This is a genomic window from Actinacidiphila paucisporea, from assembly GCF_900142575.1.
Classification (GTDB): domain Bacteria; phylum Actinomycetota; class Actinomycetes; order Streptomycetales; family Streptomycetaceae; genus Actinacidiphila; species Actinacidiphila paucisporea.
In genome coordinates this window covers 329,729-385,136 of record NZ_FRBI01000003.1, presented here as the reverse complement: position 1 = coordinate 385,136, position 55,408 = coordinate 329,729, and the positions used below count along the sequence as shown (strand labels likewise).

Sequence of the window (55,408 nt, the reverse complement as noted above, 5' to 3'; positions counted from 1 at the left end):
CCTGCCGGACGCCGCCGCCGCGCTGGAACCGGCGGGCAGTTGGGAGTACGGACGTATCGCCCTGGTGCTGGGCGCCTGGTGCGTCGGAGGATTGGTGCTGTGCCTGCTGACCTTCCGCTGGAAGAGCCGGAGCGACGGCTGACCGCGCCACTGCCCGCCGCGGGCGGCCCCCGCGGCGGGCACGTATGGGAGCGCACCTTCCTGCCCTGGGACATCTACTTCGCTGTGGTGTGGATCGGCACGGTGCTCTTCGCGCTCGCCGCGGAGAGCCCGGGCACCGGAGTACGCGTCGTCGCCGCCTGCCTGTTCTGCCTGCCGGTGCCCTGGTACGCGTGGGTCGGCCGCCCGCTGCTGGTCGCGCAGTCACGGACCACCGGCACCCCGCCGGCCGTGCGCTACCTCGTCGGCCTGGTGCTGCTGTTCCTGCCGCCCGCCGCCCTCGTCGGCGAGACCAGGCTCGCCACCTTCGCCCTCGTCCCGCAGTGCTTCATGCTGCTGCGGGTGCGCGGCGCGCTGACCGCCGTCGCGGTCGTCAACATCACCCCGGTCGCCGCGTGGGCGCTGGTCTGGCGCCCCGACACCCACGACCTCTACTACAACTCCGTCTTCGCCGTCGTCACCCTGGCTTTCTCCGCGGTGTTCGGCAGCTGGATCATCCGCGTGCTGGAGCAGAGCATCGAACGGGCCGACCTGGTCGCCGAGTTGGACGCCAGCCGCGGCCAGATCGCCCGGCTGTCCGCGGAACGCGGCGCGCTGGCCGAACGCGAGCGGTTCTCCCGGGAGATCCACGACACCCTCGCGCAGGGTTTCACCAGCATCCTGATGCTGGTCCAGGCCGTCGAGACCGAACTGGGCCACGACCCGGCGCTGGCCCGCCGCCACCTCGCCCTGATGGCCGGCACCGCCCGGGAGAACCTGGCCGAGGCCCGCTCCCTCGTCGCCGGCAACGCCCCCGCGGGCCTGGACGGCGGCTCCCTGCCCGACGCCCTGCGCCGCCTGGCCGCCCGCCACACCGAGCAGACCGGCGCACCCGCCACCGTCGACATCGCCGGACCCGTACGCGCCCTGCCCGCGGCCGTCGAGGTCGTCGCCCTGCGCAGCTGCCAGGAAGCCCTGGCCAACGCCCGCCGCCACGCGGGCCCCGCCGTCCCCGTCGCCCTCGACCTGCGGTACTCCGCGGACACCCTGCGGATCGCCGTACGCGACACCGGCCGCGGCTTCGACACGGCGGGGCCGCCGGGAACCGGCTACGGACTGCCGGGGCTGCGCGCCAGGGCCGCCGAGATGGGCGGCACCGCCACCGTCGACAGCGCGCCCGGCCGCGGCACCGCGATCACCGTCACGCTGCCGCTCGCGGCCGCCGTAAGGAGAACCCCGTGATCCGCATCCTGCTCGCCGACGACCACCCCGTCGTCCGCGAGGGCCTGCGCGCGATGCTCGACACGGAGGCCGACCTCGACGTCGTCGGCGAGGCCTCCAGCGGCCCGCGGGCCGAGACGCTGGCCGCCGAGCTGCGGCCCGACATCGTGCTGATGGACCTGCGCATGCCTGACGGCGGCGGCGTCGAGTCCATCGGCCGCATGACCGCGGCCGGGCTGCCCTGCCGGGTCATCGTGCTCACCACCTACGAGACGGACGGCGACATCCTGCGCGCCGTGGAGGCGGGCGCCGCCGGCTACCTGCTCAAGGACCTCGCCCGCGGCGAACTCGCCGACGCGGTGCGGGCCGCCGCCCGCGGCGAGACGGTCCTGGCCCCCTCGGTCGCCGCCCGCCTCGTCGACCGCCTCCGCGTCCGCCCCGAACGCCCCCACCTGTCCGAGCGCGAGACCGCCGTCCTGCGCCTGGTCGCCGACGGCTGCACCAACGCGGAGATCGGCCGCCGCCTCTTCATCGGCGAGTCCACCGTCAAGACCCACCTCCTGCGGACCTTCACCAAGCTGGGCGTCACCGACCGCACCGCCGCGGTCACCTCCGCCATGCGCCACGGCTTGCTCTGACCCCTCCGCCGGGCCGGGCGGGCGCCCCGCGGGCAGCGAGCGCGAACGACCGCGAGCCGCCCCGTCGGGACGAGGCGGCTCGCTGGAGTCGCGGGGAATGTACCGGCGGTCACAGACCGCCGGTGTAGAGCAGGCGGTTCGGGGAGCTGGAGCTGACGCTCAGCACGTTGGCCGTGGCCTGGCTCGTGACCCAGTTGTCCACGTCCTGCGCGCTGGCCGACGGGTTCTTCGCCTTGTAGAGCAGCGCGACCCCGGCCGCGTGCGGGCTGGCCATCGAGGTGCCGTCCAGCGCGATGCTGCCGCCGCCGAGCTTGGCTGAGACGACGTCCTGGCCGGGCGCGTAGAGGGTCAGGCACTTGCCGAAGTTGCTGAAACTCGTCTGCCGGTCGGCGGAGTCGCTCGCGCCGACGGTCAAGGCGCCCGTGGCGCTCGCGGGCGAGAAGTCGCACGCGTCCGCGGAGCTGTTCCCCGCCGCCACCACCGGCAGCACGCCCGCGTCGGCCAGCGCGGTGGCGGCGTCGTTGACCGAGGGGGAGAAGGAGCCGCCGAGCGAGGCGTTCAGCACGGCGGGCTGCTTGGCGTTCTGCGCCACCCAGTCGAAGCCCGCGATGACCCCGGCCCAGCTGCCGCTGCCGCTGCAGTCGAGCACCCGGACGCTGACCAGGTTCGCCTGCGGGGCGACACCGTAGGTCGCGCCGCCGACCGTACCGGCGACATGGGTGCCGTGGCCCTCGCAGTCCTGCCCGTTGCGCCCGTCGCCGATCGCGTCGAAGCCGGGCACGGCCCGCCCGCCGAATTCGCTGTGGCCGAAGTCGATGCCGGTGTCCATGATGTACGCGGTCGCGCCCGCGCCCTTGCCCACCGTGGTGAACTGCTGGTCGAGCGGCAGGTTGCGCTGGTCGATCCGGTCCAGGCCCCAGGTGGCGGCCGCGGCCCTGACGCCGCGGTGGTCGACCGCGGGCACGGTGGTGCCGGTGGTGCCCGCCAGGTCGTAGGCGGTCACCGTGGCGTTCTCCTCGACGCTTTCGACGCCGGGCATCCTGCGGACCGAGTCGAGCTGCGCGGAATTGAGCGTGATGGCGAAGCCGCGCAGTGCGCTGCTGTAGGTGAAGAAGGGCTTCACGCCGGTCTTCTGCGCCATCGCCGACGGGTCGAGTGCCCTCTGCACGGTGACGATGTACTGCCCGGCGATGGCGTTGTCGTGCACACGCAGCGGGGCCAGTGTGGCGGCGGGCGTGGGAACGGGGATGGCGGCCACGGCGGTGGTGCCGGCGACGGTCAGCGGTGCGAGGACCAGTGCCGCGGCGGATAGGCCGCGCGCGAGGAAGCGCATGTGGGCTCCGGTGGGGACGGTGGTGATCGGTGGCGTCCACGCGAGCACGTGGGGGAACCTACGATCTGACGATCACTCACCGTGCGGGACCCGACACACGTACCGGGCGGACCACGTCAGCCGGATGGGCGCGGCATCCGGCGTACCGGGTTGGGCCTCCGGGGTACGGCTCGCGGCGCGGCAATATGCGGCGGGTCCCGGCGTCGGGGCGCCTGCGCGGTTCGGCGCGGCAATGTGCCGCGCCGCCCGTTTGCGCTGCCCCCTGTGCCGCGCCGTCAGGCCTCCTGCACGGTCAGGCCTCCTGCACGGTCAGGCCTCCTGTGCCGTCAGGCCTCCTGCGACGGCATCGGGTCGCGCCACATCGGCCACATCTGCGGGCCGTCGGGGAGGTCGATGGTGCTGCCTGACCAGACGAAGCCCAGACGGGCGTAGAGCGCGCGGCTGCGCAGGGAACTGGCCTCCAGGTAGGCGGCGCGGCCCTCGCGGTCGCAGCGGGCCAGCACCGAGGTGATCAGCTCGGTGCCGCGCCCCTGGCTGCGTGCGGTGGCGTCCACCGCGATCAGCATCAGGTGCTCGTGCGCCCGGTCCTTGGGATGTGCCGCGTCGAGAATCCGGCCGATGGCCTCGACACGGTCATTGGCCGGGTCGACGGTACGGCGCAGTTCCGCGGGACCGTCCTCGTCGGGGTGGCCGCCGGCCGGCACCGAGAACCACAGCGCCGCGGCGGAGCCGTCCACTGCCACGTCGACGTAGCCCTCGGCCAGGGCGGCGTCCAGGAACGCGCCCATCATCAGTCCGTGCTTGTCACGCCGGTCGGCGGGGTCGGGGAAGACCCAGCCGCTGACCGCGTCGTCCTGGAAGACCCGGTCCAGCAGGCCGGTCACGGCCGCCCTGTCGTCCTGTCCGGCCCGTCGGATCGCCACACCCATCGCTCGTCCTCCGCCTGTCCGTTGCTCGTATCAACTGATCATGCCCGTAGGGCGGTTGCAGCCTAAGCCCTGCCGGAAGGCCCTGCCCCGGCGGTACGGGCCTCGATGGCGTGCAGCACCGCGACCATGTCGCCGCCACCGTGGCCGAGCCCCACCGTCTCGTCGAAGAGCGCGTGGCAGACGTCGAGCAGCGGGGACGCGAGGCCGGCCTCGCGGGCCGCCTCGGCGATGAGCCGGTTGTTCTTGAGCACGTCCAGGGCGGCCGCCTGGACCGCGAAGTCGCGGTCCTTCAGCTTGGGCGCCTTCGCCCGGGACACCGTGCTGGCCATAGGACCGGCGTCCAGCACGGCCAGGAAGCGGTCGCGGTCGAGCCCGTACCGGTCGGCGAAATGGAAGGCCTCGGTGAGCCCGGTGACCATGGTGATCAGGAAGAGGTTCACCGCCAGCTTCGTCAGCAGCGCGTTCGGCACCGGGCCGCAGTCGAAGGCCTCCTGGCACATGGGCGCCAGCAGCGGCCGTACGGCCTCCACCGCCGGCCGCTCCCCGGCCAGCATCGCCACCAGCTGCCCGGCCTCCGCCGGCCCGCGCGACCCCGACACCGGCGCCTCCGCGTAACACCCGCCCGCCGCGCGGACGTCGGCCTCCAGCGCGCGCGAGTACCCGGGCGAGGTCGTGCCCATGTGCACGAGCGTCCGGCCGGCGACCTGCCCGGCGAAGGCCTCCGTGCCGCGGGCCAGGACGGCGTCGGTCGCGGGGCCGTCGGCCAGCATCAGGAAGACGACGTCGCTCGCCCGCAGCACTTCGCCGGGCGTTTCCGCGACCCGGGCACCCGCGTCCCGCAGCGGCGCGCTCCTGGCGGGTGTCCTGTTCCACACGGTCAGCGGCGTCCGCCCCGCCATGTGCCGTGCCAGATGGAGGGCCATGGGCTGTCCCATGACGCCGAGGCCGAGGAAGCCGGCTCTGAGCATGGTCGTCGGGTCCTTTCCGCAGGGCTGTGCGCACGGCTTGCAATCTATGACAGCCGTCATAATACTGACCGTTATGACCAGCGTCATAGAGCCCGCCGCACGCTCCCTCCTCCCGGCTGCCGACCCGCGCTGGCAGACCGCGGTCGCCACACCCGCCGACGCCGACGCCTTGCACGACCTGTTCGCCGCCTGCTCGCAGGACACCGTCCGGCTGCGCTTCTTCGGCCACCTCCGGGCCTTCCCCGCCGACTACCTGGACCCCGCCCTGTCCGGCCGCGCCGACGTCCACGACGCGGTGGTGGCCTACGCGTACGGCGCGAGCAGGGCACGGCTGGTCGGCCTGGCCAGCCTCGCCCTGACCCCGGGTGCGCCCGCCGCGGAACTCGGCGTGCTGGTCGGCGACGCCTGGCAGCGGCAGGGCGCGGGCCGCGCCATGGTCGAGCTGCTGCTGGCCCGTGCCCGCATTCGCGGCGTCCGGCGCGTCAGGGCCGCCGTCCTGCCCGGCCGCTCCGCCCTGCTCGCCGCCCTCGGCCGCCGACTGCCTGCCGAGCGCCTGGCGCATTCCGCGGACGGCCCCAGCGGCGTCTATAAGCTGGACTGACCACGAGGAGGCCGGCGATGACTGCACCCCGCACACACGGCCCGCGGGAACGGATGGTCTTCGCCGCGGCCCAGCTCATCCGGCGCGACGGCGTCGGCGCGACCGGCATGCGCGAGGTCGCCGCCCGTGCCGAGGCGCCCCGCGGCTCGCTCCAGCACTACTTCCCCGGCGGCAAGGAACAACTGGTCAACGAGGCCGTCACCTGGGCCGGCCACTACGCGGGCAAGCGCATCGCCCGCTACCTCGCCACCCTCCCCGAACCCACCCCCGGCGCCCTCTTCGCCGCGATGACCCGCCAGTGGATCGACGAGTTCGAGGCCACCGGCTTCGGCACCGGCTGCCCGGTCGCGGCCGCCACCGTCGACTCGACCGCCTCCACCCCCTCGGCCCGCGAGGCCACGTCCACCGCCTTCGCCGCCTGGACCACTCCCCTGACCGCCGCGCTGACCACCCTCAAGGTCCCCGCCGCCCGCGCCCCCGCCCTGGCCACCCTGATGATCTCCACGGTGGAGGGCGCCATCCTCATGGCCCGCGCCCACCAGTCCACCGCCCCCCTCGCCACGGTCACCGCCGAGCTGGCCCCACTCCTCGACGCGGCCGCCACCGGCTGACGGCGAGCACTCCGCGCCCTGCGAAGAAACCCCGGTGTGCTTAGTGTCGAAAGGACGGGCGGCCGCGGTGGCCAGTGAGGAGCGCAGCCCCATGACAAACGGCGGCACGATCATCGTCGGCGTCGACGGCTCGACACCCGCGCAGCAGGCCTTGCGCTGGGCCGGCCGCCAGTCCGCCCTGACCGGCTCCGCACTCGTCGCGGTGATGGCCTGGGAGCTGCCGGGAGCCTTCGGGTGGGCGGGCCTGCCGGGCCTCCCCGAGGACCTGGACCTCCAAGGGCCCGCCGCCCACGCGCTGGCGGAGGCGGTCGAGGACGCCCTGCCGCCGGAGCAGGCGGCGGCCGTCGAGCAGGTGGTCGTCCTCGGCAACCCGGCCCAGGCCATCCTCGACCGCGCCGAGGACGACCACGCCGACCTGGTCGTGGTCGGCGTCCGCGGCCACGGGACCTTCCGCGCGACGCTCCTCGGCTCGGTGAGCCATACCGTCGCGCTGCACGCGACCTGCCCGGTCGTGGTGGTACGGGGGACTACGGAAGTGACGGGATAGCCGCAGCTCATCGCGCATTGCCCAGAGTTATCCACAGGCTGTGACGACAGTCTCTCCTGAGGCGTGCTCGGCGGAGCATCATGGTGGCATGAACGAAACGACCGGATCCGCCAGCGGGTCCACGCCCGAATCCGCCGCCGTGCCCGCCGTGCCCGCACCTTCCTCCGCCCCGTCGGGGGGCCTGCCCGGCGCCATCCCGGGCTCCCTCCCCGACTGGGAGAAGAGGTATCGCGCACCCCGGGTCGGACTGCCGGAGTGGGCGGAGGACGCCCCCGACCACAGCCTGTACGTCTCGGACGTCACCGGTACGTACGAGCTGTACGCGTGGAATCGGACGACGGGCGAGCGCCGCCAGGTCACCGACCGGCCGAACGGCACGACGGACGGCACGCTCAGCCGCGACGGCGCCTGGGTGTGGTGGTTCTCCGACACCAACGGCGACGAGTTCGGCGTGTGGATGCGCCAGCCGTTCGGCGGCGGCGAGGACATACCGGCCGCTCCCGCACTCGCCCCCTCCTATCCCGCGGGCATCGCGCTCGGCGTCGGCGGCCTCGCCGTCGTCGGCCGCTCGACCGACGACGAGGGCACCACCGTGCACGTCGTGCCGCCGGACGGCGCGGAGCCGTACGAGATCTACCGGCACGAGGAGTCCGCGGGCGTCGGCGACCTCTCGGAGGACGGCACGCTGGTCGTGATCGAGCACACCGAGCACGGCGACGCGATGCACAGCGCGCTGCGGGTGCTGCGGGTCGCGGACGGCTCCGTGGTCGCGGAGCTGGACGACACCGAGGGCGGCACCCGGGAGCTCGGCCTCGACAGCCTCGGCTTCGCGCCCGTGCCCGGTGACACCCGGCTGCTGGTCGGCCATCAGCGGGCGGACCGCTGGCTGCCGATGATCTGGGACGTCGCGACCGGCGAGCAGACCGCGCCCGCGATAGACCTGCCGGGCGACGTCCAGGCCGAGTGGTATCCGGACGGCAGCGCACTGCTGGTGGTGCACGACTTCCGGGCCCGCAGCGAGATGTTCCGGTACGACCTGGCGACGGGCACGCTGACCGCGCTCGACACCCCGCGCGGTTCGGTGGGCGGCGCCACCGCCAGGCCGGACGGCACGGTGGAGTATCTGTGGTCCTCGGCGGCGCGTCCCCCGGTGGTGCGCTCCACCACCGGCGCGGTCGTGCTGGAGGCCCCAGGCCTGCGGGCGCCCGACTCGGTCCCGGTGGAGGACGTGTGGGTGGACGGCCCCGGCGGCCGGATCCACGCCCTGGTGCAGCGGCCCCCGGCCGCCGCCCGGGGCAAGGGCCCGCTGCCGACGGTCTTCGAGATCCACGGCGGCCCGACCTGGCACGAGTCGGACTCCTTCGCGGCCGGCCCCGCGGCCTGGCTGGACCACGGCTTCGCGGTGGTGCGGGTCAACTACCGGGGTTCGACGGGCTACGGCCGCGAGTGGACCGACGCGCTCAAGCACCGGGTGGGCCTGATCGAGCTGGAGGACATAGCGGCGGTCCGCGAGTGGGCGGTGTCCTCAGGCCTGGCCGACCCGGCGCGGCTGGTGCTCACCGGCGGCTCCTGGGGCGGCTATCTGACCCTGCTCGGCCTCGGCACCCAGCCCGGGGCGTGGGCGGTGGGCGTCGCGGCGGTCCCGGTCGCCGACTACCCGACCGCGTATGCCGACGAGATGGAGGCGCTCAAGTCGCTCGACCGCACCCTCTTCGGCGGCTCGCCCGACGAGGTGCCCGAGCGCTACGCGGCCTCGTCCCCGCTGACGTATGTGGATCAGGTCACCGCCCCGGTCTACATCAGCGCGGGCATGAACGACCCGCGCTGTCCGATACGCCAGATCGACAACTACGTGGAGCGGCTGCGGGCCCTCGACAAGCCGCACGAGGTGTATCGGTACGACGCCGGCCACGGCTCCCTGGTGGTGGAGGAGCGCATCAAGCAGGTCCGGCTCGAACTGGCCTTCGCCCTACGCCACGTGGGCGGCTGATTCGGCCGACTTGTCAGCGGCGGCCGCGGAGTCGGGGACGGATTCCGGGTCCGGGTCGTTGCCGGGCTCCGGGTCGCGGCCCGGGTCCGGGGCGTTGCTCGGGTCCGGGTCACGGCCCGGGTCCTGGTCAGGCAGGGAGAGGAGGCCGAGCGCGGCGTCGGTCCGTGCCTCGGCCTCCCGGCGGGCCAGCCGGAAGTACATGAAGACGACGAAGCCGGCGAAGACGAACCACTCACCGGTGTAGCCGAGGTTCTGGAAGGCCTTGAGGTCCAGGCCGCTGCCTGGGGGCGCCACCGGGGGCACCGGCTTCAGGGGCGCGGTGGCGTGGGTGGCGGTGATCCAGCTGCTGTAGACGGGATAGGGGAGGACGTTGACCAGAGTCGCGGCACTGATGATGCCGAGCTGCCCGGTCGGCAGCGCACCGGGGGCGGCCGGCACCCCGTTGCTGCCCACGGTCTCGGCGTATTGCAGCGCGCCGGTCACGGTGACCTCGCCCGCCGGGGCGGCCGGCACCGCGGCCCGCGCGGCGGCGGGCGGGACGTCGCCGGGCAGCCAGCCGCGCACCACGGGCAGCGCGGCACCACTGTCGAGGCGGAGAGGGGTGAGCACGTAGTAGCCGTTGCGCCCGTCGAGCACGCGGTCGGGCACGAGCAGCTGGCGCGAGCTGTCGAAGCGGCCGGTCGCGGTGACCGGCCGGCCCGAGGCGTCCGAGGGCAGCTGGGCTCTGGTGTCGGGCAGCAGGGAGGCCAGCGGCACCGGTGCCTCACCCGCGGTGCGCACCTCGGTGTGCTTGGCGTCCTTGTGCGCGTCCACTCGGCTCTGGAAGCGGCTCAGCTGCCAACTGCCCATGAAGACGCAGAAGGGCACCGCGAGCAGGACGAGCACGCCGACCACCAGCCAGCGCGGGGTGAGCAGGAACCGGTACACACCTCCACGGTACGGGGGCGCCGCCGCCCGCCCGCCACCGGGACCCGCCGCACCGGGCGGGACCTCGCCCCGCCTGCTACGACGGCGGCGCGTCCGACACGGCGGCGGCCACGGGCGCGGTCGTGTAGATGGTGCCGGCGCAGGCGCCCTGCAAGGTCGGGCCGAAGACGACGGGCGCGCCGGCGGCCGGGGTGTGGCGGAGCGAGACGTCGGCGGCCTGCCCGGTGGGGGCGCCGTTGGGCATCTCCATCGGGTTCTCGGCGGCGCCCGCGCCGTCCGGGTCCGGCGGCGCGGTGTTCGTCGGGGTCTCGGTCGGGGTCGGCGTGGCCGGCGGCGAGGTGGGCTGCGAGCAGCCGCCCGGTCCCGCGTCGGCGGGCACCCAGGCGAAGGCGACCTCGTAGTCCGCGCCGGGCGCGAGCACCAGGGGAGTGGCGTCCGAGGTGGCGGGCAGCTCGGTGGCCGGGTCGCCCGGGGTGTGGCTGACCACGCTGATCTGCGACAGGTCGGCGGTGCCCAGCGCGAAGAGCTGCACCTTGGCGGGTCCCGGCGGCACGAGGCAGGCGGTGGAGGAGACGTTGGCGACGCGGAACCAGCCGTCGGCCCGGCCGGTGGCGTCGAGTGAGGCGGCGCTGCTGGCGCCCTGGCCGAGCTGGTCGGCGGAGCACTCGGGGGTGCTGACGGGCGGCGGTCCGCCCGGGCTGGTGGCCACGCTCGACGGGCCGTCGGTGCCGCCCCGGGAGGGGGCCTTGCTGCCCTGGCCGCCGCTGTCCTTCTGGTGGTCGGACTGCCCGGAGTCGCCGGTGGTGCCCCAGCCGTCGACGTGGCCGTCCTCGCCCGTCCGGGCGGCGTGCGTGCTGGCCGCGTTGGCGGGGGCGGCGGTGGTGCTGCCGCCGGTCGCGGCGGCGCGGATCAGCGCGGGCACCGCGGCGCCGACGAGCAGCACGGCGGCGGCGGTGCCGGCCAGCGCCTGCCGGCGGTGCTGTCGGCGGGCGGGTACGGCCCGCCGCAGGTGCTCCAGCGCGTCGGACGCGGGCCTGAGGTCGCGGACGGCCCCGTGCAGGAGGTCGCGCAGCGCCGCTTCCTCGGCACTCTCGTCGGCCGGGCCGTCCGCGTCGGTGGCGCCGCCAGGTTCGGGCGAGGCGGACGGGACAGCCGAGGCGGCAGGCTCGGACGCGGAGTCGTGTGCGGGGGAGTCGTGCGGGTCCATGCCGTGTGCGTCGTCCCGGGAGTCGGGGGTGGTCATGCCGTTGCCTCCATCGCGACCCGCAGGGCGGCGATGCCCCGCGAGCCGTACGCCTTCACCGAGCCGAGCGAGATCCCGAGCGTCTCGGCGACCTGGGCCTCGGTCATGTCGGCGAAGTAGCGCAGTACCAGCACCTCGCGCTGCCTGCGCTGCAGCGAGCGCATCGCGGCCTTGAGCTGGTCGCGTTCCAGCAGCTCGTACGCGCCCTCCTCGGCACTGGCCATGTCGGGCATGGGCTTGGAGAGGAGTTTCAGGCCGAGGAGGCGCCGGCGCAGTGCGGAGCGGGAGAGGTTCACGACCGTCTGGCGGAGGTAGGCAAGGGTCTTCTCGGGATCGCGGACCCGGCTGCGTGCGGAGTGCACCCGTATGAAGGCCTCCTGGACGACGTCCTCGCAGGAGGCGGTGTCGTCGAGGAGCAGCGCCGCCAGGCCCAGCAGGGCGCGGTAGTGGGCGCGGTAGGTCTCGGTGAGGTGGTCGACCGTGGTGCCGACGGCCATCGCGGGGTCAGTGTCCCCGCGCTCGGCGGTGGCGGGCTGGGCCGGGTCCACCCGTGCCACCGGCCAGGGCGCGATCACCGGCAGCCCCCCGTGTGCCTGCCCGGTCCGCGGCGGACGCGGCGGACGTACCGGACGCACGGGTGCGATCGTCCCCCGTTGCCCGAATGCGGTTTCGATACCCAGTGCTTCCGCCACGTGTGTTGGACACGCGTCCCCCCGTCAGGGTTGTACGCGCAAGGCACACCGCCCGACGGAGCGTCAAATATCCCCATGCGCACCAGCTCTTCCTCAGCGCCCCATTTACACCGACGACCCCCGTTCACGTTCGGTGTGCAGCACCCCAGGACAGCACCCTGGCAGTGCGCTGACACAAAGACGCTCCCTCGTGGCCTGCGGTTGCAGCCACGAGGGAGCAAATTCTCCAATGTTTGACCGGGTGGATTCAAGTGGTCCAGACCAAATTGCAGCCAGTTTCGGTCGTATTCAGCCTGATTCGCCCGGAATTAGTTCCTGGATTAACGCGCGAAGTCAGCGCACCGGAGTCAGAATCGGAGGTCAGCGCCCGGTGCCGCCGTAGACGACCGCCTCGTCGCTGTCGCTGTCGAGGCCGAAAGCCGAGTGCACGGCCTGCACCGCCGGATTCACGTCGTCCGCCCGGGTGACCACCGAGATGCGGATCTCCGAGGTCGAGATCAGCTCGATGTTCACCCCGGCGTTGGACAGCGCCTCGAAGAACGTCGCCGTGACCCCGGGGTTGGTCTTCATCCCGGCCCCGACCAGCGAGATCTTGCCGATCTGGTCGTCGTAGCGCAGCGAGTCGAAAGCGATCACCTTCTGCGCCCTGGTGAGCGCCTCCATCGCCTTGTGCCCCTCGGACTTCGGCAGCGTGAAGGAGATGTCGGTGAGCGCGGTGGCCGCGGCCGACACGTTCTGCACGATCATGTCGATGTTGATCTCGGCGTCCGCGACGGCCCGGAAGATCGTCGCGGCCTCGCCGGGCTTGTCCGGCACCCCGACGACGGTGATCTTCGCCTCGGACGTGTCGTGCGAGACGCCGGAGATGATCGCCTGCTCCACTGGGCTGTCTCCTTGCGATGCGGATTCCGATGCGGACTGCGATGCGGGGTGCGATGCGGGGTGCGGCGCGAGCCGCGATGTGAGCTGCGCCAGGCCTGCCGGCCGCTCGCTGCTGACCCAGGTGCCCGGAAGCCCGGAGAACGACGAGCGCACGTGGATCGGGATGTTGTAGCGCCGCGCGTATTCCACACAGCGGTGCAGCAGCACCTTCGAACCGGAGCTGGCCAGCTCCAGCATGTCCTCGAAGGCGATCCAGTCCATCTTGCGGGCCTTCTTCACCACCCGCGGGTCCGCGGTGAAGACCCCGTCGACGTCGGTGTAGATCTCGCACACCTCGGCGTCGAGCGCCGCGGCCAGCGCGACCGCCGTGGTGTCCGAGCCGCCCCGCCCGAGCGTGGTGATGTCCTTCTTGTCCTGCGACACGCCCTGGAAGCCGGCGACGATCGCGATGTTGCCCTCGTCGAGCGCGGTACGGATCCGGCCCGGCGTCACGTCGATGATCCGCGCCTTGTTGTGCACCGAGTCGGTGATCACACCGGCCTGGCTGCCGGTGAACGACTGCGCCTCGTGGCCGAGGTTTTTGATCGCCATCGCCAGCAGCGCCATGGAGATCCGCTCTCCGGCGGTCAGCAGCATGTCGAACTCGCGACCCGCTGGGATCGGCGAGACCTGCTCCGCGAGATCGATCAGCTCGTCCGTCGTGTCGCCCATCGCCGACACCACGACGACGACCTGGTGGCCGCCCTTCTTGGTGTCCACGATCCTGCGGGCGACGCGCTTGATGCCTTCGGCATCGGCGACGGAGGAGCCGCCGTACTTCTGCACGACAAGGCCCACGTGCGCTCCTCGCTCAGGGGTGAATCGGTCGGCCCAGTTTAACGAGCAGGTCCGATCTGCCCGGCACGTATCGCATGGTGAGATATGCCGCTCAAGGGATGGCCGGCAGCGGGGGCGGAGTCAGCCGCCGTGCGGCAGCCGGGACGGACGTGCGGCAGCCAGGACGGAGCAGCAGCCACCGGGAAGGGGCAGCGGCAGCTCGGCTTCACTGCGCGGGGCGCAGCCCCAACGTCCCCAGCTCGGCCTCCATGACCTTGCCGGCCTCCTCGGCCAGCTCGTCGTCGTCGTCCGGGTCGCCACCGGTGTCCAGGCCGTCCAGCTCGTCCAGCGGGCTGTCCAGCCGTACGTGCGCGACCAGCGACTGCAGCGCCCGCAGGCTCGCGCTCGCCGTGGAACCCCAGTTGGACAGGTAGGAGAACTGCCACCACCACAGCGCCTCGGAGACCCGCCCCGCCGTGAAGTGCGTCATCCCGTGCATCAGGTCCGCCACCACGTCGGCCATGTCGTCCGAGATCCGGCACGCCACCGGCGTCGACCTCGGCACGTACGGGTCGAAGACCTCGGAGTAGACGTCGATCGGCTCCAGCAGCGCCGCCAGCCGCTGCCGCAGGTCGTCCTCGTCGGGCTCGGGGCCCGCGTCCGGCTCGTAACGCTCGTCGGGCACGAAGTCCTCGTGCGCGCCGAGCCGCCCGCCGGCCAGCAGCAACTGCGAGACCTCCAGCAGCAAGTACGGCACCGCGCTGTCCGGGTCGTCGCCCTTGGCGATCTCGCGGATCGCGACGATGAAGCTCTCGACCTGGTCGGCGATCTGGACGGCGAACTCGTCCGGCTCCTGCGGGACGAACGGCTCGGCCTGCGGCGGCCCTGCCGCGCCGGCTCCCGCGCTCTTCTTCACCACGGTGTCAGACATCGAGCAACCGCCTCCCTTCGAAGGCCCGCCCCAGCGTGACCTCGTCCGCGTATTCCAAGTCGCCACCCACGGGCAGGCCGCTGGCCAGGCGCGTCACGCGCAGCCCCATGGGTTTCACCGTCCGGGCGAGATACGTCGCTGTGGCCTCGCCCTCCAGATTGGGGTCCGTCGCCAGGATCAGCTCGGTGACGGTGCCGTCGGCCAGCCTGCGGAGCAATTCCGCGATCCGCAGATCGTCGGGGCCGACACCGTCGATCGGGCTGATCGCCCCGCCCAGCACGTGGTATTTCCCGCGGAATTCGCGGGTCCGCTCGATCGCGACCACGTCCTTGGGCTCCTCGACCACGCAGATCACCGCCGGGTCGCGGCGCGGATCGCGGCACACCCGGCACAACTCGTCCTGCGCGACATTGCCGCACACCTTGCAGAAGCGGACCTTCGCCTTCACCTCGGCCAGCACGTGCGCGAGACGGCGTACGTCCGCCGGGTCGGCCTGCAGGATGTGGAAGGCGATGCGCTGCGCGCTCTTGGGACCCACGCCGGGCAGCCTGCCCAGTTCGTCGATCAGGTCCTGCACCACGCCTTCGTACACGCCGGCACGCCTTCCAGGAGTGAGAGAGGGATCAGGTCAGAACAGGCCCGGCAGACCGCCGCCGAGCCCCTGGGTGAGCGGGCCGAGCTTGCGCTGCTGCAGTTCCTGTGCCGCGTCGGTCGCATTGTGGACGGCGGCGACCACCAGGTCGGCCAGCGTCTCGGTGTCGTCCGGATCCGCGGCCTTCGGGTCGATCACCAGCGCCCGCAGCTCGCCTGCGCCGGACACCGTCGCCTTCACCAGGCCACCGCCCGCCGAGCCCTCGACCTCGGTCTCGGCCAGCTCCTGCTGGGCCGCGGCCAGGTCCTGCTGCATCTTCTGCGCCTGCTGGAGCAGCGCCTGCATATTCGGCTGACCACCGGGAATCACGGTTCGCTCCTGCCCTCGCGTCTGCTTCGTCGTACTGCTGCCGCGCCGGCTGTCGTGCCGGCTCTTCCATCCGTGCCGCCGTGGCTCGGCCACCGCTTTTTTCACTGACACGCCGAGCCTACGTGCTCGTACGGCGGTGCGCCCTACGCCGTACGGAGGATCGCTGCGGCGCGGACTCCACCCGGAGTAGCGCACTGGTGAGCCGCAAGGATTACCCCGCCGGACCAGTCCGCATCATCGCAGGTCAGTCGTGCTGGATCTCCTCGATCACGGTCGCGCCCAGCTCGCGGATGAACAGATCGTGACCGCTGAGCGCCGAATCGACGAGGTCGGGGTCGTCGTCCTCGGGGATGTCGTCCTCGATCGGCGGCGGCGTCTCGTCGGTATACCGCCGCGGCGGTTCCGGCGGCGGGGCGGCGGCGGGCGCGGACCTGGGCCCGGGGGGCATCGTGGCGGTCGCGGTGCCGCCGCCGCCCTGCCCGATCGTGCCGTTCTGCCCGCCGTGTCCGCCCTGGCCGGCGTTGCGGCTCTGCGGGGCGGCCTGGGCCATGGCCTGGGTGACGGCCTGCGCGGAGCCGTACGCGTCCGGGCTCGCCGCGCCGCCGCCGTACGCCTGGGGCGCGGCCGGGGCCTGCGGCGGCGCGGGCGGCCGCGAGGAGCCGCCTCCCCCGCCGCCTCCGAAGCCGCCGCCACCCGTAGCCGGTCCGCCCCCGGACGGGTCGACGATGGCCTCGATGCGCCACTGCACGCCGAGCGCGTCGTTGATCGCCTGCTTGAGTACGTCCTCGCTGCCGCTGTTGGTGAAGCTGTTGCGGGCGCCGGGGTTGTCGAAGCCGACCTGCAGGGTCTCGCCGTCGAAGCCGGAGACCTGGGCGTTGTTGAACAGCAGCATCCAGGTCAGCCGCCGCCGGTTCTTGACGGCGTCCAGGATCTGCGGCCACATCTGCCGCACCCGCGAGGGGTCACCGCTCCCGCCGGCCGCCCCCTGAGCGGGCGCCTGGGCCTGAGCCGGTGCCTGCTGTTGGGTTGGGGCCGCGGCTGGGGCCGGGTTCTGCGGTGCGGAGGTCGGCCAGGCTCCCGGCCTGGCGGGCGCCTGCGGCGGTACGGGGTCGGGTGCGCGTACGGGCTCGGCTACGGGCTCCGGTGCGGGGGCGGGCGCGGGCTCCGGCGCGGCGCGGACCGGCCCGGGCGGCGGCGTACGTACCGTGGCGGCGGCCCGGGCGGCGGCGGCCCCGCTGCTGACGTCACCGGCCGTACCACCGACGGGAGCGGCGACGGCGGCTCCGCCCACGCCCCCGAAGCCGCCCCGTTCCAGCCGTTCCAGCCGGGCCTGGAGCGAACGCTCGTCGTCGTACGCGGCGGGCAGCAGCACGCGGGCGCAGATCAGCTCCAGCTGAAGGCGCGGCGAGGTCGCCCCGCGCATCTCCGTCAGCCCGGTGTTGACGATGTCGGCGGCGCGGCTCAGCTCGGCGGCCCCGAAGACCGACGCCTGGGCGCGCATGCGCTCCACCACGTCGCGGGGCGCGTCGATCAGGCCCTTGTCCACGGCGTCCGGCACGGCGGCCAGGATGACCAGGTCGCGGAGCCGTTCCAGCAGGTCGGCCACGAAGCGGCGCGGGTCGTGCCCGCCCTCGATGACCCGGTCCACCATCCCGAAGACCGCGGCGCCGTCCCCGGCGGCGAAGCCGTCCACGACGTCGTCGAGCAGCGTCGCGTCCGTATAGCCGAGCAGGGCGGTGGCCATGGCGTATGTCACACCGTCCGCCGCCGCCCCGGCCAGCAGTTGGTCCATCACCGACATCGAGTCCCGCACGGAACCGGCGCCGGCCCGCACTACCAGCGGATACACCCCGTCCTGGACGGGGATGGACTCCCGCTGGCACACCTCCGCGAGGTAGTCGCGCAACGTCCCCGGCGGCACCAGCCGGAACGGATAGTGGTGCGTACGCGACCGGATCGTTCCGATGACCTTCTCGGGTTCGGTCGTGGCGAAGATGAACTTCAGATGCTCCGGCGGCTCCTCGACCACCTTGAGCAGGGCGTTGAACCCCGCGGAGGTGACCATGTGAGCTTCATCGATGATGTAGATCTTGTACCGGCTGCCCGCGGGCCCGAAGAACGCCTTCTCCCGCAGGTCACGTGCGTCGTCGACACCACCGTGGGAGGCGGCGTCGATCTCGATCACGTCGATCGACCCCGGCCCGTTCCTGGCCAGGTCGCGGCAGGACTGGCACTCCCCGCAGGGCGTCGGCGTCGGGCCTTGCTCGCAGTTCAGACAGCGGGCCAGGATCCGCGCACTGGTCGTCTTCCCGCACCCGCGCGGCCCGCTGAACAGGTACGCATGATTGACCCGGTTGTTCCGCAGCGCCTGCTGCAACGGGTCAGTGACATGCTCCTGCCCGATGACCTCGGCGAAGGTCTCGGGACGATAGCGGCGGTACAGAGCGAGGGACACGCCACCGAGCCTAACCGCGCCCACCGACACCCGGCCCCCACCCACGCAAAGACCCCCCACGCACCCGCCAGAGCCCACCTACCCTTGCTGCCTTCCGGCCCTGGGGGAGTTCAGCGAGATAGCGCCACGTGAGGGGCTGCCGCCCACCTTACCCGATCCCCCCGACCCCGATCGAGTTCGCTACCACCCCCCCGCGTCTTGTACTGTTTGCGGCGGAGGATTCGCCTAGTGGCCTAGGGCGCACGCTTGGAAAGCGTGTTGGGGGCAACCCCTCACGAGTTCGAATCTCGTATCCTCCGCCAGTGCCTCACCGGGCACGAACGTTGTTGGCCCCCGCCGCTCGCGGCGGGGGCCAACAACGTTCGTGGCCTCACCCTGTATGGATCTGCAGCCCACCGCTGACCGGGGCGCAAGCCGTTGTCCGTCCACCTCCACGACGGCTACGGGCCTCTGCCATGTCGGGTTGCGCCGTGGGGCTACCAGGGGAGGGGGTCGGGGCGGCGGTCCCACCACCAGGCTGCGTCGTGCGGGTCGGGGACGTCCAGTCCCTGGGTCCTGAGGTCCAGGTACCAGGCGGGATCGGGGACGGTCAGCTTGATGAACTCCCGGTCCACCAGGTCCACCGCGGCCTCCAGCAACTCGGCCGCCTGCTGTGGAAGCTGCTGTTGCAGGTCCTCCAGCTCGTCCCGTGCTATGAGGTTCTGCGCGTAGAGATCCGCCGGGTACCAACCCGCGGGAGCCCAGTGGTCCGTCATCGTCTGTACGAGCTGTTCCCACGCCCCCAGGTTCGCTGCGGCCATCCAGTACAACGAGCCGGATTCGTCGGTTCGACCCGTCCCCAATGCGTTCAGAGACGTCGCGAAGCGGTCGCTGACCGGCGTCGGTTTCTCCTGGTCGTGCACGATCTCGGGAAGTCGGATGACCTGGGCGTTCGGGAGGTCGGCAACAGGTGATTCGACAGCATCGACCCGGTAGGCGGGCGTCTCCTCGTCCGGATCGAGCAGCCGGGCCCGGGTGACCGTACCGTCGGCGGCCGCGAGCCAGTACGCGCTCGGTCGGATCGACTCCGCCGGGTAGAGGACCGAGCGGCCGAGCACCCGCGCGAGCGCAGCCGCCAGTTCCGCCTCACTCGGCTGCGGCTGAACGCTGTCCTGGGCGTAGACATCCAGAGACGTCCTCACGTCGCCCCGGACCGCGTGAGTCCCGCAGAGCACCGGCGCGTCCCAGTTCCGCGCGTCCTGATCGGCGTTCTCGTCGGCCACGTCGACATCACGGATGGCCACTCGGAAGCACTCGGCAAGTGCTGCGGCTACAGCACCGTCGCTCAGGGACTCGGTGACGAGCAGGTTGTAGGTCATCAGTACGTCCCATCATAAACTGCCTGGGCTTTCTGGATAGCTTCCGGATTGTTGATGAAGCGTGGATTCTTTACGAAAGCCTGCACGGATTCGGCATTTCCCTTAGCCTTGGATATTTGCTGGAGAGCTGCGTACTCGTTCCGATCGAGTTCGACGATACCCGGACCATTGACGGGATATAACCTACCCGTCGGTTCAACCCTATAGGTGCGTCCGTTGATTTCGTAGAGCATGGTCTTCTTGTCGTATTTCGCCTGCCCTGCGGCGATGTCGGCGACGTCCTGATTCACTTGCTGCTCGTACCCACGCAGGATCACGCTGTTTTTCGGCTTGACCTCGCCCGACGCCGCACCGGAAACGGTGTGTCGTGAGTTCGGTGGCAGCAGTGATTTTCCTCCCGCTGTCCCTTCAACCGAGTCGGATGCGGGCCAAGGACCCCTGCCAGGTCCGGCGCCGCCCGCCCCGGTTCGCATCAGCATCCCGAGGTCGTCGAGAGAGGCTGCGGGGCCGCTGGGGAGGGCCAGGCCGGGTTGGAAGTCCGGGAGGTGGAGGCTGTCGAGCAGGCCTTGCAGGCCGCCGTTCTGGGCGACGGTTTTGATCGTGCTGCCGGCCGCGCCGACTCCGCCGCCGAAGACGGCCCCGTAGAGCGCGGCGTCGGTCGCTTCGTCGAGGTGGAGGCCGCTGCTCTGGCCGGTGGCCATCGCGATGGGTTGGGTGACGGCGAGGTCGACGGTGATCGATTCGACGCCGGCGATGGCGGCGGTGGTCAGTGTGGTGGCGATGATCGTGGCGACCTCGGTGGAGAGGGCCACGCCCAGGGTGGCGGACAGGTCCAGGACCTCGGCGGTGGCAGCCGCTGCGGCGGCTTCGGTGAGTCCTGCGGTGAAGAAGGCGAGGGCGGTCCCGGCGACGATGGTGGCGCCGACGATGTCCAGCTTGTGCTCCAGCTGCTTCACCGCGCTGTGGACGCTGTCGGCGTACTGGTCGAGGGCGGTGGCCAGGTCGCGGGCGCCGTCGATCATGTCCTGGAGCCAGCCGCGGTTGCCGTAGTAGTAGCGGCGCCAGAACGGGTCGTCGAAGGCGGAGATCGCCTTGCCGGTGTTGTTCTCGATCAGGGTGCGGGCTGAGGTGTTCGCTGCGGCGGCGAGTGTCTCGACGTCGTCGGCGAAGGTCCGCCATGCGGTGGCCGCGTCCCGCAGGCCGCCCTCGTCGGCGTCCGGCCACCACATGCCGGTCAGTTTCATGACGATCTTCTTGGCCTCGTCGGCGACGCTCACTGCAGGCCGCCCCCCGCGGAGTGCGGGGGAGGTTCCGGCTTCGGCCCGTTCTTGCTGAACATCGTGCGGATGAGTGCCTCGTTGCCTATGTGGCCGTCCGCCATGTCGGCCATGGCGTCGTGGATGCTGGCCAGGCCGAGGGCCAGGATCTCGGCCGCCATCGTCATGCTGGTGACGTTCGGCACGTACTGGTCCTCGAACTGCTTGCCCCGGTCGTCGCCGCCCCATGGCGAACCGGCCGCGGCAAGGCCCCCCTGGAGCTTGGCCAGGGCTGTCGCCAGGTCCGAGCTGTGCGTCAGGAACTGCGGTGCGCTCGTCTGCAGGTCAACGAGCTTGATGTCGAGTATCTGGTCGTCGTCGGCGTCGCCCATACGTGATCCACCCCCATGGCTCAGCGATTTCCCCAGAGCACCAGCTGATCAACAGCTGTTGCCTCCTGCCACTTTGGTGGAGGTCGGGCGGATTCCGGACAGGAACCGCGACAAGTGGAAAGGGAATGGCCTGAACAGCGGCATCGCTGGCTTGTGTTCAGCGACGCGCGGTCTGGCGCAGGGCTTGCGGACGGTAATGGCCGTCACATTTCCGCCTGCCCGTCGCCCAGGGCGGAAGCCGGCCCGGCGCCCCCACACCCTCGGTCTCAGCTCTGGTCTCATTCAGCCGCGTCCGGGACCGTCCACCACCCGCCTGGGTGCTCGCTCGGCCGCAGGTCAGAACGTCTCTGCTCCCTCGTGTACGGCATCGTGACCCGTTGGAACGCGTGTTGGGGGCAACCCCTCACGAGTTCGAATCTCGTATCCTCCGCCAGTGCCTCACCGGGCACGACGTCGATGGCCCCCGCTGCTCGCACGGAAACCCTCGGCACCCGCCGACGGTCAGGCGTGGCCCGCCGACCGTCGGCCTCCTACTGGAACGGGGGTTGCCACCACCCCCGCCATCCGGAGGAGTAGACCCCGTCCCGTACGAACCGCTCTCGGGAATCGGGTTTGCCGCCTTCCATGAGGAGAACCAGCTGCTCGAACTCGTGCCGCGTCTTCTTCAGGTCCTGCTCTCCTGGGCCGGCCCACCGCTCCCAGGCGCCGTCGGCGCCGAGGAATTCCTGCGCCCGCGCAGTGCCCAGCCGGTCGTCCAGGTAGAGCAGTGCGGCCAGCGACCAGACCTGTCCGTCGGCCTCGGCTTCGGGGGTGAGCGCCTTACGCAGGTAGGCCGTGAGCAGTTGGGCGTCTTGTTCACCACCGAGGCATGCCAGCGCCAGAGCGAGATCTGCCAAGTCAGCGCTTGAATCGGCGTAGAGGAATCGGGCCAATTGGTCGCGCAGATCGGTGCGGCGCCCGGCCGCGATGAGCCAGGAGGCCGTGGTGGCCTCCCGCCATCCCATGCCCAGCAACTCCTCCAACTCGCGAGTGCTGATCCTGCGTGCGTCCCGTTGCAGGCGCCACTGGAAGACGCGTTGCCTTGAACGGGGTAGCAAAAGCGCCAACCCGGTGGACACGTACCGGTATCGGCCACCCGCCTTGACGTACTTCCGGCGCAGCCTGACCTCTCTTCTCAGCCGTCGATTTCGGGTGAGCAACGGCTGAGCGAGGTCCCGCCATGAGTACCCGATCCGCGCGATGAGGCTCCACACCCCCGCAGGATCCCAGCTTCGGGCGCCGGGTGGCACCAGATGCAGCTGGATTGGTGCGGTCAGGCACGCCCCACTGTCACGCGCAGTCCCCTCCATCGGTGTTCGGCGAGTGGTGATCAGAGGTCCCTGGCGGCCGCACCTGCCAGACCGGATTCGGCCAGGATGCGGTCGATGGATTGCGGCAGGGAGCTGTCGGGGCCGATGACCGTTTCGACGCGGCCGGGCAGAAGATCCATCTCCCGGTACCAGCCGCGCATCTCGGCTTCCCCGTACTCGTCCGCCTGCGGCTTGTCGGCGTGCCGGGCGAGGGTTTCCGCGAAGGGGACATGTAGGTAGTAGGCGTACGTCGCGCCTCGGTGATCGGCCATGAGGCGGGCGAGCATCTCGCCGTAGTGGTCGGCGTACAGGATGCCCTCGACGACGACGTGGTACCCGGCATCGAGCGCGTAGCGGGCGACGGTGCTGATCAGGCCGATGTTCGCCGCGCCCGGTCGGTCGCGCTCACGCAGGACGGTCCGGCGCAGGTTGTCCTGGCCGACCACGGCCAGACCGCGACCGAGCCTCGCGCGGAGCCCGGCCGCCACGGTCGACTTCCCAGAAGCGCTGTTGCCGCGGAGTAGGACCAGGACGGTCTCCTGCGTGCCCACTGTCATGACGGTCACGCTATCGAGGCCCCTGGCACCCGTCGACGCCGTTTCGCGGGGCCGCCAGGGGGGCGCAGGCACGGTCTCCCTTGACTTCGGAATGTGTTCCGAAGTAGTCTCGACCCATGTCCAATCTGACCGTTTCGTTCTCCGATCTGTCGAAGAACTCCAAGCGGGTCGCCGACGCCGTCGAGCGTGCCCAGCGCGTTCACGTGACGCGTCGGGACGGCGAGGATCTGTACCTCACCACCGAGCGCCATGACCGTCAGCGCGAGGAGACCGCCGACGTCACTGCGCGGCTGTTCGCGGCCCTGATCAGCAGCGACGAAGGTGCCCGCGCGATTCTGCTCGCCCTGCCCGAGGTCTTCCCGTGGACCCGGCACCTGTCGACGGAGGAGGTTCGCGACTTCGTCGTCGACCTGGTGAACGCAACCCATGACGCCGCGGAACTGGACGTGCACACCAACCTGCACCGAGTCATCGTCGAGTGGCGTGCCACCGCCCGGATTCTCGCGGACCCCGAACTTACGGCGCAGCTGACCGCCCCGCTCCCGGACGAGGACCACGGCGAGGTACCTGCTCCATGAGCCCCAAACGCGGCGACGACGTTCCGCCACCGCCGATCGGCAGCGAATGGCGCCTCCGATTCGCCACGAACGATGCAGCCAAAGGCTGGGGAGACCTGTGCACGGAGGCTCCGGGTAACACCCGGCGCTGCTACGAGGCTCTGCGCGCCGACCCGGCCTCCATAAAGGACCCCGACCGGCAGCACCGACTCCGCGGACGACTGAGCACCGCCACCCTGGGTGGCACGGAATACCCGCAATGGGAGTACGAAGTCACGGCCGGCGGTCGCGTCCGCTATCTCATCGACCAACCCCGCCGGACCGTGCATCTCGTCTACGCCTCCACCCGGCACCCCAAGGACACCGACAGCTGAACCCGTCGCATCGCACGCGAGCGAACAGGTTTCGACCCGAGCGGCGACGCCCGGCGCGCGCTGAACGGGCTTATCTCGGGGACGGCAGTGCGCTCTGGCCGCCGGCCAGGAGGAATCTGCGAAGTCCGGTCTCAGTTCTGGTCTCATTCTGCTGCGTCCGGGGCCGTTCACGGGCTGCCCGGTCACCTGTTCCGTCCCAGGTCGGAACACCCCCACCCCCTGCAGGACCCCCAGGTGACCCGTTGGAAAGCGTGTTGGGGGCAACCCCTCACGAGTTCGAATCTCGTATCCTCCGCCAGTGCCTCACCGGGCAGGACGTTGTTGGCCCCCGCAGTTTGCTGCGGGGGCCAACAACGTTTCGTGGTTGCGCCAGCGGCGCGGCCGTGTAGGGGCAGGCGGTCGTCGGTCCGCTTCCGGGTCGGCCTGTGCCGCCCGTACGGTGCAGATGTGACCTTGCCCCTGCTCTTTCTTGACGTCGACGGACCGCTCATCCCGTTCGGCGGGACGCGGGAGCAGTACCCGGACGGTTATCCGACGTACGTGTCGCAGGAGGCTGGCGCGAATCCGCTGCTGGCCAGGGTCGACCCGGCACTCGGCCCCAAGTTGCTGGCTCTTCCGTGCGACTTGGTGTGGGCCACCACATGGGAGTCCGAGGCCAACGACTGCCTCGCGCCGCTCCTGGGCCTGCCGCCGCTCCCCGTGGTGACCTGGCCGGAGCCGTCCGATGAGCCCGAGCCGGCCGGTTTGCACTGGAAGACCCGCACGCTCCTCGACTGGGCAGTCGGGCGCCCCTTTGCCTGGTTCGATGACGAGATCACCAAAGTCGACCGCGCCTGGGCCGAGGTTCATCACCCCGCCCCCACCCTCCTGCACCGCGTCGACCGCCGCCACGGCCTCACCGCCGCGGACTTCGCCGCACTCGACGCGTGGCTGCAGGCGGAGTAGTCGTCCTCGGGAGCTTTTCGTGTGCAAGCCGATGAGGAGGATGGGCCTGAGCTCGCTCGTGTCCGTCGCCTGCGGCATGTCGCTGGGCGGCATCCGGTCGATGTCGGTTGATGTGCTGGCCGGCCGCATCCCTGCTTGCCCATACATTTGGCTATCTATATAGTCAGCTATATAAGCGATGGTTGGGAGATCGAGATCGAACCGGAAGTCCGGCGCTGGCTGGACACCCTCTCCGATCGCGACTTTCTCGTAGCCGAGCATGCGGCTGAACGTCTGCTCGACGCGCCCACCACCCTCTCCGAGCCCTACGCCCGATACCTGGGCGACGGGTTACGGGAACTGCGATTCAGCCTCGGCCACGACGGCAACGCCGTCCGTTTGACCTATTGGCTCGCTCCCGAGCGTCGGATCGTGTTGCTGACCGTGTTCCGCAAGACGCGGATGCGGGAGGATGCGGAAGTGGACCGTGCCAAGCAGGCCAGGAAGGCGTGCGAAGCCGAGCGCCACAGCGCGCACGACGAGTTCTCTCGCGACGTCACGAAAGGAGAAGGCCCGTGAACCACGCCCAGTGGAAGCTCGCCCGCGAGCGGAAGGCCACGGAAGGCTACGCCGAACCTCCCGAAGTGGAAGCGACGCGCACGGAGATCCGTATGGCCTTCGACCTCGGGCAAGCGGTGTACGACCGCCGGACCGAACTGGGAATCTCCCAGACCGAACTTGCCAGACGAGCCCGCATGACGCAGCCCCAGGTGTCCAAGCTCGAACTCGGTGGCACCGTCCCCACCCTTCCCCTGCTCGCCCGGCTCGCCGGCGCACTCGACGCGTCGCTCAACATCGCCCTCGACGGTGACACCTCCTCTGTCGCCTTCATCCCCCACGCCGCGTGAGGGCCACTGGTCCCAGTTCTGGTCTCGTTCAGCTCCGTCCGACGGCGTTCGGAACCCGGACCACCACCTGATTCATCGCAGGTCAGACCGGCTCTGGCTCGTGGCGCACGCAGTAGCGAACAGTGGGAAAGCGTGTTGGGGGCAACCCCTTACGAGTTCGAATCTCGTATCCTCCGCACCGCCTGAACAGGCAGAACGCAGACCCCGACCGCAGAGCGGTCGGGGTCTGCGTCTTGTGGTGGTCTCATTTCTGGTCTCATTTATTTACGGCAAATAGGGCATTTCGCTCGACCCTCTCACGGGTGATGTCGTGCGCACCGCCTGATCCGGTCGGCTTGGGTGCGACATCCTTGGGCTGTGCCGTGCGCGCGCGTCGGCGTGTTTTTGCTCGTGCGAGATGGGGTGGGCCGTCATCGGCAGGTCAGGTGGGTCGAGGCTGACGTCGTGGTTGGTGGGGCTGGACGTTCCGCGCTTGGAACGGGTGCTTGCGGCGCGTCCTGACGCGGTGTCGCCTCCGGAGCCGAGGTCGCTGGGGGAGTTGGCGGATCGCTTGCAGCATCCGGGGTCGGTGGCGCTGGCTCTGCCCCGGCTCGCGCGGCCTGCCCTGCAGGCGGCGGAGGCGCTGGCCGCGTCGGGGACGGCCCTGACGCGGGACGCGCTCGCGCGCCTGCTGGGAGTGGTGGACGCGGAGGCAGTCCGCGGGCTGGACGTGGCGCTGGAGATCCTGGCCGATCACGCGCTCGTCTGGCCGGACAGCGACGGGACGCTGTGTATGGCGTCGCCGTTGAGGCAGGCATGGGACGCGCCGTTGGGGCTGGACCCACCGCTGGAGCGGTTGCTGGCGGGGGTGACGTCGGAAGAGTTGCGCGGGACGCTGGTTTCAGTGGGCGTCAAGCCGCCCGGCAACAAACAGCAGCGGCTCGCGGCGCTGGTGGATCACCACAGTGACGCGGAGCGCGTCGTCGCTCTGGTCGCGCAGGCGCCAGCGGATACTCGCGAACTGCTCGAACGCCTGGCGAAGTCCGGGTCCCAGGGGCTGCGGTTCCAGGCGTTCGGCTCTCCGGGGCCAACCTCTGGGCGGGCGGCCCGGTGGGCTCTGGAACGGGGGCTACTCGTTCAGGACCGGTACCAGTACGGGCCGGCCCGGATGCCCGCTCAGGTGGCGATGGCTCTGCGCGGACCCGGCTGGCATGCACCGTTTGAACCCGTACCTCCCGCTGCGCGGACGCTGCCGGTCACCTCGGAGGAAGTGGAACGGGAAGCCGCGGCCGCGCTCACCGCGTTCGCCTCGCACGCGGCGTCCGTGTTGTCGGTGTGCGCGGCCAAGCCGCCCGCCCGGCTTAAGTCCGGTGGCGTCGGGGCACGCGAACTGTCGCGCCTCGGCAAAGCAGCGCGGTGTGACGAGACCGTCGTGCGCCTGGTGCTGGAGACGGCGTACGCGGCCGGGCTGCTGGCACGGGACGGGGATCTCGCGCCGTTGACCGACGCGTACGACCCCTGGTCCGAACTGGAGCCGGGAGAGCGGGTCCCGCTGCTGCTTCAGGCCTGGTGGACCATGGCGCTCACTCCTGCCCAGGCCCGCGACGAGGACGGCAAAACGCTTCCCGCGCTCGCCGGGACACCGCCTTGCAGCGGCTGCCTGCAGGCCAGGCATGGACTGGTCACCGCTGCGGCGGACCTCCCGGCCGGGCAGGGGGCGCGGCGTACCTCTGATCTGGGGTCGCTGGTTGCCTGGCACCGCCCGCTCGCTGATCAACTTCCGCAGGACGTGACGCCGTTCGCGACCGTCGTTCGGGAGGCGGAACTGCTCGGTGTCCTCGCCCGCGGCGCCCTGTCCGGCGTCGGGGCGGCCCTGCTGGCCGGTGACGGGACGGCCCTGTCGTCCACCTTGTGCCGGCTTCTGCCCGCAGCCACCGGGACGGTGCTCATCGGCGCTGACCTGACGGCCGTCGCCGCCGGGACCCCGAGCGCCGGGCTCGCCAGGCTCCTCGACTCCGTCGCCGACCGCGAGACTGGCGGTGCGGCATCGGTGTGGAGGTTCAGTGCCGGGACCATCCTCCGGGCCTTGGACACCGGGCGTACCGCTGACAGCATCGCCGAGGAACTGGCCGCCGCCGCTTCCGGGCCTCTGCCACAACCGCTGTCGTACCTGATCGCGGACACGGCACGGCGTCACGGGCGGGTCCGCGTCGCCCAAGGGGCCTGCGTGATCCACAGCGAGGACGCCGCGCTCCTGGCCGAGATCGCCGTGCACCGCAAGCTTGCCAAGCTCGGCCTGCGGCAACTGGCACCCACCGTGCTGACCAGCCGTACCCCTGCTGCCAAGACCCTCGCGGCGCTCCGGGCCGAGGGCTACGCACCCGTCGCCGAAGCCGCCGACGGCGCCGTACGCATCGAAAAGGAGGAACGGCTCCGGGCCGCCCCGCAGGTTCCCTCACCCCGCCGCGCGCCCAGCCGTGCTGGTTCACGGCTCCCGTCCGGCGCCGTCCGGCAGGCGAGCGGGGCCGACTGCCTGCGGGACCTGGCAGGCAGGCTGTGTGCCGCCCCTCCGACGAGCCCGGAACCCGACCCGGACAACGGAGTCCCCTTCGAGACCGACACCGAGGAGATCATCGCCGGATACGCCGAACGGCTGTCCCTCACCGACGTGCGCCAGCTCGCCCACGCCGTCGACACGGGTCAGGTGATCACCATCGAGTACGACGCCGCCTCCGGCGGTCACAGCGTGCGAAGCGTGAGCGAACTGGTCCTGGACCCGCCCTACCTCCACGCCTGGTGCCATCTCCGAGAGGACGAGCGCGTGTTCACGCTGTCCCGTATCGCGAGCGTCATGACCGCATTGCCCCTATGAGTGCGGGAACTCCTGCGCTTGGCGAGGTGGCAGGTTCTGAATACCGAGAGTATGGTTGATTGTATGGTGAGTAAGAAGGTGACGGTGACAATCCCTGAGGATCTTCTCGACGAGATCCGGACGGAGGCCGCTGAGCGCGGCCTGTCGGCATACGTCGCCGAGGCGCTGCGCGCCAAACGCGACCGGGACCGGCTCGTTGAGCTCGTCGGCTGGCTGGAGGATGAGCACGGTCCGGTTACCGAGGATGAACGCGCGGCGGCCCTGGATGAGTTGGACAGCCTCGACGCCGAGCACGACCGTCGCCGGACAGGCAGTGCCGGAGCGGCCGCGTGAAGAAGGGGCAGCAGGCGCACCAGTCCCCGCTTCGAGTCTTCGTACTCGGCTGCGAAGCACTGTCCCTGACCGTACGCGGCGATCGGAAGATGATCGCCTGGCTCGACCTCGCAGCCCGGGGCGAAGCCGAGGTGGTGACGTCCCCGATGACATTGGTCGAGGCGTACGACGGCCGGATCACCGAGCAGCGCTGGGACTGGGTGCTCTCCCGCCTCAAAGTCGCCGACATCGGAAAGGACGAAGCACGACAGGCCCGCCGGCTCCTGGCCGATGCCAAGTTGCACGGTCACAAGTACGCGATCGATGCGGTGCTCGCCGTCGTCGCGCGCCGACAGCAGGGCCAGGTCACCGTCTTCACCTCGGATGTCGACGATCTCGAGAAGCTGGTTCCGGACACGGTCGTCGTCAAGAAGGTATGACGCGGTCGTCCGGTCTCAGTTCTGGTCTCATTCGCCGCCGTCCGGTCCCGTTCGCAGGGTGCTTCCTCGATGCTTCCGCCGCAGGTCAGAACGCCCTCGCTTGCCTGTGAACCGCCTCGTGACCCGTTGGAAAGCGTGGTGGGGGCAACCCCCCACGAGTGCGCATCTCGTATCCTCCGCCAGTGCCTCACCGGGCACGACGTCGAAGGGCCCCTCACCCGGGGCCAGCGTGTGCTGGTCGACGGCGGCGGTCGAGCCGTCGGCGGCCACGCCGTCCGGTTCACGCACCGCGCCGGTGCCGACGTCACCGCCACCGCCGGCCCCGCAGTGCCGGGCGCGTCCGCAGCCTCGGCGCCGACGACGTCCTCGACTACACCGCCGTCCCCGTCCCCGTCACCGCCTCCGCGTCAGCGAACGGCACCTCCGGCCTGGTGCCCGACCTCCCCACCACCTCCGCGGCACCGACGCCGTCGCCGCCCCCCCGCGGACGGCGGCGTGTTCGTCACCGCCACCACGACGTCTGCAACCGAGGCCGACCGTGGCGTCACCGTCATCCGAATGGCGGTCCACCGACAGCCGGCCTCAGGTCTCCGACGTGCCTCGGCAACGTGGTCTTCGATGAAGCGGCAGTCTCCGGCCGGACCGGCTTGGCGGTCCGCCTCGCCGCCCGGCCGCTTGTCCCGGGAGAGATTACGGCGGTCCGGGCCATCGGAGGGGCGACGTGCGGACACAGTCGACGACTGGCAGCATGGGCCGTGGGAGGCGCGGCAGGCACCACACCACCTGTCGCCGTTGGCCGACTGCTTGGTACAGACGGTTCCCAGCAACAGGCAGGAATGCGGTCGCGGGCCAGTCACCGCGTTGGCCAAGCGGTCGGGCACGCCGGTGCCGGTAGGGGCCGGGCGCCTCGGCACGAGCCGCCGGAGCCGTTGCCCGGCCTTGCGGTTCTGCGGTTCCACCTGTCGGCGAAGTGACGACGGAGGCACGGTACGCCGACCGCGACAAGGAGGACCATGGAGCCACGCCCGCACTGGCTGTTCGGGGACCAACTCGGCCCGCACTTCCTCGACCCCCGTCACGGCGGCCCCGACGCACAGGCGCCGGTGATCATGATCGAGGCGCGCTCGGTGCTGCGCCGTCGCCGCTTCCACCGTGCCAAGGCGCATCTGGTGCTCTCGGCGATGCGACACCGAGCAGCAGAGCTCGGCGACCGGGTCACGTACATCCGGGCCGAGACGTACGCCGACGGACTGAGGCAGGCACTCCGGCAGATCCCCCGCCGGAGCGCGGCTCGTGACGCAGACGCGGGCAGCGCGCGGAAAGGTGGCCGCGTCGGCGGCCCGGTGACGGTCTGCCACCCCACCTCGCGCGCGGCATTGCATTTCGTCAGCGCGCTCGACGGCGTGGAGATCCTGCCGGCCAAGGGCTTCCTGGTGTCCCGCGAGGACTTCGGGGAGTGGGCGGGCCGCGACAGCGAGCAGAGCCTGCGGCTGGAGGGCTTCTACCGTTGGGCACGCAGACGGTGCGACCTGCTGATGGACGGTGAGGAGCCGGCCGGCGGCCGGTGGAACCTTGACGGCGACAACCGCGAGCCTCCGCCGCGCGGCCGGGACACCCTCGAAGTCCGGGGCCCCTGGCAACCCCGCGAGGACGCCATCGACGCCGAGGTCCGCCGCGACCTCGACTGCTGGGAACGCGACGGCCAGATGTCCTTCGTCGGCCGCGACGGCCCCCGCCGTTTCCCCGCCACCCGGCGCGAGGCACTGAGGGCGCTGCGCCGCTTCGTCTCCGACCGACTGCCGGACTTCGGCCGTTACGAGGACGCCATGCTCGCGGCCGACCCGGTGATGAGCCACAGCCTGCTGTCGTCGTCGCTCAACCTCGGCCTGCTCGACCCGGCCGAATGTGTCGAGCGCGCCGAACACTCCTACCGGTCCGGCGACGCGCCCCTGAACAGCGTCGAGGGCTTCGTGCGGCAGATCGCCGGCTGGCGCGAGTACGTATGGCATCTGTACTGGCACTTCGGCGAGGACTACCGGCACCGGAACGCGCTGCGCCACGACGCTGCGCTGCCCGACTGGTTCCTCGAGCTGGACGCCGACGCCGTCACCGCCAACTGCCTTTCCACCGTGCTGGCCCAGGTGCGGGATACCGGCTGGACCCACCACATCCCTCGGCTCATGGTGTTGGGCAGCCGCGCGCTCCAGGACGGCTGGGACCCGGCCGCCGTCACCGACTGGTTCCACCGCTGCTTCGTCGACGGCTACGACTGGGTCATGCTGCCCAATGTCGTCGGCATGTCCCAGTACGCCGACGGCGGCCTGATGACCACCAAGCCCTATACCTCCGGAGGCGCGTACATCAACAGGATGAGCGACCTGTGCGGACCGTGCGCCTACCGGCCCACCGACCGCACAGGCGACCATGCCTGCCCCTACACCGCGGGCTACTGGGCCTTCCTGCACCAGCACCGCGCCCGGCTGGCCGCCAACCACCGCACTGCCCAGGCCGTCCACGGCCTCGACCGGCTGAAGGACCTGTCCGAGCTCCTCGACCAGGTCGCTGAACGGGGAGACTCGGCTCCCTGATTCCTGGTCGCACGACATCGCGGGCAGGTGCGGGCTGGGGGTCCCGACCCGCCCGATCACCCGCGGTTGCAGCCGATCATCCGATCGAACCCGGCGCGGGAGCGGTCCGTACAGGTCCGCCGCACGCGAGCACCGTCCAGCCGATAGCCGGTGGGCCTCTCCGTCGCAGGTCATGACGCTCGCGGACCTACCTGGACAACCGGACGAGCGGGTGGAAGGCGTGCCCAGAGCAACCCCTCACGAGTTCGCATCTCGTACCATCCTCCGCCAGCGCCTCACCGGGCATGACGTCGATGGCCCGGCTGCGCAGCGGGGGCCAACGACGCATGGGGGCGCAAACTCTTTCTGCCTACAGGCTTGATCGCGCTGCGGTGCAGCCGTGTCCGGCTTCCCGTAGCGGCCGCTGCTCTTCATCGATGTGGACGGGCCGCTCATCCCCGTCTGGGTGAACAACGCGGGCACGGCCACGACGGTGCCGGTGGAGCACACCACCGATGAGGGCTTCGAGCGGCACTTCGCCGCCAACGCCGCGGCACCTTCGTCGCACTGCGCGAGGCGGCCCGGCGCATCCGCGACAACGGGCGCATCGTGTTGATCTCCTCCGCCCTGGCCGCGTCGCCGATGCCGGGTGCCGCGCTGCTCGCCGCGAGCAAGGCCGCGGGCGACCGGCTCGCGCGGACCCTGGCGTGGGAGTCGGGTCCGCGGTCCGTCATGGTCAACAGCGTGCTGCCCGGCCTGACCCACCGACGTACTGGCCACCGTGCCCGTGCCCGTGCACGTCGTCGCGCGCGACGAGGCCCGTACGCCGCCCGGGCGTCTCGGCGAGCCGGAGGGCATCGCCGGGATCGTCGGCTTCCTGGCCTTCCTGGCCTTCCTGGCGTCGGAGGCCGGTCGCTGGGTCACCGGGCAGAGCCCGCACGCGGCAGGAGGCATGATCTGACCGGCTCGCGGGCCGGCGCCCGTCCGGCAAATCCCGTCTGCTTGGCGGCGCCCGGCCCTGAAGGCGTTGCGGAATGGATCTGCGGTGAAGGGGCGGGCCCTCTCGGACCGTGCGCCAGGTGCGAACCACTCCCGCCGCCTCTTCCACGGCCCCGGCTTCCGGGTCAGGAGTCAGTAGGGTCGATTCGGCATTTGTGACAAGAAGGACACGGTCAACACCGCACTCCGCGAGGTGTTGGACAACCGACGGCGTGCCCTGGCGCTGACCCGGCTGCGGACGGTCGCGGACGAGGGCGGCTTCGACCTGGATTTTTTTGAGGACAAGAAAAACTACCGTCGGTGAGCGCGGCGCAGTTTCTGATCTACACCAGCGCCCTCGCCCGCTTCCTGCGGGGAGACGCCGGCCAGTACGGCTGGGATCGGGCGGCGGCAGCGGGACTCATCGCGACCTGCCCGGTGACGGAGCTGGAGTTCTTCTACAGCGCGCGTTCTGCTGAGGACCGGGCCCGAGGCATCGAGGACATGCGGCTGCTCTTCGGCCGGGTGCCGGTGGACGACCGGGCCTGCGATCGCGCCTGGCGGGTCCAGGAACTGCTGACCCGCAAGGGGCAGCACCGCAGCGCCGGCGCGGTGGACCTGGTGGTTGCGGCGACGGCGGAACTCCAGGGGCTGACCCTCCTCCATCGTGGCCGGGATTTCGACTGCATCGCCGCCGTCACTGGGCAACCCCTCCAGTGGTACGGCGCCGATCCCGGGAAATAGCCTGACAGCACGAACCTTGCGCGTGCTGTGTGAAGACCACTGGTCTCGGACCGTGTCCCATGTGGCGAGTCGGATGAGTCGTTCGTAGCAGCAGAGGGCAGCAGAGGGCAGCAGCGAGGCCCGGAAAGGCCAGGTAGTTGCGCGGGTAGCGTTCGTAGCGGTGGTGGAGTCGGCGGTAGCCGATCAGCCAGGACGTGTAGGTGGTCACGCCGGCGGGCGAGCCGTTGCCCGGCCCGCAGTCGGGCGCGCGCGATCAGGGAGGTACACCGGCGTGGTATCCGGAGTCCGGAGCGAACAGCCGTCGCCGGCACGTGCCGACGACGGCTGCTGACGCGTGACGCATACCGTGCATCCCGTGCATCCCGCGGGTCCCCGGTCCGCGTCGCCGGAGAGGCCCCGACGGGCCGCGCGAACGGGGTGAGCCGGAGAAATTCCCGCTGTTATGCGGAATACGTTTACGGGATGTCGAGGGTGATGCGTTCGGCGAGGTAGTCGTACCCGTCCTGAGGGCCGTCGCCGATGGTCACCCAGACCTGCTGGCCCTCGTGGAGTTTTGCGAATCCTGGCATCTCGATCGCCGCGAAACCGGCCCAGCAGCCGCCGGGAGCGGATGGGGAATCAATGACTCCCCATCCTTCGTCGTCGTGCCAGAAACGGACGACACCACGCTCGGGCATGAGGAACGCCGCCTTTCAGCAGGAAGTCGGCGAGCAGGGATACGCGGAAAGCTTGAAGTGGCCATAGTACTGCAGGGTGGCGACGCCTCCGCCGGGAACAGCCCAGGTGATGACGTCCGAATAGGCGATGCTGTTGTTGTCGTGCGCCGGGTTGTAGGTGCCGTGGAAGATGTACCGGCAGATGACACCGGGATGCGGGGCCTGCTTGGGCTTGGTGACGCCGTTGAGCGCCCAGATCTGGCCGGCCTCGTTGACGGTTCCCGCCGCGGTCGCGCAGGCCGTCGTGCTGAGGCGGTACGACCAGGAGGCTGTCGTGCCGCCGCACGCGTGCTGGACGGTGTAGGTGCCGTTGGCGTCGATGAAGGTGTTCGGTGTGCCGCAGGGCAGCACCTGCCCGGTGGGCTGGCCTGCGGGGATGACCGCGGCGGGGCTGGCGCCGAGGTCGGTCCGCTTCCCGTCGACCGTCAGGACGGAATGGAAGCCGGAGGCGGTGACCGGTGCGGCTGTCGGGCTGTCCGCGTGGGCTGCGGAGGAGAATCCGATCATCGTTCCCGCGGCGATCGCGGCGGACACGAGAATCGCGCGTGTTTTCATGGAGAACCCCACCCCTGAATACTATCGTTCCCAAATGACATGGCGTCTCAAAATACCTGCGACATCCGTGCATGTCAAACAGTTTCCCGTGGCCTGAACAATCGAACTTCCGCCTCGGGTGTTTCCTACCCGGCGTGCTTCTTGTCCGGCAGGAAACGGAATACATTCCGCGTGCCGCGTTCGTACCGCTGAGGCGGACGGTCGGGTCGTCCCCACGCTTTCTCGCCGTCCCGGAGGAACAGGCTCCGGGCGTGTGTGCTGAGGATTCGTCCCCGCGGCGGCTTCGGCCGCCTGCCGGAGCGCGGCGGTTCGGCGGGCGGGCGGGGGTGCGGGCCGCGGCCAACCGGAGGGGGGCCGCGACTCTGTTCCGGACGGGAGGGCTGCCCTGCCTGTTCAGACAGGCGCGGAGGAGACGAGATCGTCACTGCCCATCCGGCACGCATCGATGTGCGCCCGGGGCGCGAGCCGCTTTCCGGCTCTACGAGTTTTCGTCTCTACGAGGCCAGGTGCTGCCATACCGGGTGCCGCCGCGGGGCTACCAGGGGAGGGGTTCGGGGCGGCGACGCCACCACCGGCCGGGGTCATCCTCGCTGGGGACTTCCAGCCCAAGCTCCTTGTCGGGTTCCAGGTACCAGGCGGGATCAGGCACGGTCAGCTTGACGAACCGCCGGTCCACCGAGTCCCCAGCAGCCTCCAGCAACTCTGCCGCCTGCTGTGGAAGCTGCTGTTGCACGGCCTTCAACTCGTCTCGCGCCGAGAGGCGTTGCACGTACAGATCCGCCGGATACCAACCCGCGGGGGCCCAGTCGTCCGCCATCGTCTGTACGAGCTGTTCCCCTGCCCCCAAGGTCGTCGCGGCCGTCCAGTACAAGGAGCCGGATTCATCGGTTCGCCCCGTCCCCAGAGAGTCCAGAGATGTGGCGAAGCCATCCCTGACCGGGGCCGGCTTCCGCTGCTCGTACACGATCTCGGGAAGTCGGGTGACCTGGGCGTTCGGGAGGTCGGCCCCAGCGACCGCCCACTCCTGCCCGGGTACTTCCTGATGACGTGCTCCCAGGGGGCCGCGTGTGGTGCGGTCGGCGGGCGGGGCGGGTGCGTAGGTTGGGCTGATGGATCACCTTCCCTTGCCGCACCGGACTGACCAGGCCGGTCACACGGCGTCGCGGACGGACTCCGCAGGGGCTGTCTACGGGTCCCTGCTCGCTGCTTCCGTGATCGCCACCGCCGGCGCGGTCGGGGCACCTCGCCGCCTCCGGTCATCCTGCTGCTTGTATTCGATGGGCGACGATGCCTTGATCCTGCGATGAGTCCCGACGTTCCGGTACTCGATCTCACCGGCGTTGAGGAGGCCGACGAGAAAAGGCCTGGAGACGTTGAGTATGTCTGCGGCTTGCTGGGTTGTTAGCTCGGCGTCCGCTGGAACTACGGAGACGCCTCGGCCGGCTCCCAGGTGAGCAAGCATGCGGCCAGGAGTTCGACTGCCTCCCGAGGCAAGGTCAGCGTCTCCGGTTCGCCGTCTGCAACGGTGACCGTGACCTCGCGGTGATCCCGGTGCGCCTCCAGATAGCTGCGGACCTGCCTGAGAGCCTGGTTCGCGGAGTCGGTCTGCTCGGGGGAGATCGTCACCTGTGGCGGCCGTTCATGGCGGCGGTACCGGGACTCGGGCCGGCGACCGGTCAGAGCAGATCCGGATCCAAAGTGAGCCAGATGAGGTCGCAGATACGGATCTGCCGTTCGCCGGGATAGACGCTGTAGCTGAAGAAGACGCCTTCCCGGGGCACCGCCACGCTGTACCAGATGACATCGTCGATTTCCATCGGCAGTCCCGGCGGCGTCTTGCCCGACTCGACGGAATCGCCCACTTCGAGAGCCAGCGCGCGGAAGAAGAGGACCATCTGGTCGTGGAGTTCCCCGGATCCCGACGTTCCCATGGCATGCAGGACTTCGGCCGCTTTGAGTTCGGCGACGGCCTGCCAGCCGCGTGACACCGGCCTCACCGGTGATCGCCTACGAGCAGATCCGGCAGGCGTACCAGGTCACGGCCGGCGACCGTCCTGGTCAGACGGCGTTCACGGCCGGGCACCGCATCGAACATCGCCTCCATCCACCACACGTTCATCACGTCGTCGAGTTCCGGCCCCAGCGGCGCCTGCCAAAGCGCGGCGTGGAACACCTGTCGCTTCTCCTCACTGAGCGCGGCGCTGATCGCTTCGATCGTGCGGGGTAAGGGCTGGGTCCTCCTGCCCTCCCCGGAAGAGGCGGGGGATGTCATCACATGCGTCTCCATGGTGCGGATGCCTATGTCACGGCTCATCGTTTCCCACTTCACGCTAGCCATTCGTACGGCGGAGCGGAGTGTTTTCCCTTTCCCGAGCAGGAACGGACTCGGCGACGGTACCGTCCAGAGCACGTGTCCGAAGGCGCCGCGTTCCCCACCCAAAGGCGATCAACACCGTTGCCGTATGGGCATGCGGGCGTGATCGCGCGTTATGCGGTCACCACGCCCAGGAAGCGCAGCACCGCCAGGACGCGGCGGTGGTCGGCGTCGGCCTTGGGCAGGTCGAGCTTGGTGAAGATGCTGTTGATGTGCTTGGCGACCGCGCTCTCGCTCACCACCAGCTCGGCGGCGATGCCGGAGTTGGACCGGCCGCCCGCCATCAGTTCCAGCACCTCCCGCTCGCGCGGCGTCAGCCGGTCGAGCGGATCGCTGTGCCGGCGCACCAGCAGCTGCGCGACGACCTGCGGGTCGAGCGCGGTGCCGCCGGCCGCCACCCGGCGTACCGCCTCGGCGAACTCCTCGACGTCGGCGACGCGTTGCTTGAGCAGATAGCCGACGCCCGAGGTGTTGGCGGCGAGCAGCTCGGCGGCGTACCGCTCCTCCACGTACTGCGACAGCAGGAGCACGGCGGTACGCCGGTACTGGTGGCGGATCACCATCGCGGCGCGCACTCCCTCGTCGGTGAAGCCGGGCGGCATGCGCACGTCGACCACGGCGATGTCGGGCCGGTGCTCCTCGACGGCCGCCAGCAGCCCTTCCGCGTCGGCGACTTGCGCGCACATCTCGAAGCCGGCCGCCTCCAGCACCTTGACCACGCCGATGCGCAGCAAGAGGGAATCCTCGGCGATCACGGCGCGCACGGCAGCTCCACGGTGACGACGGTCGGGCCCCCGGCGGGGCTGCGGCAGGAGAACGTGCCGTCGACGGACGCGACGCGCTTGGCGAGCCCGGCGAGCCCGGTGCCGCCGGCCGCGAGATCCGCGCCGCCCGCTCCGTCGTCCGCGACGACCACCAGCAGTGTCTCCCCGATCCGTTCCACGGTCACGTCCGCCCGGGCCGCCTGGGCGTGTTTGACCACGTTCGTCAGGGCTTCGGAGACCACGAAGTACGCGACGGCCTCGACCGTGGGTGAGGGGCGCCGCGGCAGGTCCACCGCCACGCGCACCGGGATCGGGAGGCGGGCGGCGACCCCGGACAGCGCGGCGTCGAGGCCGCGGTCCTCAAGGACGGCCGGATGCAGGCCGCGCACCAGGTCGTTCAGCTCGGCGATCGCCTCCTTCGCCTCGCGGTGCGCCTCGTCGATCACCTTGCGGGCGTCCTCCGGCAGGTCGCCGAGGGTGGACCTGGCCAGGCCCAGGTTGACGGCGAGTGAGACGAGGCGCTGCTGTGCGCCGTCGTGCAGGTCGCGCTCGATCCGCCGCCGCTCGGCGTCGGCGGCGTCGAGCACGCCGGTCCGGCTCTCGGCGAGGTCGGCGACCCGGCGGGCGAGCTTCTCCGTGCGGCTGGGGCCGAGCAGGATCTCGGCCGCCCGGGTCTCCAGCCGCACCAGAGCGCCGGTCAGCCGGAGCCCGAGGAACAGCAGGGCGAGGCCGCCGGCGGTGATGTACACGGCCTGCGTGGTGTACCCGAGGTCGGTGACCCACCCCTGCGGGGGCAGTGCCCATATCCACACGTAGAGGGAGGCAGCCACGAGAGCGGCGGCCCAGACGGCGAGGACGGCGAGGTCCAGGAGGGCGAAGAGCGGACCCGCCACGGCGTGGTAGCAGACCTGCCGCCACAGGGCCCGGCCGGTCAGCCGGCGCACCGCCGACGTCCAGTTGCGTCCCGGCCCGCGTACGGCGGGGCGCGGGAGGTCCTTGCCGACGAGCGCCCGGTAGCGCCGCCGCTGCCCGACGGTCAGCAGGGGCGTCACCACGAGCGTGAGCAGCACGGGCAGCGCGATCACGAGGGGTATCACCAGGAGCGCGAGCAGCACGGGCAGCGCGGTCAGTGCCGGCACCCCCGCCATCGCGCCGGCCAGCCAGAGCCACAGTGGCACCGCGGCGAGGTGGAGCGGCAGGCCGGCGGCGACGAGCGCGGTCCGGTGTCCCGCCCCGCGGAACGGCCGGCCCAGCACCAGCCGCAGCCACGTCGTGAGTTGCATGCGTCAAACGGTAAGCCGCAGGCCATCCCCGTGCCATGACGCTCCCGCCCCGTTCGGGGGTGCACTTGTCTCCACCCCGGGTCGGAACCCTGCGTGACTGACGCGCCCTGGTGTGCCGCGGAGGGTGGAGCACGTGAAGGAGAGAGTCGGCGGGGAGCGGGGGAAGACGATGCGTCAACTGGTCTCGTGCGATGAGGAAGTGGCCGGTGCCGAGGGCTTCGACCGCACCGAGGTCATCCAGCTTCACGGACTTCACGAAGAGGCGGAGGAGCCGCGCCCGGCGCGGGGCATGCGGCGGGCCGGGTGGCTGCTGGTCGCCTGCGGGCTCACCCTGCTGCCGTGGCTGTACGTGCTGGCCACCGGCCTGCCGGCCACCGCGACCGCGGCGCACTGGCCGGTCGCCTGGGTCGGGCTCGACGCGCTGGAGGCGCTCGGCCTGATCGCCACCGGCCTCCTCGCCGCCCGCGGCGACCGGCGGCACGCCCTGGCAGCCGCCGCGACCGCGACGCTGCTCGTGGTGGACGCCTGGTTCGACACCACGACCGCGGCCCCGGGCGGCGACTTCGCCACCGCGGTCGCCATGGCGCTCGGCGCCGAGCTGCCGCTCGCCGCGCTGTGCGGCCGGCTGGCGCTGCGGACGCTGAGCCGGTCCGCGTGACGCCGACCGCCCGACCACGTACCACGGACCGAATCGATCCACCGGAGAACACCATGCACCGCATCACCACCGCCCCCGTCACCGTCCCCGTCGCCCCGATCCCGGCCCGGACCCGCTGGGCGGTCGCCGCAGGCGCGGGCGCCGCGTTGGCCGCCGCCTGGTGGCTGGGCGACACGGCGCCCTATCCGTACGCCCAGCGCGGCCTGCTCGACGTGCCGTTGCCGTTTCTGACCGCCGGCAGGACGGACGCCGTACTGCGGCCGCGACCGGGGGAGCGGATGCTGGAGATCGGCCCGGGGACCGGCCTGCAGTCGCTGCACGTAGCCCCGCAGCTCGGGCCGGAGGGACGGCTCGATGTGCTCGACATCCAGCAGGAGATGCTCGACCATGTGATGCGCCGCGCCGAGCGCCACAACCTGGCGACGATCACGCCCACCCGCTCGGACGCACGTGAACTGCCCTACGCCGATGGGACATTCGACGCCATATACGCCGTGACCGCACTCGGCGAGATCCCCGAGCCGGATCGGGTGCTGCGCGAGGCGGCACGGGTATTGGCACCAGGCGGGCGACTGGTGATCGGGGAGTTCTTCGACCGGCACTGGATCCCCTTCGGCCGGCTGCACCGGCTCGCCGGCGCCGCAGGCCTCCACCTGACCGAGCACCGCGGCCCAAGCCCGGCGTACCTCGCCCGCTTCCGACTCTGCGGAGCCGACACGCCCGTTCGCCGGGGCGAGCACCTCGCTGACGGCGACCGGGAAGGCGACGATGGGCAAGCCTGAGCACCACACGCGGGGACCGCGATCACTGGCCTGAGGACACGGCCCCTGAGTGGGCCGTTCCCCTGTCGGATTCAGCGATGCAGCCAGCTCAGCAGGGTCGTCGCCGTGAACACCGCGCCTGACGCCAGACAGACCGCGCGCAGGGTCGGCCGTCCGGGGCGTTCCTGGGGCTGGGGCGGCGGGGCCGGCGCCAGCAGCGCGTCTGCGAAGGCCTGTGCGGTCGGCGGTCGGTCCGCCGGTTCGACGGACATCGCGGTCCGCAGCAGCAGGGACACCCCCGGGGGCAGCTCCTGGCCGGCCGGAAGCGCGGGCAGCGTCGATGCGGCCGACTGGTCCGTCATCAGGGCCGTGGCGCGTCCGCCCGGGCCGAACGGCTTCTGTCCGGTCAGCAGTTCGTAAGCCACGACGGCCAGCGCGTACACGTCGGCCCTCCCGTCGAACCCGCCGGTCTGGAAGGCCTGTTCCGGCGCCATGTACGCGGGCGTGCCGGTGGTCACCGTCAGTCCGGACGCGTCGGCCATCTGCTTCGCGCTGCCCAGATCCGCCACCAGCACCGCGTCGGGCGCGGAGCCGGTGGCGAGCAGCAGGTTGGACGGCTTGACGTCGCGGTGCACCACGCCCGCCTCGTGCAGGACCTGGACCGCGTAGCCCGCCTCCGCGGCCAGCCGCAGCGCCTCCTGCGGGCCGCACCGCCCGACCCGGTCCGCCAGGGTGCCGCCGCGCACGTAGTCCATGACGAAGTAGGGCCGGTCCTCGTGCACCCCGACGTCGTGCACCCGGACCACCCGCGGGCTGGCGATCCGGCGCAGCAGCCTCGCCTCGGCCAGGAACCGCTCGCGCACATCGGCGTTGGCAGCCCAGTTCTCGGCCAGCACCTTCACCGCGATCTCGGTGTCGAGCTCCGGGTCGTAGGCCTTCCAGACCGTCGCGAAGGAGCCTGCTCCGAGCCGGTCCAGGAGGAGGTAACGGCCGAGCTTGCGCATGTGGCAGCATTCTGCCGGAATCGTCGGGGGTGGGAAACCCACGTTCGACGAGTGGGCCGCGACAGGGACAGGACGGGGGCTCCGGGTGTTCGAGGAAGGCGAGCTGGAACGGCTCGTGGCGGCTGCTCAAGCGGGGGACCCGGCGGCGGTGGAGTACCTGCTGGCCAAGCTCCGGCCGGTGGTGCTGCGGCGCTGCTCCCGCTTCCTGCCGCACCACGCCGACGCCGAGGAGGCCGCGCAGGACGCGCTGCTCTCCATCAGCACGCACCTGGGCGAGTACGGCGGCCGCGGCTCCTTCCTGGGCTGGGTGACGGTGATCGCGTCCAATGCCGCCCGGTCCACCTACCGCTCGATGCGCCGGCGTGCCGAGGACAGCCACGCCGACCTGCCCGAATCCGTGGACCCGCGGAGCACCAGCGTCATAGCCGGGACCCGGCTCGACCTGATGGAGGCGCTGACCGCTCTGGAGCAGCAGCACCCCACCTTGGTGGAGTCCTTCGTGCTGCGCGACCTGGGCGACCTGACCTACATCCAGGTGGCCGAGGTGCTGGACGTCCCGTTGGGCACCGTCAAGGACCGTATCCACCAGGCGCGGCGCTTCATGCGCGAGCGATTGGCCGGCGGTCTGTGAACGGCGGTCCCGCGTCGGGGGGCGGCCGCGCCGCCGTCCGGCCCCGATCCGCCGTCGCCGCCCTGGTGGCGGCCGCCGCGTGCGGCCTGGCGACCGGCCGGTTCGTCCTGCCACCGCCCCACGGCACCGCGCACCCGGCAGCGCGTTCGGCTCCGGCGACCGACGGCGCTTCCGCTCTCGCGACGGCCGGTGCGTCCGCCCCGGCACCTGCGCCCTCGGCCTCCGGCTCCGCCCCGCCGAAGGCCGCCACCGGGCCGGTGACGACCGCCGACCTGCTTGACCCCGCGGCGTTCGGCGCGGTCGGCATCACTGCGCAGATCCATGCCAGGGACCGCTTCGGCGACGGCGCGTACGCCAACTCGGCCTGCGCCGGCGAGAAGACGCTCACCCAGACGCTGGGCGGGCCCGGCGCCCACTTCCGCGGACTGATGACCAGCACCCACGCTGATGCGGACGACCCCACCGTGGCCGTGGACCGCGCCGACCAGGTCGCCCGCGAGGTCGCCGCCGAGGCCCTGAGCCCCGCCCTGGCGCGGAACTTCACCGAGCGCCTGTTGCTCGAGGAGGTGCCCTGCCAGGACGAACCTCCCGGCCACTGGGTCTACGGCAGGACCACGACGGTGGAACTCGCCCCCGACCTCAGCGCGAGCTGGATGGGCAGCTACCAGGGGTCCCTCAACACCAGCGGAACGGCGCCCGAGGGCAAGGAGCCCTGCGGCGGCATCGCCGTGCTGCGCAGCGGCAACCACTACGGGGTGCTGGAGGTCGACGCCTGCCTGGGCACGGCCGCGATGTCCCGCATCGTCAGGACCGCTCTGTCACAGCTGTGAAACAGCGGGTCAGGGCTCCAACTTTCCCTTTCCCGGCGTCATCTCCCCGGTTGTACGAGGACGCAGCAGGCGTCCCGACCAGCAGGGGGACCAGATGACCGAGAACCAGGCCGTCCAGCAGAAGCCCGTTCGCCGCAAGCGTGTCGCCGCCGCGGCCTGCTTCACCGCCGCACTGATCACGGTCGGCGTCGTGGGCGTCCAGCCGGCCACCGCCGACGGGGCCGCGCACGACGCCGCGCACCGCACCGCGGTCGCCGCCCGCCCTGTCACCGCCCAGCCGGCTGCGGTCGCGGTCGCCGTGCCCGGACTCGGCTCCGCCGCCCTCGTCCAGAGCGAGGACTTCTTCCAGCAGGGCCTCGGTCCGGTCGGCGCGACCGTGTCGCTGGCCGGGAGCCAGGGGCTCTCGGCGTGCTCGGGCGAGGAGACGATGCACGGCCTGACCAAGGGCAAGGCCACCGCGTACGCGTCGGTGACCTGGACCTTCGACACCCGAGGGCTGCTGGTCGAGTCGGCCGCGAGTGCTGCCACCAGCAGCTCGGCGAGCACCTACCAGAAGCAGCTCGACGCGCTGGTGCGGGACTGCCAGGACGAGCCGGCCGGCCACTGGCACTACGGCGCGGCGCACACCCTCTCCGTCAACGGCGGTACCGGCCACTGGTACCCGTCCTACAGCGGCGACGGCACCGTCGCCGGCGGCGTCGCGGTCCTTCGCAGCGGCACCAGGGTCGCCATCGTCGAGCTCACCGGCCAGCCCACAGACGCCCCGAGCTACGTCAAAGGCATCGCCACCGCAGCCCTGAACCGCCTCCCCTCCTGACACGGCGGCCCCGCCCTGCCCGCGCCACCGGGCGGAACCGGGCCCAGTCGTCGAAGAGACGCGCACGCCCCGGGAGCCGTGCACCCGAGTACCACCATGATCACGCGGGATGCACACACCCATGCGGCCCGGCGAGAGCAGAAGGCCTACGAGTCGCCGCCCGTTTCCCTGGGGCCGCGGGCGGCGATGACCGCTGTCCCGGCGGCGAAGGCCAGGCCGGCGCACAGCCACGCCCCCAGATCGTGCGCAGGTCGGGCCGGCCACATCCACGGGGTCTGCCAGTCCTCCATGAGCGCGAACTCGGCCACCACGGTGTAGGCGAGCGGGCCGGTCCAGGCGAGGGCGCCGCCGACGGCGGCGGCGGTGATCAGCCCGGCACCGGCAAGCCCGGCGACGTCGCGCAGCATCTCGAACCAGCCGCCCGGCAGCCGCCCGGCCACGGCGCCGAGCACCAGGGCGCCGACGGCGGCTGCGCTCAGCAACAGGGCAGCGCCGAGCCGCAGCAGCGGCAGCAGGCGGCCGGTCGTTCGCTCGCTCTCGCCGAACGGGTTGCGGGCGGCGACGGCCACGACGGACGCGGCCCCGTCCTCGATCAGCAGCAATATCTGCTGGTCGGCGGCGTGGTCGTCGCCCCGTATCCAGTGCGTGTGCAGCACGATCCACAGCAGCGCGGCGCAGCAGGCCAGTACGGTGAGCGCTCCCGGGACCTGGCGGCTCATCAGGTGCAGCCGTGTCAGCCGAGGGCCCGTCCGCCGCGGCCCGGCCAGGTCGGCCTCGGGGATCGTACGGGTCACGGCAGTTGCTCCAGGGCGACGCTGCCGTCGCGTAGTCCGGCGAGGTGGGCGGTCAGCCAGGCGTGCCGGTCGGCCGCGGACAGCGCGGCGAATCGGCCGCCCGCGGCATACGCCGGGGTTCCGGGCCGGGGCAGCAGGGCAGCCAGCGTCCCGTCGGTTCGGGAGTAGACCGCCAAGGTGCCCAGCGGTATCCCGACCGCCCGCAGCAGCCCGTCCGAGACCGCCTGCTGCGCCGGGTCGGTGTGGCCGACGAGATGGTCGACGACCACGCCGGCGACCGGGGGCAGCACCTCCGCGGCGAGCCGGGGGACGCTGGTCCACATCTGCTGGGAGGTGCAGCAGCGGTCGCGGGGCGCCTTTCCTGAGGGGCCGGGTCCGATCCACACCGCGCCGTCGTAGCCGATGTCGAGGGCCAGACGGACCACAGGCGGCGTACCGCTGACGGTCGCCGTGGCGAGCGGTGCGTGCTGCCCGGACAACGCGACCTGGTCGACGCGCACGGGCGCGCCCGGCAGCCCGGCCACCTCACGCAGCAGCGGATCCAGGGCCGCGGACACGGTCGGCAGGTACGCCCGGTAGACGGGATTGAGGCAGACCCGGATCGCGGAGCCGCCGCACACCGGCGTGTAGGCGAGGGGACGGTCGTCGGCCGCGTCGTGCAGGGCGGGTACGACCACGCCGTTCGCCTCCACCCGGGCGGTCCCGACCAGGGCGGTCCCGGTTGCGGACGAAGCGAGGCCGACGGCGACGACGGCCGCCGCGAGGCGACGCGCCAGGGGTCCGCCGCAGACGGCCTGCACCCCCAGCACGCCGAGCGCGGCGACGGTCAGGCCGCCGAAGAAGAGCAGTTGCGTGAGGGAGAGGTCGGGCAGGTAGGGATGGAAGACACCCGCGTCGGCCCGGGGCGGAGCCTGCGAGTACGCGGGCGAGGTCACCGGTGAGAGCAGGGCGTACCGGCCGCCGCTGCCGCTGCGCAGGGTCTGGCGCAGCACAAGGGCGGTGACGATCGCCGCCAGCGGCGCGGTGAACCGGCTCGGGATCAGCACTCCGGCGGCGAACCCCAAGGCGCTGAACGCCGCCAGCGCGACGGCGCCCACCACAACCGGCCACCACAGCGGGCGGCCGGCGGCGCCCTGCCAGGCGATCGCCCCGTACAGGAAGCCCACGCAGGCCAGGTAGGCCCCCAGTGCCCAGCCGGCGGTCGCCGCCCAGGTGGCAAGTCGGCCCGCCCAGCGTGGCAGAGGGGTGATGTCCACCTGCTCCCCGATACCGCGTCTTCGGTCGCGGCCCCCGACCCAGGCAGCCGCCCCCACAACGAAGGGAGCGAAGTCGTCGAGGGCCGCGCCCCGGCGCAGGATCAGCGTGCGTGAGCTCCACAGCGGCGGCAGTGCCATGCTGCCCCGATAGGTGTCCAGCCAGAAGGCCAGCAGTGCCAGCGGCACCATCCACATCATCGTGCAGCGGCGCAGTTCCAGTCGCAGCAGCCGGACAGCGGAGAGTGTGAACACCTCCGGGACCCTCGGGCTCAGCGGTCGCCTGGCGCCGCGCGCCGGGACCGTGCCGGCGCTCATGCGCGCGCCGCCGCGAGGACCGCGCTGTAACCGCGCTCCAGCGGTGCGTCGCCGGTGCCGTGTCCCGCACCGCGGGCGACGAGCTCGTCGGGGGTGCCCTGGAAGGCGATCCTTCCCTGGTGCATGAGGGCGACCTCGGCACAGGCGGCGCCCACGTCCTCGACCAGGTGGGTGCTGACCACGACAGTCGAGCGCTGCCCCAACTCCCGTACCAGGGAACGGAACTCAACGCGCTGCTCGGGGTCGAGCCCGGCCGTCGGCTCGTCGAAGAGCAGGAGTTCCGGCTCATTGACGATGGCCTGTGCGATCCCGGCCCGTCGCAGCATCCCTCCGGACAGGGTGCGCAGTTTCGCCTTGGCCTTGTCGCCCAGGCCGACCCGCTCCACGGCAGCGGCGACCGCCCGGGGCACCTGGCGCGGCGGCATCTCCTTGAGCAGCGCGAAGTACTCGACGAACTCCACCACGGTGAACCCGGGGTAGTAGCCCAGGTTCTGCGGCAAATAGCCGAGCTTACGCCGGATCTCCCTGCGCGGTCCGTGCCCGGCCGGATCCTGCTCCAGCAGGCGCATGCTGCCCGAACTCGGCCGGATGACCGTGGCCAGCATCCGCAGCAGCGAGGTCTTGCCCGCGCCGTTGGGGCCGAGCAGGCCGAACACGCCCGTCCCCGTGGTCAGGTCCACGCAGTCCACCGCCCGGGTGCGGCCGAACCGTCTGGTCAGATCCGTGATCTCGATGTTCACCGGGTTCCCTTCGTTGTCCTGGTGGTGTGCAGTACGGCGACGGCGACGCAGCAGGCAGCGACGGCCAGATAGGGCAGTACGAGGGCGGACCGGGTGATGGCGGCGGCCACCTGTCCGGTGGCGGACTGGCTCCCGACCACGGTGATGGTCCATACGGACAGAGCGGCGGCGACCCCGCTGTTCGCCGACTCGGCCACTGTGGCCACGGCAAGGGCGAGCGCCGACACGGCGGCCATCGGCACCAGCCAGCCGAAGGCGATGCCCGCCGCGGTGGCCGACACCGCCGAGGCGGCCAAGGCCAGCAGGGCGTTGACCGCGAATACCGCGAGGACCCGGGCCAGCAGAACCATCCGATCGCTGACCGCCATCGTGCGCGACAGCTCCCAGGCCGGGTCGAGACCTGGGCCGTACGAGTAGGCGACGGCGGCCCCGGTCAACGCGGGTGCGGCCAGCGCCACCACCGGCTGCCCGGTTCCGGCGGTTGCCACGGCCCCGGCGGCGAACACCACGACTGTGGCGAGCAGCCACGGCAGCAGCAGCGACGGCGTGGTCAGCAGCGCCCGGGCCAGACCGGGCGAGCGCAGCAGACGGGCGGCCAGGCGCTCGACCCGGCCCGGCTCTCGGTGCCACACCCGGGCGGCCACGCCCAGCCACACCCGATCCAGGTCGACGCCGCCCCGATCCACGACGTCCGGAGTACTATCGCCAGGACTCGCGGCGTCCGAGGCCACGCCGTCAAGACCGTCGGGGGCCGTACCACCCGTACCCGTACCGTGCGCGTCACGCGGCGCCTCCCTCACAGCCCCTCCTCCTGTGTCGCACGCCCGACCAGCGCCGTCCTCATCAGCCGCCGCACCCGGTGGGCCCGGCTCTTGACCGTGCCCTGGGGCACGCCCATCAGCTCCGCCACCTGCGCGACCGGCTGATCCTCCACGTACAGCAGCCGCCAGACCTCCCGCTCGGGGCTGCCCTGCGGGCCGAGCACCGCCAGGGCGGCGGCCAGGTCGCTCCGCGCCATCACGGCCTCCACCGGGTCCCTGGCGGCAGCCCGTCCCGCCGTCGCCAGGGCGCCGTCGAGAGCGGTGTCGTCGAGAGCGGCGGTGTCGACCGGGCTCGCGTCACGGGCATGGCGGCGCAGCCACCCGGCTGCCTGCCGACGGGCTATCACCCAAAGCCAGCCGCCCGCCGATCCCTGCGGACGGTAGTCCCGCGCACTGCGCCAGACCGCCAGGAACGTCTCTTGCAGCACGTCCTCGACGTCCCGGGCCGGCAGCGCCGTGCGGAGCCGCGCCGCCAGCCACGGCGCATGCCGGCCGAACAGCTCGCGGAGCGCACTCTCGTCGCCGCCGGCCAGGCGGGCGATCAGCTCGTCGTCGTCCATCACTCCCCCTATTGCGGCACAACGGGGTTGGGTTCACGAGAGGCCGGGACTTTCCAGGAATCAGGCGGGCGCCGGACACGGCAGTCATCGGTCGGCCGACTGCGCCACAGCCGGTTCCGCAGGGTTGCGCCTGGGCCTCGTTCGCTGTGCCGCCCGGACGGTCGCCCGGCCGTGCCGGGAACAGCCGGTCCGGCCGGCGCGGTTGCATTGGCCGAGGGAGCGGCGCCGCACGGGCGGGGAAGACGGAGGCCGCAGGGTCGCCCGTCTCGCCGGGCCCTGCCCCGGCATCGTGGTAAGCACGCTACGCGCTTCGGACCAAGACGTATCTCCGCAGGAGGACTGTTTCATGACTGACCGGCCCTTGACGCTCATGGCAGTACACGCCCACCCCGACGACGAGGCCACCGGAACCGGCGGAATCCTCGCGCGGTACGCGGCGGAGGGCATCCGCACGGTTCTCGTGACGTGTACCGACGGCGGTTGCGGTGACGGACCGGAGGGCGTGAAGCCCGGCGACCCCGGGCACGATCCGGCAGCGGTCACCGCGATGCGCCGTCAGGAACTCCAGGCCAGCTGTGACGTCCTGAAGATCAGCGATCTGGAGATGCTGGACTACGCCGACTCGGGAATGATGGGCTGGCCGAGCAACGACGCCCCCGGGGCCTTCTGGCAGACCCCGGTCGAGGAAGGCGCCGCCCGACTGGCTGAGCTCATGCGGCACTACCGACCTGATGTGGTCGTCACCTACGACGAGAACGGCTTCTACGGCCATCCCGACCACATCCAGGCCCACCGCATCACGATGGCGGCGCTGGAGATGACCACGCTGACACCGAAGGTGTACTGGACCACAGCGCCCCGCTCGATGATGCAGCGGTTCGGCGAGGTCATGCGGGAGTTCGCTGAGGACATGCCCGAACCGGATCCTGCCGAGGCCGCCGCGATGGCCAAGATCGGCCTCCCCGACGACGAGATCACCACGTGGGTGGACGCCACCGCGTTCAGCGGCCAGAAGTTCGACGCGCTGGCCGCGCACGCCAGCCAGGGCGAGAACATCTTCTTCCTCAAGATGGGCAAGGAGCGGTTCGGCGAGTTGATGGGCGTGGAGACCTTCGTACGTGTCCGGGACACCACCGGCGCGGCCGTACCCGAGAACGACCTCTTCGCCGGCCTGCGCTGATCCCTCCTCGCCGGCGATTGGCCGGAGTGGTCCGGTCCACCGCGGGCCGGAGCGGCCTCATCCACCGGCGGGGAAACTTCGTACCCGACGGGACCGCGCCTTCTGTGGGCAGTCCGGCAGTCCTCAGAGACGGGTAGCCGCCCGGACGAGGGCGGCGACCGCTCGGGAGCGGCTGTGGGGCGGCCACGCGATCACCGTGGTCACCGTCGGTGCGTCGGCTACGGGGACGGCGACGAGGCCGTTCCTCAGCTGGGGGCGCACCGACTCGGGCAGGATCGCCGACGCACGGCCGAGCGCGACCAGTTGGAGCAGTTGCGTGTGGTTGTGCACCGGCGGGCCGGCACCGTCCGGGAAGGTGCCGTCGAGGTTCGGCCAGCGGGGCATGGGCAGACCGGGCAGTGCGGCGACGTCGGACATCCGCACATGGGTCCGGCCGGTGAGGGGGTGACCGGCCGGAAGGACCACGACCTGACCCTCCGCGTGCAGATCCTCCGTGTCGAGCCCGGCCGTCGAGTCGAACGGCCGGTGCAGCAGCGCCACATCGGCCCGCCCGTCCCGCAGCAGCCGCTCCTGCTCGCCGATCCCGCACAGCACCACGTCGACGGCGACCGCACCGGGCTCGGCCGCGTAGGCGTCGAGCAGTTTCGCCAGTAGCTCGCCCGTCGCTCCGGCCTTCGTGACGAGGACCACGCCGGGTCGGCCGGTCGGCGCGAGGGCGGCGCGGCGGGTTCTGCGCTCGGCGGCGTCGATCGCGTCGAGGGCCGCCTGCCCCTCCCGCAGCAGCACCGACCCGGCGTCGGTCAGGGTGACACCGCGGCTGCCGCGTTCCAGCAGCGCGGCCCCGAGCCGGCGTTCGAGTTGCTGGATCGCCCGCGACAGCGGAGGCTGGGCGATCCCGAGCCGCTGCGCCGCCCGCCCGAAGTGCAACTCCTCGGCGACGGCGACGAAGTACCGCAGCTCCCTCGTCTCCATGCCGCCAAGTTACCTGACCCCGCCTCGGCGCCGGCGGAAACGACGGCAGTGAGCTGGTCCGATACCGGGGAGGTATCGCCGCTTACCCAGATGGTGTTGGCCGCGTCGCGGGGGTGCGGGACACGATGGACCGCATGAGCGGACAGACGATCGCGCTGGTCACCGGCGCGAACAAGGGAATCGGGTACGAGATCGCGGTGGGCCTGGGCGCTCTCGGCTGGAGCGTCGGCGTCGGCGCCCGGGACGGGGCACGCCGGGAAGCCGCCGTACAGAAACTGCGGGCGGGCGGCGCTGACGCGTTCGGCGTGCCGCTCGACGTGACGGACGACGCGAGCGTGGCGGCCGCCGCCCGGCTGGTGGAGGAGCGGGCCGGCCGCCTCGACGTCCTGGTCAACAACGCCGGAGTGACCGGCGGCATGCCGCAGACGCCCACCACGGTCGACCCCTCGACCGTACGGACGGCCGTGGAGACCAACGTGATCGGCGTCATCCGTGTCACCAACGCGCTGCTGCCGCTGCTGCGCCGTTCCGCCTCGCCGCGGATCGTCAACATGTCCAGCAGCGTCGGGTCGCTCACCAAGCAGAGCGCTTCCGGCGAGGAGACAGGGCCGATCTCCGCGGCGTACGCACCGTCGAAGACGTTCCTCAACGCTGTGACCGTCCAGTACGCCAAGGAGCTGCGGGACACGAACATCCTGATCAACGCCGCCTGCCCCGGCTACTGCGCGACCGACCTCAACGGCCTCCGCGGCGTGCGCACCCCCGAACAGGGCGCGGCGATCGCGATTCGGCTCGCGTCCCTCCCCGACGACGGCCCGACCGGCGCGTTCTTCGACGATGACGGGGTGGTGCCGTGGTGACCTCGGGCGCATGGTGTGTGCGATGATCCGGCGGGCGCAGGATGGAGGCGGGACCTCCTGCGCGGACGGGGGAGTCGATTCCGCCGTGATCCCTGGGGGGACTCATCAGAACTCGTAAGGCAGCCGTGTTCGGCGCCGCGTTCCTGGCCGGACTCGCCGTTCCCGTGATCGGGACGGCGAGTGCGCATGCCATGGGCACCGACCTCTATGTCAACAACAGCTCCGTGTCGCACTGCACGAACTCGGGAAGCGGCACGAAGACCGCCCCGTACTGCAGCGTTCAGGCAGCGGCCGACGCCGCTGTGCCCGGTCAGACGGTGCACGTCGCGGTGGGCGACTACCGCGAGCACCTCACGCTGACCCGGTCGGGCACCACCGCGGCACCCATCACCTTCATCGGGGCCACCAGCGACGACGGCTCGGCGGTGGTCGGCATGTCCGACGCGGGCCACCCCGGGCACGGGCTGCTGGTCTCCGGCGCGCAGCACATCCGCATCAAGGGCTTCCAGTTCGTCTCCGACGAGGACGAGCCCGCCCTGTTCGACCACGCCACCGACGTCTCGGTCATCGGCTCCTTCCCCTGGGGCGGGGGAGCCGGCACCGCCGCCGTTCGCGTCGGGACAGGGTCGGACCGGGTGACCTTCGGTGGTTCCGAACTCAATCCCATAGGCCCCGCCGTCGTCATCGAGCAGGGCGCGAGCAACACCGTCGTCACCACGAACGACATCATCTCGAACTCCGGCGGCAGCGACCCCCAGATCGTGGCCACGGGGGCGCCCGGCACCACCGTGGTCGGCAACACCATCTCCAGCAACTGCGGTGGGGGCGTCATCCTCGACGGAGCCTCGACGGGCGCGGTGGTCGAGAACAACGTCATCGACACCGGCGATGACTCGGACTACCCGACCCTGCGCTGCCCCGCCGGATCGAAGGACACCGGTATTTCGGTCTCGGCGCAGGCCGCCGCGGACACCAGGGTGGACTACAACGTCGTCAGCCCGACCAGCGGCGGCCCGGCCTACGCGTGGGCCGGTACGCCGTACACCACCCGGCCGGCGTTCACGGCCGCCTCGGGGCAGGGCGCCCACGACTTCGTCTCGGACCCCACCATCCCCTGGAAGGGCACCGCTCCCAGGACCGCGGCCTGGGTGGACTCGGCCGACGAGAACGCGCCGGGCCTGCTCGACGCCGACGCATGGGGCTGGCCGGCCCAGGACGACCCGCTCGTGCCCAACACCGGCACGGGCTCCGGGTTCCGCGACCGCGGCGCCGAGGAGTACCAGGACTTCGGCAGTGTGTTCACGCCCACCGGACCCACCCGGGTGCTCGACACCCGCGACGGCACGGGCACGGGAGGGACGGCCGCGCCGCTGCGGATCGGCGGCACGGTCAACCTGAAGCTCTCGGACATCACGGGGGTGCCGGCCACCGGCGTCACGGCGGTGACGATGAACGTCACCGTCACCCGGCCGACCAGCTCCGGCGTACTGACGGTGTACCCGCACGACCAGGCCAAGCCGATCGCGTCCAACCTCAACTGGGCGGCCGGCCGGACCGTCGCCAACCTGGTGACGGTGCCGGTCGGCGCGGACGGCACCGTGTCGTTCTCCGCCAACGGCGTCGCCGGCACCGTGGACGTCGTCGCCGACCTGGCCGGCTACTACAGCGCCAAGGGCAGCCCGTTCAGCCCCGCCGGTCCCACCCGGCTGCTCGACACCCGGAAGGGCATCGGCACGGCGCGGGCCCCGGTCACGCTGGGGCACACCGTCGACCTCCAGGTGGCCGGCGTCGGCGGCGTCCCCTCCACCGGCGTCACGGCGGTCACCTTGAACGTCACGGTCGCGGACACCACCAGCGGCGGCGTGCTGACCGTCTACCCGCACGGCCAGACCCCGCCGACCGCGTCCAACGTCAACTGGACCGCGGGCGCCGTCGTGCCCAATGTCGTGACCGTCCCGGTCGTCGACGGCAAGGTCTCCTTCTTCGTGCACGGCGGCACCGGCAAGGCCGACGTCATCGCCGACCTGGCCGGCTACTACGGAGCCAGCGGCAAGAACTCCTACCGGGCTGAAGGCCCCTGGCGCCTGATGGACACCCGCAAGGACACCTACCTCGACGAGGGCATGACGCTGCGCAAGGCCGGGGTCGTCCCGCAGGGCGGGGACCTGACCGTCCCGATGGGGCCCGTACCGATGTCGGCGGTCGTGCTGAACGTCACCGTCACCGCACCCACCGCCGCGGGCGTGCTCACCGCCTACCCCAGCGGCACGCCCCGCCCCGCGACCTCGAACCTCAACTGGGTCAAGGGGCAGACAGTGGCCAACCAGGTGATCGTGCCGGTGGGCAAGGACGGCAAGGTCGTCTTCCACAACGGCAGTTCGGGCACCGTGCACATCGTGATCGACTACTTCGGCCGGCAGAGCATCTGACGCCAGGCGGTCACGAACCGCGAAGGAGCGGCCCGCCCACCGAGCGGTGGGCGGGCCGCTCCTTCGCGGGAGCTCGGTGCCGGTCGGCGTCAGTTCTCCGTGACGCGGCTCCAGGTGAACGGGCCGAAGGAGGTGGCCGTCGTCAGGCGGTGGGCGCCCGGGGTGACGGTCAGCTTCAGCCATTCCAGCGGGGTGGTGCTGCCGTGCACGACGATGCGGTGGAAGTTCGTGACGTCGTACGACGGGTGGCTGTTCCAGGCGTCGTAGGCGCAGACGTCCGCGTCGCCCGTGCAGGGCGCGCCCTGGGCGAGCGGGTCGTCCGAGCGGTAGACGTGCGAGTCGCCGACCAGCAGCAGCACCGGCTTGCCGAAGGCGGTGGTGTGCCTGGCCAGGCTGGACACGACCGGCTCGTAGTTCGCCACGTGGGCGGCGGGCTTGCCGTCCAGGTCCCACATGTCGGCCTGGGTCGCGACCACGACGCTGGACACGCCGCCGACCTTGGCGAGCGCGAAGGCGGTGTCCAGCCAGCGCACGTCGGCCGCGGTGCGGTGGGCGGCCTCGTCGAGCTGCTGCTGCGAGGCGGTCGGCGCGCCGTACCAGGGGTCGGCGTCGTTGTTGGAGCCGCCGGGCACGTCGACGGTCACGAACAGGGTGCCGTTCTTGACCCACAGCACGTTCTCCACGTACCGGGCGTCCTCGGGGTGTGCCCGGTCGGGCACCTGCGCCTGCGACAGCACGCGCAGCGTCCCGCTGCCGAGGGTGTGGCCCGGCTTGGGGAAGAAGGACTGGCGGACCAGGTCCAGGTTCGCGACCGGGTTGCCGGAGGCGTGGTCCACGGGCTTGCCGGTGGCCGGGTCGAGCACGGGGTCGATCTGCCCGGTGGCCGGGTTGTACGTGCCGCCGCCCTCCGCGACCTTGTGGCAGTCGGCCCACTCGTTGTCGCCGGGGGTGTAGACCAGCGGATCGGCGAAGGTCTTCCACAGGGCGGCGACGGACCGGTCGTACGCGGCGGTGCAGTACTGCTTGCCGGAATGGATGTCACCGACATGGATCACGCCGCTGACGTCCGGGTCCGCGTTGACGTTGGCAATGAACGCCGGCGTCGCGTCGAACTCGGAGGTGTCGGTCGGGGAGGTGCCGTACGGAGCGTCGCCGTACACGGCGAGCGTGAACGGCGCCCGGGTCCCGTGCCCGAAGTCGCTCGCGTCGGCCGTCGTGGCGGCTGGTATGACGCTGAGCGCGAGGGCCACGCCCACGGCCGCGAAGGACCTTCTTTTCACTGTGTCTCCTCGATGAGTTCGACCCGTGCCGCAGCAGCGTGCGTGCGGCGCACGTCCCGTCGGGAACGGACAGGTGAACGGACATCCAATGCGAGGTTTACGTGTGTTGACCCGTGCGGTCGGCGGTCGCCGCGGGTCTGGCCGCAGTCGCAGGTTCGCAAGTCACGCCCGCGGCACGCCGGATGGGTTCGCTCGTCGGCCGGGGTTGACCCTCGACCCGCGTGCAGGCAGGCCACGGAGTCCGGCGAGCAGGCGCCGGGTCAGAACCGGGCGATCTGTCCCCGGCGGCCGAGCGAGGTCGAGCTTTCAGTGGGTCGGTTCGAGAGGTGCGGCGGTCAGGTGGGTGGTGAGGAAGCGG

59 protein-coding genes, 1 tRNA gene, 1 other RNA gene and 2 pseudogenes (2 of these 63 cut by a window edge) are annotated in these 55,408 nt (G+C 71.5%); 29 read left to right on the top strand and 34 right to left on the bottom strand.

The features are described 5' to 3' along the window. The 3 genes in view from BUE44_RS07830 to BUE44_RS07820 are tightly spaced (each overlapping or abutting the next) and all read left to right on the top strand, a layout consistent with a single transcriptional unit that may run on beyond the window. Positions 1 to 142 carry the end of an ABC transporter permease gene (locus tag BUE44_RS07830; RefSeq protein WP_079189575.1) on the top strand. It extends 617 nt beyond the left edge of the window, so the window shows 142 of its 759 coding nt (coding positions 618-759); its start codon lies beyond the left edge, outside the window; it ends in the stop codon at positions 140 to 142. Continuing rightward, on the top strand, positions 100 to 1,380 hold the full coding sequence (locus BUE44_RS07825) for a sensor histidine kinase (protein WP_079189557.1): 1,281 nt from the start codon (positions 100 to 102) through the stop codon (positions 1,378 to 1,380). The genes BUE44_RS07830 and BUE44_RS07825 overlap by 43 nt, the downstream gene beginning before the upstream one ends. Continuing rightward, the gene (locus BUE44_RS07820) at positions 1,377 to 1,997 is read left to right on the top strand and encodes a response regulator (RefSeq protein WP_073495217.1); all 621 of its coding nucleotides are present in this window, start codon (positions 1,377 to 1,379) and stop codon (positions 1,995 to 1,997) included. The genes BUE44_RS07825 and BUE44_RS07820 overlap by 4 nt, the downstream gene beginning before the upstream one ends. 109 nt (positions 1,998 to 2,106) lie before the next feature. Here the strand turns inward: BUE44_RS07820 and BUE44_RS07815 are convergent, their stop codons facing one another. From BUE44_RS07815 to BUE44_RS07805, 3 genes are all read right to left on the bottom strand, one after another. Beyond that, on the bottom strand, positions 2,107 to 3,330 hold the full coding sequence (locus BUE44_RS07815) for a S8 family peptidase (RefSeq protein WP_073495215.1): 1,224 nt from the start codon (positions 3,328 to 3,330) through the stop codon (positions 2,107 to 2,109). A 326-nt stretch (positions 3,331 to 3,656) separates the two neighbouring features. Beyond that, positions 3,657 to 4,259 (bottom strand): GNAT family N-acetyltransferase, encoded by a 603-nt coding sequence (locus BUE44_RS07810; protein WP_073495212.1) that lies wholly within the window; start codon positions 4,257 to 4,259, stop codon positions 3,657 to 3,659. Between the two features lie 62 nt (positions 4,260 to 4,321). Next, complete coding sequence (locus BUE44_RS07805; protein WP_073495209.1) at positions 4,322 to 5,227, bottom strand: NAD(P)-dependent oxidoreductase; 906 nt, start codon at positions 5,225 to 5,227, stop codon at positions 4,322 to 4,324. A gap of 73 nt (positions 5,228 to 5,300) precedes the next feature. Here BUE44_RS07805 and BUE44_RS07800 point away from each other — a divergent pair, with 73 nt between their 5' ends. The 4 genes from BUE44_RS07800 (at position 5,301) to BUE44_RS07785 (ending at position 8,976) form a co-directional block, all read left to right on the top strand. Continuing rightward, positions 5,301 to 5,828: a GNAT family N-acetyltransferase gene (locus tag BUE44_RS07800; protein ID WP_073495206.1), complete on the top strand. Its 528-nt coding sequence runs from the start codon at positions 5,301 to 5,303 to the stop codon at positions 5,826 to 5,828. Between the two features lie 17 nt (positions 5,829 to 5,845). Further along, positions 5,846 to 6,439 (top strand): TetR/AcrR family transcriptional regulator, encoded by a 594-nt coding sequence (locus BUE44_RS07795; protein ID WP_073495204.1) that lies wholly within the window; start codon positions 5,846 to 5,848, stop codon positions 6,437 to 6,439. A 91-nt stretch (positions 6,440 to 6,530) separates the two neighbouring features. Further along, on the top strand, positions 6,531 to 6,986 hold the full coding sequence (locus BUE44_RS07790; RefSeq protein ID WP_073495200.1) for a universal stress protein: 456 nt from the start codon (positions 6,531 to 6,533) through the stop codon (positions 6,984 to 6,986). An 88-nt stretch (positions 6,987 to 7,074) separates the two neighbouring features. Continuing rightward, the gene (locus BUE44_RS07785; protein ID WP_079189556.1) at positions 7,075 to 8,976 is read left to right on the top strand and encodes a S9 family peptidase; all 1,902 of its coding nucleotides are present in this window, start codon (positions 7,075 to 7,077) and stop codon (positions 8,974 to 8,976) included. Here the strand turns inward: BUE44_RS07785 and BUE44_RS07780 are convergent. The 9 genes from BUE44_RS07780 to ffs form a co-directional block, all read right to left on the bottom strand. After that, positions 8,956 to 9,903, bottom strand: coding sequence for an SURF1 family protein (locus BUE44_RS07780; protein WP_073495198.1), 948 nt, complete (start codon positions 9,901 to 9,903; stop codon positions 8,956 to 8,958). The genes BUE44_RS07785 and BUE44_RS07780 overlap by 21 nt on opposite strands. Positions 9,904 to 9,979: 76 nt before the next feature. After that, a complete protein-coding gene (locus tag BUE44_RS36350; RefSeq protein WP_073495196.1) occupies positions 9,980 to 11,146 on the bottom strand; it encodes a hypothetical protein in 1,167 nt (388 codons plus the stop codon). Next, positions 11,143 to 11,838 carry a SigE family RNA polymerase sigma factor gene (locus tag BUE44_RS07770; protein ID WP_407640008.1) on the bottom strand — a complete coding sequence of 232 codons (696 nt, stop codon included), beginning with the start codon at positions 11,836 to 11,838 and terminating at the stop codon, positions 11,143 to 11,145. Before BUE44_RS07770 ends, BUE44_RS36350 begins: the two co-directional genes overlap by 4 nt. A gap of 360 nt (positions 11,839 to 12,198) precedes the next feature. Beyond that, positions 12,199 to 13,557, bottom strand: a complete 1,359-nt coding sequence (locus BUE44_RS07765) for an aspartate kinase (RefSeq protein WP_073495192.1) — start codon at positions 13,555 to 13,557, stop codon at positions 12,199 to 12,201. 205 nt (positions 13,558 to 13,762) lie between these two features. Further along, the gene (locus BUE44_RS07760; RefSeq protein WP_079189554.1) at positions 13,763 to 14,467 is read right to left on the bottom strand and encodes a DUF5063 domain-containing protein; all 705 of its coding nucleotides are present in this window, start codon (positions 14,465 to 14,467) and stop codon (positions 13,763 to 13,765) included. Further along, on the bottom strand, positions 14,460 to 15,059 hold the full coding sequence (gene recR / locus BUE44_RS07755) for a recombination mediator RecR (protein ID WP_073495190.1): 600 nt from the start codon (positions 15,057 to 15,059) through the stop codon (positions 14,460 to 14,462). Before recR ends, BUE44_RS07760 begins: the two co-directional genes overlap by 8 nt. A gap of 36 nt (positions 15,060 to 15,095) precedes the next feature. After that, positions 15,096 to 15,428, bottom strand: a complete 333-nt coding sequence (locus BUE44_RS07750; protein WP_073495188.1) for a YbaB/EbfC family nucleoid-associated protein — start codon at positions 15,426 to 15,428, stop codon at positions 15,096 to 15,098. A gap of 244 nt (positions 15,429 to 15,672) precedes the next feature. Further along, positions 15,673 to 17,883 (bottom strand): DNA polymerase III subunit gamma and tau, encoded by a 2,211-nt coding sequence (locus BUE44_RS07745; RefSeq protein WP_073495186.1) that lies wholly within the window; start codon positions 17,881 to 17,883, stop codon positions 15,673 to 15,675. 44 nt (positions 17,884 to 17,927) lie between these two features. Further along, positions 17,928 to 18,024: signal recognition particle sRNA small type (gene ffs, locus BUE44_RS07740), an RNA gene on the bottom strand. Positions 18,025 to 18,097: 73 nt separating this feature from the next. On the opposite strand from ffs, the gene BUE44_RS07735 reads away from it, so the two are divergent. Further along, positions 18,098 to 18,185: transfer RNA gene (locus BUE44_RS07735), tRNA-Ser, on the top strand. A gap of 174 nt (positions 18,186 to 18,359) precedes the next feature. Here the strand turns inward: BUE44_RS07735 and BUE44_RS37790 are convergent. The 5 genes from BUE44_RS37790 to BUE44_RS07710 all read right to left on the bottom strand — a co-directional run bounded on the left by BUE44_RS37790 (position 18,360) and on the right by BUE44_RS07710 (position 22,795). Then, complete coding sequence (locus tag BUE44_RS37790; protein WP_073495184.1) at positions 18,360 to 19,241, bottom strand: hypothetical protein; 882 nt, start codon at positions 19,239 to 19,241, stop codon at positions 18,360 to 18,362. Further along, positions 19,241 to 20,518, bottom strand: a complete 1,278-nt coding sequence (locus tag BUE44_RS07725; protein WP_073495181.1) for a WXG100 family type VII secretion target — start codon at positions 20,516 to 20,518, stop codon at positions 19,241 to 19,243. Before BUE44_RS07725 ends, BUE44_RS37790 begins: the two co-directional genes overlap by 1 nt. Continuing rightward, entirely contained in the window at positions 20,515 to 20,889 is a 375-nt protein-coding gene (locus BUE44_RS07720) for a hypothetical protein (RefSeq protein ID WP_073495179.1), read from the bottom strand. Before BUE44_RS07720 ends, BUE44_RS07725 begins: the two co-directional genes overlap by 4 nt. A gap of 530 nt (positions 20,890 to 21,419) precedes the next feature. Beyond that, positions 21,420 to 22,238 carry a DUF6000 family protein gene (locus tag BUE44_RS38390; RefSeq protein ID WP_235001959.1) on the bottom strand — a complete coding sequence of 273 codons (819 nt, stop codon included), beginning with the start codon at positions 22,236 to 22,238 and terminating at the stop codon, positions 21,420 to 21,422. Positions 22,239 to 22,258: 20 nt separating this feature from the next. Then, complete coding sequence (locus tag BUE44_RS07710) at positions 22,259 to 22,795, bottom strand: AAA family ATPase (protein ID WP_073495175.1); 537 nt, start codon at positions 22,793 to 22,795, stop codon at positions 22,259 to 22,261. A 116-nt stretch (positions 22,796 to 22,911) separates the two neighbouring features. Between BUE44_RS07710 and BUE44_RS07705 the strand changes: the two genes are divergently transcribed. The 13 genes and pseudogenes from BUE44_RS07705 to BUE44_RS07650 all read left to right on the top strand — a co-directional run bounded on the left by BUE44_RS07705 (position 22,912) and on the right by BUE44_RS07650 (position 33,450). Then, positions 22,912 to 23,373, top strand: a complete 462-nt coding sequence (locus tag BUE44_RS07705) for a prevent-host-death family protein (protein WP_073495172.1) — start codon at positions 22,912 to 22,914, stop codon at positions 23,371 to 23,373. Beyond that, positions 23,370 to 23,726 (top strand): hypothetical protein, encoded by a 357-nt coding sequence (locus BUE44_RS07700; RefSeq protein WP_073495170.1) that lies wholly within the window; start codon positions 23,370 to 23,372, stop codon positions 23,724 to 23,726. Before BUE44_RS07705 ends, BUE44_RS07700 begins: the two co-directional genes overlap by 4 nt. A gap of 447 nt (positions 23,727 to 24,173) precedes the next feature. Continuing rightward, entirely contained in the window at positions 24,174 to 24,671 is a 498-nt protein-coding gene (locus tag BUE44_RS07695) for an HAD domain-containing protein (protein WP_073495167.1), read from the top strand. Between the two features lie 171 nt (positions 24,672 to 24,842). After that, a complete protein-coding gene (locus BUE44_RS07690; protein WP_073495459.1) occupies positions 24,843 to 25,229 on the top strand; it encodes a type II toxin-antitoxin system RelE/ParE family toxin in 387 nt (128 codons plus the stop codon). Then, the gene (locus tag BUE44_RS07685; RefSeq protein ID WP_073495165.1) at positions 25,226 to 25,558 is read left to right on the top strand and encodes a helix-turn-helix domain-containing protein; all 333 of its coding nucleotides are present in this window, start codon (positions 25,226 to 25,228) and stop codon (positions 25,556 to 25,558) included. Before BUE44_RS07690 ends, BUE44_RS07685 begins: the two co-directional genes overlap by 4 nt. Positions 25,559 to 26,009: 451 nt before the next feature. Further along, positions 26,010 to 28,409 carry a helicase-associated domain-containing protein gene (locus tag BUE44_RS07680; protein WP_322939729.1) on the top strand — a complete coding sequence of 800 codons (2,400 nt, stop codon included), beginning with the start codon at positions 26,010 to 26,012 and terminating at the stop codon, positions 28,407 to 28,409. Positions 28,410 to 28,472: 63 nt separating this feature from the next. After that, positions 28,473 to 28,742 carry a ribbon-helix-helix domain-containing protein gene (locus BUE44_RS07675; RefSeq protein ID WP_073495456.1) on the top strand — a complete coding sequence of 90 codons (270 nt, stop codon included), beginning with the start codon at positions 28,473 to 28,475 and terminating at the stop codon, positions 28,740 to 28,742. Next, complete coding sequence (locus tag BUE44_RS07670; RefSeq protein WP_073495161.1) at positions 28,739 to 29,161, top strand: PIN domain-containing protein; 423 nt, start codon at positions 28,739 to 28,741, stop codon at positions 29,159 to 29,161. The genes BUE44_RS07675 and BUE44_RS07670 overlap by 4 nt, the downstream gene beginning before the upstream one ends. A gap of 1,013 nt (positions 29,162 to 30,174) precedes the next feature. Then, positions 30,175 to 31,749 (top strand): cryptochrome/photolyase family protein, encoded by a 1,575-nt coding sequence (locus tag BUE44_RS07665; protein ID WP_073495159.1) that lies wholly within the window; start codon positions 30,175 to 30,177, stop codon positions 31,747 to 31,749. 546 nt (positions 31,750 to 32,295) lie between these two features. Then, positions 32,296 to 32,457 (top strand): annotated as a pseudogene (locus BUE44_RS39730) (SDR family oxidoreductase); the annotation flags it as partial. A gap of 52 nt (positions 32,458 to 32,509) precedes the next feature. Then, entirely contained in the window at positions 32,510 to 32,689 is a 180-nt protein-coding gene (locus BUE44_RS38385; protein ID WP_235001958.1) for a hypothetical protein, read from the top strand. Positions 32,690 to 32,878: 189 nt separating this feature from the next. Further along, positions 32,879 to 33,031, top strand: a complete 153-nt coding sequence (locus tag BUE44_RS39500) for an antitoxin (RefSeq protein ID WP_073495154.1) — start codon at positions 32,879 to 32,881, stop codon at positions 33,029 to 33,031. Further along, positions 33,028 to 33,450, top strand: a complete 423-nt coding sequence (locus BUE44_RS07650; protein ID WP_073495152.1) for a PIN domain nuclease — start codon at positions 33,028 to 33,030, stop codon at positions 33,448 to 33,450. Before BUE44_RS39500 ends, BUE44_RS07650 begins: the two co-directional genes overlap by 4 nt. 60 nt (positions 33,451 to 33,510) lie before the next feature. Here the strand turns inward: BUE44_RS07650 and BUE44_RS38380 are convergent. From BUE44_RS38380 to BUE44_RS07605, 8 genes and pseudogenes are all read right to left on the bottom strand, one after another. After that, positions 33,511 to 33,704: pseudogene (locus tag BUE44_RS38380) on the bottom strand (IS5/IS1182 family transposase); the annotation flags it as partial. Between the two features lie 438 nt (positions 33,705 to 34,142). Next, positions 34,143 to 34,721 carry a hypothetical protein gene (locus BUE44_RS07635; RefSeq protein WP_143172486.1) on the bottom strand — a complete coding sequence of 193 codons (579 nt, stop codon included), beginning with the start codon at positions 34,719 to 34,721 and terminating at the stop codon, positions 34,143 to 34,145. A 535-nt stretch (positions 34,722 to 35,256) separates the two neighbouring features. Next, on the bottom strand, positions 35,257 to 35,538 hold the full coding sequence (locus BUE44_RS07630; protein WP_143172485.1) for a hypothetical protein: 282 nt from the start codon (positions 35,536 to 35,538) through the stop codon (positions 35,257 to 35,259). A 369-nt stretch (positions 35,539 to 35,907) separates the two neighbouring features. Continuing rightward, positions 35,908 to 36,183 (bottom strand): helix-turn-helix domain-containing protein, encoded by a 276-nt coding sequence (locus BUE44_RS38375; protein WP_235001957.1) that lies wholly within the window; start codon positions 36,181 to 36,183, stop codon positions 35,908 to 35,910. Between the two features lie 214 nt (positions 36,184 to 36,397). Then, on the bottom strand, positions 36,398 to 36,709 hold the full coding sequence (locus BUE44_RS07620) for a hypothetical protein (RefSeq protein ID WP_073495144.1): 312 nt from the start codon (positions 36,707 to 36,709) through the stop codon (positions 36,398 to 36,400). A 5-nt stretch (positions 36,710 to 36,714) separates the two neighbouring features. Next, positions 36,715 to 37,050, bottom strand: coding sequence for a hypothetical protein (locus tag BUE44_RS07615; RefSeq protein ID WP_235001956.1), 336 nt, complete (start codon positions 37,048 to 37,050; stop codon positions 36,715 to 36,717). A gap of 158 nt (positions 37,051 to 37,208) precedes the next feature. Next, entirely contained in the window at positions 37,209 to 37,859 is a 651-nt protein-coding gene (locus BUE44_RS07610) for a response regulator transcription factor (protein WP_073495142.1), read from the bottom strand. Then, complete coding sequence (locus tag BUE44_RS07605; protein ID WP_073495139.1) at positions 37,847 to 39,142, bottom strand: sensor histidine kinase; 1,296 nt, start codon at positions 39,140 to 39,142, stop codon at positions 37,847 to 37,849. Before BUE44_RS07605 ends, BUE44_RS07610 begins: the two co-directional genes overlap by 13 nt. Positions 39,143 to 39,275: 133 nt before the next feature. Here BUE44_RS07605 and BUE44_RS07600 point away from each other — a divergent pair, with 133 nt between their 5' ends. Both BUE44_RS07600 and BUE44_RS07595 read left to right on the top strand, forming a co-directional pair. Next, positions 39,276 to 39,800: a hypothetical protein gene (locus BUE44_RS07600; RefSeq protein ID WP_073495450.1), complete on the top strand. Its 525-nt coding sequence runs from the start codon at positions 39,276 to 39,278 to the stop codon at positions 39,798 to 39,800. 53 nt (positions 39,801 to 39,853) lie between these two features. Further along, complete coding sequence (locus BUE44_RS07595) at positions 39,854 to 40,582, top strand: class I SAM-dependent methyltransferase (RefSeq protein ID WP_073495137.1); 729 nt, start codon at positions 39,854 to 39,856, stop codon at positions 40,580 to 40,582. A 71-nt stretch (positions 40,583 to 40,653) separates the two neighbouring features. Here the strand turns inward: BUE44_RS07595 and BUE44_RS07590 are convergent, their stop codons facing one another. After that, entirely contained in the window at positions 40,654 to 41,565 is a 912-nt protein-coding gene (locus BUE44_RS07590) for a serine/threonine-protein kinase (RefSeq protein WP_073495135.1), read from the bottom strand. Positions 41,566 to 41,650: 85 nt separating this feature from the next. On the opposite strand from BUE44_RS07590, the gene BUE44_RS07585 reads away from it, so the two are divergent. From BUE44_RS07585 to BUE44_RS07575, 3 genes are all read left to right on the top strand, one after another. After that, positions 41,651 to 42,196, top strand: a complete 546-nt coding sequence (locus tag BUE44_RS07585; protein WP_073495133.1) for an RNA polymerase sigma factor — start codon at positions 41,651 to 41,653, stop codon at positions 42,194 to 42,196. Positions 42,197 to 42,453: 257 nt separating this feature from the next. After that, entirely contained in the window at positions 42,454 to 43,026 is a 573-nt protein-coding gene (locus tag BUE44_RS07580) for a hypothetical protein (protein WP_235001955.1), read from the top strand. Between the two features lie 94 nt (positions 43,027 to 43,120). Then, the gene (locus BUE44_RS07575) at positions 43,121 to 43,843 is read left to right on the top strand and encodes a hypothetical protein (protein ID WP_073495129.1); all 723 of its coding nucleotides are present in this window, start codon (positions 43,121 to 43,123) and stop codon (positions 43,841 to 43,843) included. A 146-nt stretch (positions 43,844 to 43,989) separates the two neighbouring features. On the opposite strand, the gene BUE44_RS07570 is transcribed toward BUE44_RS07575, so the two are convergent. The 5 genes from BUE44_RS07570 to BUE44_RS07550 all read right to left on the bottom strand — a co-directional run bounded on the left by BUE44_RS07570 (position 43,990) and on the right by BUE44_RS07550 (position 48,329). Beyond that, positions 43,990 to 44,637 carry a hypothetical protein gene (locus BUE44_RS07570; protein WP_073495127.1) on the bottom strand — a complete coding sequence of 216 codons (648 nt, stop codon included), beginning with the start codon at positions 44,635 to 44,637 and terminating at the stop codon, positions 43,990 to 43,992. Further along, a complete protein-coding gene (locus BUE44_RS07565) occupies positions 44,634 to 46,145 on the bottom strand; it encodes a hypothetical protein (RefSeq protein WP_143172483.1) in 1,512 nt (503 codons plus the stop codon). Before BUE44_RS07565 ends, BUE44_RS07570 begins: the two co-directional genes overlap by 4 nt. Before the next feature lie 59 nt (positions 46,146 to 46,204). Continuing rightward, the gene (locus BUE44_RS07560; RefSeq protein WP_107415643.1) at positions 46,205 to 46,948 is read right to left on the bottom strand and encodes an ABC transporter ATP-binding protein; all 744 of its coding nucleotides are present in this window, start codon (positions 46,946 to 46,948) and stop codon (positions 46,205 to 46,207) included. Next, on the bottom strand, positions 46,945 to 47,634 hold the full coding sequence (locus BUE44_RS38370) for a hypothetical protein (RefSeq protein WP_073495123.1): 690 nt from the start codon (positions 47,632 to 47,634) through the stop codon (positions 46,945 to 46,947). The genes BUE44_RS07560 and BUE44_RS38370 overlap by 4 nt, the downstream gene beginning before the upstream one ends. Before the next feature lie 110 nt (positions 47,635 to 47,744). Next, positions 47,745 to 48,329, bottom strand: a complete 585-nt coding sequence (locus BUE44_RS07550; RefSeq protein WP_073495121.1) for an RNA polymerase sigma factor — start codon at positions 48,327 to 48,329, stop codon at positions 47,745 to 47,747. Positions 48,330 to 48,675: 346 nt separating this feature from the next. On the opposite strand from BUE44_RS07550, the gene BUE44_RS07545 reads away from it, so the two are divergent. After that, positions 48,676 to 49,509 carry a PIG-L family deacetylase gene (locus tag BUE44_RS07545; protein WP_073495119.1) on the top strand — a complete coding sequence of 278 codons (834 nt, stop codon included), beginning with the start codon at positions 48,676 to 48,678 and terminating at the stop codon, positions 49,507 to 49,509. Positions 49,510 to 49,632: 123 nt separating this feature from the next. Here the strand turns inward: BUE44_RS07545 and BUE44_RS07540 are convergent, their stop codons facing one another. After that, a complete protein-coding gene (locus tag BUE44_RS07540) occupies positions 49,633 to 50,481 on the bottom strand; it encodes a LysR family transcriptional regulator (protein ID WP_073495117.1) in 849 nt (282 codons plus the stop codon). 134 nt (positions 50,482 to 50,615) lie between these two features. Here BUE44_RS07540 and BUE44_RS07535 point away from each other — a divergent pair, with 134 nt between their 5' ends. After that, positions 50,616 to 51,341, top strand: a complete 726-nt coding sequence (locus BUE44_RS07535) for an SDR family oxidoreductase (protein WP_073495443.1) — start codon at positions 50,616 to 50,618, stop codon at positions 51,339 to 51,341. A gap of 125 nt (positions 51,342 to 51,466) precedes the next feature. After that, positions 51,467 to 53,770: a right-handed parallel beta-helix repeat-containing protein gene (locus BUE44_RS07530; RefSeq protein WP_073495115.1), complete on the top strand. Its 2,304-nt coding sequence runs from the start codon at positions 51,467 to 51,469 to the stop codon at positions 53,768 to 53,770. 89 nt (positions 53,771 to 53,859) lie between these two features. On the opposite strand, the gene BUE44_RS07525 is transcribed toward BUE44_RS07530, so the two are convergent. Both BUE44_RS07525 and BUE44_RS07520 read right to left on the bottom strand, forming a co-directional pair. Then, a complete protein-coding gene (locus BUE44_RS07525) occupies positions 53,860 to 55,050 on the bottom strand; it encodes a hypothetical protein (protein ID WP_200804357.1) in 1,191 nt (396 codons plus the stop codon). Between the two features lie 306 nt (positions 55,051 to 55,356). Next, positions 55,357 to 55,408, bottom strand: partial view of an alpha/beta hydrolase gene (locus BUE44_RS07520; protein WP_073495110.1) — the 3' portion only. Its footprint extends 863 nt past the window's final position; the window shows 52 of its 915 coding nt (coding positions 864-915); its start codon lies beyond the right edge, outside the window; the stop codon is at positions 55,357 to 55,359.

Excerpts from the sequence above, each read along its gene's own strand:
- BUE44_RS07815 (WP_073495215.1), bottom strand. The coding sequence starts at position 3,330 with ATGCGCTTCCTCGCGCGCGGCCTATCCGCCGCGGCACTGGTCCTCGCA.
- BUE44_RS07810 (WP_073495212.1), bottom strand. The coding sequence starts at position 4,259 with ATGGGTGTGGCGATCCGACGGGCCGGACAGGACGACAGGGCGGCCGTG.
- BUE44_RS07805 (WP_073495209.1), bottom strand. The coding sequence starts at position 5,227 with ATGCTCAGAGCCGGCTTCCTCGGCCTCGGCGTCATGGGACAGCCCATG.
- BUE44_RS07800 (WP_073495206.1), top strand. The coding sequence starts at position 5,301 with ATGACCAGCGTCATAGAGCCCGCCGCACGCTCCCTCCTCCCGGCTGCC.
- BUE44_RS07795 (WP_073495204.1), top strand. The coding sequence starts at position 5,846 with ATGACTGCACCCCGCACACACGGCCCGCGGGAACGGATGGTCTTCGCC.
- BUE44_RS07790 (WP_073495200.1), top strand. The coding sequence starts at position 6,531 with ATGACAAACGGCGGCACGATCATCGTCGGCGTCGACGGCTCGACACCC.
- BUE44_RS07785 (WP_079189556.1), top strand. The coding sequence starts at position 7,075 with ATGAACGAAACGACCGGATCCGCCAGCGGGTCCACGCCCGAATCCGCC.
- BUE44_RS36350 (WP_073495196.1), bottom strand. The coding sequence starts at position 11,146 with ATGACCACCCCCGACTCCCGGGACGACGCACACGGCATGGACCCGCAC.
- BUE44_RS07760 (WP_079189554.1), bottom strand. The coding sequence starts at position 14,467 with ATGTCTGACACCGTGGTGAAGAAGAGCGCGGGAGCCGGCGCGGCAGGG.
- BUE44_RS37790 (WP_073495184.1), bottom strand. The coding sequence starts at position 19,241 with ATGACCTACAACCTGCTCGTCACCGAGTCCCTGAGCGACGGTGCTGTA.
- BUE44_RS07720 (WP_073495179.1), bottom strand. The coding sequence starts at position 20,889 with ATGGGCGACGCCGACGACGACCAGATACTCGACATCAAGCTCGTTGAC.
- BUE44_RS38390 (WP_235001959.1), bottom strand. The coding sequence starts at position 22,238 with ATGGAGGGGACTGCGCGTGACAGTGGGGCGTGCCTGACCGCACCAATC.
- BUE44_RS07710 (WP_073495175.1), bottom strand. The coding sequence starts at position 22,795 with ATGACAGTGGGCACGCAGGAGACCGTCCTGGTCCTACTCCGCGGCAAC.
- BUE44_RS07705 (WP_073495172.1), top strand. The coding sequence starts at position 22,912 with ATGTCCAATCTGACCGTTTCGTTCTCCGATCTGTCGAAGAACTCCAAG.
- BUE44_RS07700 (WP_073495170.1), top strand. The coding sequence starts at position 23,370 with ATGAGCCCCAAACGCGGCGACGACGTTCCGCCACCGCCGATCGGCAGC.
- BUE44_RS07675 (WP_073495456.1), top strand. The coding sequence starts at position 28,473 with ATGGTGAGTAAGAAGGTGACGGTGACAATCCCTGAGGATCTTCTCGAC.
- BUE44_RS07665 (WP_073495159.1), top strand. The coding sequence starts at position 30,175 with ATGGAGCCACGCCCGCACTGGCTGTTCGGGGACCAACTCGGCCCGCAC.
- BUE44_RS07635 (WP_143172486.1), bottom strand. The coding sequence starts at position 34,721 with ATGAAAACACGCGCGATTCTCGTGTCCGCCGCGATCGCCGCGGGAACG.
- BUE44_RS07630 (WP_143172485.1), bottom strand. The coding sequence starts at position 35,538 with ATGGCGGACGACTGGGCCCCCGCGGGTTGGTATCCGGCGGATCTGTAC.
- BUE44_RS38375 (WP_235001957.1), bottom strand. The coding sequence starts at position 36,183 with ATGCTTGCTCACCTGGGAGCCGGCCGAGGCGTCTCCGTAGTTCCAGCG.
- BUE44_RS07605 (WP_073495139.1), bottom strand. The coding sequence starts at position 39,142 with ATGCAACTCACGACGTGGCTGCGGCTGGTGCTGGGCCGGCCGTTCCGC.
- BUE44_RS07595 (WP_073495137.1), top strand. The coding sequence starts at position 39,854 with ATGCACCGCATCACCACCGCCCCCGTCACCGTCCCCGTCGCCCCGATC.
- BUE44_RS07590 (WP_073495135.1), bottom strand. The coding sequence starts at position 41,565 with ATGCGCAAGCTCGGCCGTTACCTCCTCCTGGACCGGCTCGGAGCAGGC.
- BUE44_RS07575 (WP_073495129.1), top strand. The coding sequence starts at position 43,121 with ATGACCGAGAACCAGGCCGTCCAGCAGAAGCCCGTTCGCCGCAAGCGT.
- BUE44_RS07550 (WP_073495121.1), bottom strand. The coding sequence starts at position 48,329 with ATGGACGACGACGAGCTGATCGCCCGCCTGGCCGGCGGCGACGAGAGT.
- BUE44_RS07545 (WP_073495119.1), top strand. The coding sequence starts at position 48,676 with ATGACTGACCGGCCCTTGACGCTCATGGCAGTACACGCCCACCCCGAC.
- BUE44_RS07540 (WP_073495117.1), bottom strand. The coding sequence starts at position 50,481 with ATGGAGACGAGGGAGCTGCGGTACTTCGTCGCCGTCGCCGAGGAGTTG.
- BUE44_RS07535 (WP_073495443.1), top strand. The coding sequence starts at position 50,616 with ATGAGCGGACAGACGATCGCGCTGGTCACCGGCGCGAACAAGGGAATC.